45 protein-coding genes and 1 pseudogene (2 of these 46 cut by a window edge) are annotated in these 57,671 nt (G+C 60.5%); 26 read left to right on the top strand and 20 right to left on the bottom strand.

Annotation, left to right across the window (positions count from 1 at the left end):
• The 4 genes from ACEN8R_RS26430 to betI form a co-directional block, all read right to left on the bottom strand.
• On the bottom strand, nucleotides 1-1,043 hold the 5' portion of the coding sequence (locus tag ACEN8R_RS26430) for a TldD/PmbA family protein (RefSeq protein ID WP_258612772.1). It extends 400 nt beyond the left edge of the window; only the first 1,043 of its 1,443 coding nucleotides appear in the window; the start codon lies at nucleotides 1,041-1,043; its stop codon lies beyond the left edge, outside the window.
• A 259-nt stretch (nucleotides 1,044-1,302) separates the two neighbouring features.
• Entirely contained in the window at nucleotides 1,303-3,000 is a 1,698-nt protein-coding gene (gene betA, locus ACEN8R_RS26435) for a choline dehydrogenase (protein ID WP_064620863.1), read from the bottom strand.
• Between the two features lie 214 nt (nucleotides 3,001-3,214).
• Nucleotides 3,215-4,687, bottom strand: a complete 1,473-nt coding sequence (betB, locus tag ACEN8R_RS26440; protein WP_018928768.1) for a betaine-aldehyde dehydrogenase — start codon at nucleotides 4,685-4,687, stop codon at nucleotides 3,215-3,217.
• A gap of 110 nt (nucleotides 4,688-4,797) precedes the next feature.
• A complete protein-coding gene (betI, locus tag ACEN8R_RS26445; RefSeq protein WP_018928769.1) occupies nucleotides 4,798-5,391 on the bottom strand; it encodes a transcriptional regulator BetI in 594 nt (197 codons plus the stop codon).
• A 380-nt stretch (nucleotides 5,392-5,771) separates the two neighbouring features.
• On the opposite strand from betI, the gene ACEN8R_RS26450 reads away from it, so the two are divergent.
• On the top strand, nucleotides 5,772-7,721 hold the full coding sequence (locus tag ACEN8R_RS26450; RefSeq protein WP_231508959.1) for a BCCT family transporter: 1,950 nt from the start codon (nucleotides 5,772-5,774) through the stop codon (nucleotides 7,719-7,721).
• Nucleotides 7,722-8,017: 296 nt separating this feature from the next.
• On the opposite strand, the gene choV is transcribed toward ACEN8R_RS26450, so the two are convergent.
• The 3 genes from choV to ACEN8R_RS26465 form a co-directional block, all read right to left on the bottom strand.
• Nucleotides 8,018-9,196: a choline ABC transporter ATP-binding protein gene (gene choV / locus ACEN8R_RS26455; RefSeq protein ID WP_018928771.1), complete on the bottom strand. Its 1,179-nt coding sequence runs from the start codon at nucleotides 9,194-9,196 to the stop codon at nucleotides 8,018-8,020.
• Nucleotides 9,193-10,038, bottom strand: coding sequence for a choline ABC transporter permease subunit (choW, locus tag ACEN8R_RS26460; RefSeq protein ID WP_018928772.1), 846 nt, complete (start codon nucleotides 10,036-10,038; stop codon nucleotides 9,193-9,195). Before choW ends, choV begins: the two co-directional genes overlap by 4 nt.
• A gap of 66 nt (nucleotides 10,039-10,104) precedes the next feature.
• The gene (locus tag ACEN8R_RS26465; protein WP_018928773.1) at nucleotides 10,105-11,052 is read right to left on the bottom strand and encodes a choline ABC transporter substrate-binding protein; all 948 of its coding nucleotides are present in this window, start codon (nucleotides 11,050-11,052) and stop codon (nucleotides 10,105-10,107) included.
• Nucleotides 11,053-11,488: 436 nt separating this feature from the next.
• Here ACEN8R_RS26465 and ACEN8R_RS26470 point away from each other — a divergent pair, with 436 nt between their 5' ends.
• Both ACEN8R_RS26470 and gbdR read left to right on the top strand, forming a co-directional pair.
• Nucleotides 11,489-12,865, top strand: a complete 1,377-nt coding sequence (locus tag ACEN8R_RS26470) for an L-serine ammonia-lyase (RefSeq protein WP_018928774.1) — start codon at nucleotides 11,489-11,491, stop codon at nucleotides 12,863-12,865.
• A 490-nt stretch (nucleotides 12,866-13,355) separates the two neighbouring features.
• Nucleotides 13,356-14,459 (top strand): choline metabolism transcriptional regulator GbdR, encoded by a 1,104-nt coding sequence (gene gbdR / locus ACEN8R_RS26475; protein ID WP_007975492.1) that lies wholly within the window; start codon nucleotides 13,356-13,358, stop codon nucleotides 14,457-14,459.
• A gap of 64 nt (nucleotides 14,460-14,523) precedes the next feature.
• On the opposite strand, the gene ACEN8R_RS26480 is transcribed toward gbdR, so the two are convergent.
• The 6 genes from ACEN8R_RS26480 to ACEN8R_RS26505 form a co-directional block, all read right to left on the bottom strand.
• Nucleotides 14,524-14,787, bottom strand: coding sequence for a hypothetical protein (locus ACEN8R_RS26480; RefSeq protein ID WP_019580667.1), 264 nt, complete (start codon nucleotides 14,785-14,787; stop codon nucleotides 14,524-14,526).
• Between the two features lie 372 nt (nucleotides 14,788-15,159).
• Entirely contained in the window at nucleotides 15,160-16,323 is a 1,164-nt protein-coding gene (locus tag ACEN8R_RS26485; RefSeq protein WP_064620860.1) for a gamma-butyrobetaine dioxygenase, read from the bottom strand.
• Between the two features lie 13 nt (nucleotides 16,324-16,336).
• A complete protein-coding gene (locus tag ACEN8R_RS26490) occupies nucleotides 16,337-16,807 on the bottom strand; it encodes a thioesterase family protein (RefSeq protein ID WP_064620857.1) in 471 nt (156 codons plus the stop codon).
• Nucleotides 16,808-16,986: 179 nt separating this feature from the next.
• A complete protein-coding gene (locus tag ACEN8R_RS26495; protein WP_258612770.1) occupies nucleotides 16,987-17,952 on the bottom strand; it encodes an L-carnitine dehydrogenase in 966 nt (321 codons plus the stop codon).
• 228 nt (nucleotides 17,953-18,180) lie between these two features.
• A complete protein-coding gene (cdhC, locus tag ACEN8R_RS26500) occupies nucleotides 18,181-19,068 on the bottom strand; it encodes a 3-dehydrocarnitine:acetyl-CoA trimethylamine transferase CdhC (RefSeq protein ID WP_019580671.1) in 888 nt (295 codons plus the stop codon).
• 100 nt (nucleotides 19,069-19,168) lie between these two features.
• Nucleotides 19,169-20,113: a choline ABC transporter substrate-binding protein gene (locus ACEN8R_RS26505; protein WP_007937989.1), complete on the bottom strand. Its 945-nt coding sequence runs from the start codon at nucleotides 20,111-20,113 to the stop codon at nucleotides 19,169-19,171.
• Nucleotides 20,114-20,323: 210 nt separating this feature from the next.
• On the opposite strand from ACEN8R_RS26505, the gene ACEN8R_RS26510 reads away from it, so the two are divergent.
• Entirely contained in the window at nucleotides 20,324-21,271 is a 948-nt protein-coding gene (locus ACEN8R_RS26510) for a GlxA family transcriptional regulator (RefSeq protein WP_064620848.1), read from the top strand.
• Nucleotides 21,272-21,388: 117 nt separating this feature from the next.
• On the opposite strand, the gene ACEN8R_RS26515 is transcribed toward ACEN8R_RS26510, so the two are convergent.
• The 3 genes and pseudogenes from ACEN8R_RS26515 to ACEN8R_RS26525 all read right to left on the bottom strand — a co-directional run bounded on the left by ACEN8R_RS26515 (nucleotide 21,389) and on the right by ACEN8R_RS26525 (nucleotide 22,480).
• On the bottom strand, nucleotides 21,389-21,805 hold the full coding sequence (locus tag ACEN8R_RS26515) for a DUF3010 family protein (protein WP_018928781.1): 417 nt from the start codon (nucleotides 21,803-21,805) through the stop codon (nucleotides 21,389-21,391).
• A 32-nt stretch (nucleotides 21,806-21,837) separates the two neighbouring features.
• Nucleotides 21,838-22,071 (bottom strand): annotated as a pseudogene (locus ACEN8R_RS26520) (helix-turn-helix domain-containing protein); the annotation flags it as partial.
• A 7-nt stretch (nucleotides 22,072-22,078) separates the two neighbouring features.
• Nucleotides 22,079-22,480, bottom strand: coding sequence for a lysozyme inhibitor LprI family protein (locus ACEN8R_RS26525; RefSeq protein WP_018928783.1), 402 nt, complete (start codon nucleotides 22,478-22,480; stop codon nucleotides 22,079-22,081).
• Nucleotides 22,481-22,715: 235 nt separating this feature from the next.
• Between ACEN8R_RS26525 and ACEN8R_RS26530 the strand changes: the two genes are divergently transcribed.
• The 10 genes from ACEN8R_RS26530 (at nucleotide 22,716) to ACEN8R_RS26575 (ending at nucleotide 39,642) form a co-directional block, all read left to right on the top strand.
• On the top strand, nucleotides 22,716-23,693 hold the full coding sequence (locus tag ACEN8R_RS26530) for a dipeptidase (RefSeq protein ID WP_007907542.1): 978 nt from the start codon (nucleotides 22,716-22,718) through the stop codon (nucleotides 23,691-23,693).
• A 79-nt stretch (nucleotides 23,694-23,772) separates the two neighbouring features.
• The gene (locus ACEN8R_RS26535; RefSeq protein WP_007926354.1) at nucleotides 23,773-24,303 is read left to right on the top strand and encodes a DUF5943 domain-containing protein; all 531 of its coding nucleotides are present in this window, start codon (nucleotides 23,773-23,775) and stop codon (nucleotides 24,301-24,303) included.
• A 15-nt stretch (nucleotides 24,304-24,318) separates the two neighbouring features.
• Nucleotides 24,319-26,379, top strand: a complete 2,061-nt coding sequence (gene dgcA, locus ACEN8R_RS26540) for a dimethylglycine demethylation protein DgcA (RefSeq protein WP_007938000.1) — start codon at nucleotides 24,319-24,321, stop codon at nucleotides 26,377-26,379.
• A 210-nt stretch (nucleotides 26,380-26,589) separates the two neighbouring features.
• On the top strand, nucleotides 26,590-28,539 hold the full coding sequence (gene dgcB / locus ACEN8R_RS26545; RefSeq protein WP_495624463.1) for a dimethylglycine demethylation protein DgcB: 1,950 nt from the start codon (nucleotides 26,590-26,592) through the stop codon (nucleotides 28,537-28,539).
• Nucleotides 28,539-29,759, top strand: a complete 1,221-nt coding sequence (gene etfA / locus ACEN8R_RS26550) for an electron transfer flavoprotein subunit alpha (protein WP_138866420.1) — start codon at nucleotides 28,539-28,541, stop codon at nucleotides 29,757-29,759. Before dgcB ends, etfA begins: the two co-directional genes overlap by 1 nt.
• 15 nt (nucleotides 29,760-29,774) lie before the next feature.
• Complete coding sequence (etfB, locus tag ACEN8R_RS26555; protein WP_495624464.1) at nucleotides 29,775-30,551, top strand: electron transfer flavoprotein subunit beta; 777 nt, start codon at nucleotides 29,775-29,777, stop codon at nucleotides 30,549-30,551.
• A 99-nt stretch (nucleotides 30,552-30,650) separates the two neighbouring features.
• Complete coding sequence (locus tag ACEN8R_RS26560; protein WP_018928787.1) at nucleotides 30,651-31,217, top strand: GNAT family N-acetyltransferase; 567 nt, start codon at nucleotides 30,651-30,653, stop codon at nucleotides 31,215-31,217.
• Nucleotides 31,218-32,858: 1,641 nt separating this feature from the next.
• Complete coding sequence (locus ACEN8R_RS26565) at nucleotides 32,859-36,311, top strand: GMC family oxidoreductase N-terminal domain-containing protein (protein WP_495624465.1); 3,453 nt, start codon at nucleotides 32,859-32,861, stop codon at nucleotides 36,309-36,311.
• Nucleotides 36,312-36,502: 191 nt separating this feature from the next.
• Nucleotides 36,503-38,371, top strand: a complete 1,869-nt coding sequence (locus ACEN8R_RS26570) for a c-type cytochrome (RefSeq protein ID WP_495624466.1) — start codon at nucleotides 36,503-36,505, stop codon at nucleotides 38,369-38,371.
• A 26-nt stretch (nucleotides 38,372-38,397) separates the two neighbouring features.
• Entirely contained in the window at nucleotides 38,398-39,642 is a 1,245-nt protein-coding gene (locus ACEN8R_RS26575) for a metallophosphoesterase family protein (RefSeq protein ID WP_018928790.1), read from the top strand.
• Between the two features lie 48 nt (nucleotides 39,643-39,690).
• Here ACEN8R_RS26575 and gbca read toward each other — a convergent pair whose 3' ends face one another.
• A complete protein-coding gene (gbca, locus tag ACEN8R_RS26580) occupies nucleotides 39,691-40,986 on the bottom strand; it encodes a glycine betaine monooxygenase oxygenase subunit (RefSeq protein WP_018928791.1) in 1,296 nt (431 codons plus the stop codon).
• Nucleotides 40,987-41,269: 283 nt separating this feature from the next.
• Here gbca and gbcB point away from each other — a divergent pair, with 283 nt between their 5' ends.
• Nucleotides 41,270-42,370, top strand: a complete 1,101-nt coding sequence (gene gbcB / locus ACEN8R_RS26585; RefSeq protein WP_018928792.1) for a glycine betaine monooxygenase reductase subunit — start codon at nucleotides 41,270-41,272, stop codon at nucleotides 42,368-42,370.
• Between the two features lie 71 nt (nucleotides 42,371-42,441).
• On the opposite strand, the gene ACEN8R_RS26590 is transcribed toward gbcB, so the two are convergent.
• Both ACEN8R_RS26590 and ACEN8R_RS26595 read right to left on the bottom strand, forming a co-directional pair.
• A complete protein-coding gene (locus ACEN8R_RS26590) occupies nucleotides 42,442-43,266 on the bottom strand; it encodes an SDR family oxidoreductase (protein ID WP_064620837.1) in 825 nt (274 codons plus the stop codon).
• A gap of 343 nt (nucleotides 43,267-43,609) precedes the next feature.
• Nucleotides 43,610-44,650, bottom strand: coding sequence for a threonine aldolase family protein (locus ACEN8R_RS26595; RefSeq protein ID WP_495624467.1), 1,041 nt, complete (start codon nucleotides 44,648-44,650; stop codon nucleotides 43,610-43,612).
• A 127-nt stretch (nucleotides 44,651-44,777) separates the two neighbouring features.
• Here ACEN8R_RS26595 and ACEN8R_RS26600 point away from each other — a divergent pair, with 127 nt between their 5' ends.
• The 9 genes from ACEN8R_RS26600 to ACEN8R_RS26640 all read left to right on the top strand — a co-directional run bounded on the left by ACEN8R_RS26600 (nucleotide 44,778) and on the right by ACEN8R_RS26640 (nucleotide 55,741).
• Entirely contained in the window at nucleotides 44,778-45,494 is a 717-nt protein-coding gene (locus tag ACEN8R_RS26600) for a TraX family protein (protein ID WP_495625024.1), read from the top strand.
• A 317-nt stretch (nucleotides 45,495-45,811) separates the two neighbouring features.
• Nucleotides 45,812-47,065 carry a serine hydroxymethyltransferase gene (glyA, locus tag ACEN8R_RS26605; RefSeq protein ID WP_018928796.1) on the top strand — a complete coding sequence of 418 codons (1,254 nt, stop codon included), beginning with the start codon at nucleotides 45,812-45,814 and terminating at the stop codon, nucleotides 47,063-47,065.
• 23 nt (nucleotides 47,066-47,088) lie between these two features.
• On the top strand, nucleotides 47,089-48,339 hold the full coding sequence (locus ACEN8R_RS26610) for a sarcosine oxidase subunit beta (protein WP_007936415.1): 1,251 nt from the start codon (nucleotides 47,089-47,091) through the stop codon (nucleotides 48,337-48,339).
• A 14-nt stretch (nucleotides 48,340-48,353) separates the two neighbouring features.
• Entirely contained in the window at nucleotides 48,354-48,683 is a 330-nt protein-coding gene (locus tag ACEN8R_RS26615; protein WP_007907563.1) for a sarcosine oxidase subunit delta, read from the top strand.
• Nucleotides 48,680-51,697 carry a sarcosine oxidase subunit alpha gene (locus ACEN8R_RS26620; RefSeq protein ID WP_018928797.1) on the top strand — a complete coding sequence of 1,006 codons (3,018 nt, stop codon included), beginning with the start codon at nucleotides 48,680-48,682 and terminating at the stop codon, nucleotides 51,695-51,697. Before ACEN8R_RS26615 ends, ACEN8R_RS26620 begins: the two co-directional genes overlap by 4 nt.
• Nucleotides 51,698-51,754: 57 nt before the next feature.
• A complete protein-coding gene (locus ACEN8R_RS26625; RefSeq protein ID WP_477743642.1) occupies nucleotides 51,755-52,387 on the top strand; it encodes a sarcosine oxidase subunit gamma in 633 nt (210 codons plus the stop codon).
• Nucleotides 52,388-52,565: 178 nt separating this feature from the next.
• Entirely contained in the window at nucleotides 52,566-53,423 is an 858-nt protein-coding gene (gene purU / locus ACEN8R_RS26630; protein ID WP_018928799.1) for a formyltetrahydrofolate deformylase, read from the top strand.
• Between the two features lie 152 nt (nucleotides 53,424-53,575).
• Nucleotides 53,576-54,775, top strand: coding sequence for a formaldehyde dehydrogenase, glutathione-independent (fdhA, locus tag ACEN8R_RS26635; protein WP_018928800.1), 1,200 nt, complete (start codon nucleotides 53,576-53,578; stop codon nucleotides 54,773-54,775).
• A gap of 351 nt (nucleotides 54,776-55,126) precedes the next feature.
• The gene (locus tag ACEN8R_RS26640) at nucleotides 55,127-55,741 is read left to right on the top strand and encodes a DUF2780 domain-containing protein (protein ID WP_018928801.1); all 615 of its coding nucleotides are present in this window, start codon (nucleotides 55,127-55,129) and stop codon (nucleotides 55,739-55,741) included.
• A 1-nt stretch (nucleotide 55,742) separates the two neighbouring features.
• Here the strand turns inward: ACEN8R_RS26640 and yihG are convergent, their stop codons facing one another.
• The gene (gene yihG / locus ACEN8R_RS26645) at nucleotides 55,743-56,627 is read right to left on the bottom strand and encodes a 1-acylglycerol-3-phosphate O-acyltransferase, YihG family (RefSeq protein WP_495624468.1); all 885 of its coding nucleotides are present in this window, start codon (nucleotides 56,625-56,627) and stop codon (nucleotides 55,743-55,745) included.
• A 338-nt stretch (nucleotides 56,628-56,965) separates the two neighbouring features.
• Between yihG and rloA2 the strand changes: the two genes are divergently transcribed.
• The gene (gene rloA2 / locus ACEN8R_RS26650) at nucleotides 56,966-57,472 is read left to right on the top strand and encodes a retropepsin-like aspartic peptidase RloA2 (RefSeq protein WP_018928803.1); all 507 of its coding nucleotides are present in this window, start codon (nucleotides 56,966-56,968) and stop codon (nucleotides 57,470-57,472) included.
• 59 nt (nucleotides 57,473-57,531) lie between these two features.
• A protein-coding gene (creB, locus tag ACEN8R_RS26655) for a two-component system response regulator CreB (protein WP_495624469.1) crosses the window boundary here: on the top strand, nucleotides 57,532-57,671 show its 5' end (the start). The gene runs 550 nt beyond the window's last position; 140 of the gene's 690 nt are visible here — the first part of the coding sequence; its start codon is at nucleotides 57,532-57,534; its stop codon lies beyond the right edge, outside the window.

The raw sequence follows: 57,671 nt of genomic DNA on the forward strand, positions 1-57,671 counted from the left end.
CAGGCGCGGCTGTTGGCCACGCCGTCGAGGCTGGCCCGGAACTGCGAGAGCGCGCCGCCCAATGGTCGCAGCAGCAAACCTTGCTTGATCAGGAATTGCTTGCTGGCGGCGGTGCCTTCGTCGTCATGGCCGTAGCTGGCGAGCTGTTCGGGGATGTCCGGGTCGAATGTCACGTTGAGCAGTTCGGAGCCGTATTGCAGGCGGCCGAAGTCTTGCGCCTTGACGAAACTGGTGCCGGCGTAATTGCGCTCGTCGCCCAGGATGCGGTCCAGTTCCAGCGGGTGACCGATGGACTCGTGGATCTGCAGCATCATCTGGTCGGGCATCAGCAACAGGTCGCGCGGGCCTTGCGGGGTGTTCGGTGCCAGCAGCAATTGCAACGCCTGGTCGGCGACTTTCGGGCCGGCGCCGATCAGGCCGCAGCGGCTGATCACATCAAAGCCGCCCTGCTGACCGAAATTCTCGCGGCCGAGGGTGCGGGTCTGGCTGTCGTTACCGTCGTAGGCGGTGACGTCCATGCTCGGGTAGACGAAGCGCTGGGCCTGGCGCAGTTCGGCGCCGGCGCTGTTGAGGTAGATCTGCTCGACGTTGGTGATACCGATGCTCGCCTGCCAGTTCACCAGGCGTTCGTCCTTGGGCACGGCGGCGGATTCGGCGCCGAGCAGTTGGTAGCAATCGCTGAGAGACGGGAAGGGTTGGTCGAGGCTCGGCGAGAAATAGTCGGCGCGCTCGCTGGAAACCGCTTGCTCACGCAAGTCGAGGAGGGCGTGTGGCTTGAGTCGACGGGCTTGTTGCTCGGCCTTCTCCAGCGCGGCTTGCAGCCCGGACTGGGACAAGTCGTTGGTCGCGGCATAGGCTTCGACGCCGTTGACCCGAACGGTCAGCATCGCCCCTTCGTCCCGGCTCAGGCTCGGTGGTTCGGCGACGTTCTTGCGCACTGAAAGATACTGACCGGATTCGCGAACATAACGCAGCGAAAAGAATTCAGCGCCCGTGCGCAACGCAGCGAAGCGCTGCTTGAGCTGGGGGTGGAAATCGAACATTCGGGAACCTCCTTGGTATGGAGTGGCGGCGAATCGGTGTTGCGAGGGGGGGAAACGTTTGCGTGGCGCTAGATTAGGCCTGCGTGGGGGGTAGGATCAAGTGAAGAGCGGTGTAGGAAGAGTTGAGGTTGGGTGAGTCAGGAATTTATCTTATTGCTTGGGCGGACGCTTTCGCGGGCAAGCCTCGCTCCTACAGGGCGAATGCGATTCCCTGTAGGAGCGAGGCTTGCCCGCGAAGGCCGCGCCTCGGTGTTACGGCTTACTGAGCGCTCACATCCCGCAACGGCTTGCCCTTCACCGGTGCACCGCCGGCCACGTAGTACTTGGCCTTGCTGCGCGGCAATGGTTTGCGACCGCGGATCTTGTCGGCGATTTTCTCGGCCATCATGATCGTTGGTGCGTTCAGGTTGCCGGTGGTGATGATCGGCATGATCGAAGCATCGACCACGCGCAGGCCTTGCATGCCATGCACACGACCTTCGCCATCGACCACGGCCATTTCGTCGGTGCCCATCTTGCACGAGCAGGACGGGTGGAACGCGGTTTCGGCGTGCTCGCGGATGAACTTGTCCAGCTGCTCGTCGGTTTGCACGTCGATGCCAGGGCTGATTTCCCGACCACGGAAGGCGTCCAGTGCTGGCTGTTGCATGATTTCACGGGTCAGGCGGATGCCGTCGCGGAATTCCTGCCAGTCCTGCTCGGTGGCCATGTAGTTGAACAGGATGCTCGGGTATTCGCGCGGATCCTTGGACTTGGCCTGGATGCGGCCGCGGCTTGGCGAACGCATGGAACCCATGTGCGCCTGGAAGCCGTGCTCTTTCACGCCGTTGCTGCCGTTGTAGTTAATCGCTACCGGCAGGAAGTGATACTGGATGTTCGGCCATTCGAATTCCGGGCGGGTACGAATGAAACCGCCGGCTTCGAACTGGTTGCTGGCGCCGATGCCGGTGCCGTTGAACAGCCACTCGGCACCGATGGCCGGCTGGTTGTGCAGGAGCAGCGACGGGTACAGCGAGACCGGTTGGGTGCAGGCGTATTGCAGGTACAACTCGAGGTGATCCTGCAGGTTTTCACCGACGCCCGGCAGGTCGTGGACCACCGGAATATCAAGCTTTTTCAGCAGTTCGGCCGGGCCGACACCGGAGCGTTGCAGGATCTGCGGCGACGCGATGGCGCCGGAGCACAGCAACACTTCTTTGCGGGCACGGACTTCAACGCGTTCTTCGGCGGCACCGATCAGGTAACGCACGCCGACTGCACGCTTGCCTTCGAACAGAATCTTGTCGGTCAGGGCGTGGGTGACGATGGTCAGGGTCGAACGCTTCTTGGCGATGTCCAGGTAACCGCGAGCGGTACTGGAGCGACGGCCTTTCGGCGTCACGGTGCGGTCCATCGGGCCGAAACCTTCTTGCTGGTAACCGTTCAAGTCTTCGGTACGCGGGTAACCGGCCTGCACGCCTGCTTCGACCATCGCGCTGAACAGCGGGTTGTTGCCGGCTTTGGGCGTGGTCACGCTGACCGGACCGTCGCCACCGTGGTAGTCGTTCGGGCCGATGTCACGGGTTTCCGCCTTGCGGAAATACGGCAGGCAGTCGAGGTAAGTCCAGTCTTCCAGGCCTGGCAGTTTCGCCCAGTTGTCGTAGTCCATGGCGTTGCCGCGGATGTAGCACATGCCGTTGATCAGCGAAGAACCACCCAGGCCCTTGCCGCGACCGCATTCCATCCGGCGACCGTCCATGTGTGGCTCTGGATCGGTTTCGTACGCCCAGTTGTAGCGACGGCCTTGCAGCGGGAACGCCAAAGCCGCTGGCATTTGTGTGCGGAAATCCAGACGGTAATCCGGGCCGCCCGCTTCGAGCAGCAGGACGGTGACGCCTTCGTCTTCAGTCAGACGGGTCGCCAGGGTGTTACCGGCGGAGCCGGCACCGATGATGATGTAATCGAATACTTGGGACATTGAATGCACCCTCTTTGAAGTTGGTCAGGTCGCGGTCGCGGATTTGTCACTTACTGTGGCGAGGGAGCTTGCTCCCGCTCGGCTGCGCAGCAGTCGCAAATCAGCGACCGTGTTCTGTCTGAATGAGCGCTGAACCTGAAGTTGGGGCTGCTTCGCAGCCCAGCGGGAGCAAGCTCCCTCGCCACAAAGGCCCCAGCTTCAGGTTCGCGTCAGATCAGAAAACCGAGGCGTAATCGCCCAGTTCGACCTGTACCGATTTGATGCGTGTGAAGTTGTTCAGCGAGCTGATGCCGTTCTCACGGCCCACGCCCGACTGCTTGTAGCCGCCGACCGGCATCTTGGCGTCGGACTCGCCCCAGGCGTTGATCCAGCAGATACCGGCTTCCAGTTGATGAATCACGCGGTGCGCGCGGTTCAGGTCTTTGGTAACGACGCCGGCAGCCAGACCGAAGTCGGTGTCGTTGGCGCGACGGATCACTTCTTCTTCGGTTTCGTAGGTCAGGATGCTCATCACCGGGCCGAAGATTTCTTCGCGCACGATGGTCATCTCGTCGGTGCAGTCGGTGAACACGGTCGGGGCCACGAATGCGCCTTTGGCGAATTCGCCGTCGGTCAGACGAGCGCCGCCGCACAGCAGGCGAGCACCTTCTTCCTTACCTTTGGCGATGTAACCCAGCACGCTTTCCATGTGGGCGAAGCTGACCAGCGGGCCGAAGTTGGTGTTTTCGTCTTCCGGGTTGCCAACGCGGATGCGTGCAACGCGCTCAACGATCTTGGCTTCGAACGCGGCTTTCAGGTGGCTCGGGACGAACACGCGAGTGCCGTTGGTGCAGACCTGACCGGAGCTGTAGAAGTTGGCCATCATCGCGGTGTCGGCGGCGCGATCGAGGTCGGCGTCGTCGAAAATGATCAGCGGGGATTTGCCGCCCAGTTCCATGGTCACGTCTTTCAGCGTGGAGGCGGAAGCGCTGGCCATGACTTTCTTGCCGGTGTCGGTGCCGCCGGTGAAGGATACTTTTTCGATGCGTGGGTGTTCGGTCAGCCAGGTGCCGACTTCACGGCCGCTACCGGTCAACACGTTGAACACACCAGCCGGCAGGCCGGCTTCGGTGTAGATCTCGGCCAGTTTCAGGGTGGTCAGCGAGGTGACTTCGCTTGGCTTGAAGATCATCGCGTTGCCGGCCGCCAGGGCTGGAGCGGATTTCCACAGGGCGATCTGGATCGGGTAGTTCCACGCGCCAATACCGGCCACGATGCCCAGCGGCTCGCGACGGGTGTAGACAAAAGAGGTGGTGCGCAGCGGAATCTGCTCGCCTTCGATGGCCGGTACCAGACCTGCGTAGTATTCCAGCACGTCAGCGCCGGTGACGATGTCGACGTAACGGGTTTCGGAGTACGCCTTGCCGGTGTCCAGGGTTTCCAGGGCGGCCAGTTCATCGTTGCGCTCGCGCAGGATGTCGACGGCACGACGCAGGATGCGTGAACGCTCCATGGCGGTCATCGCGGCCCAGATTTTCTGGCCCTTTTCGGCACTGACCACTGCACGCTCGACGTCTTCCTTGGTCGCACGCTGTACGGTTGCGAGGACTTCACCGTTAGCCGGGTTGATGGCTTCGAAGGTGGCGTCGCTGCTGGCGTCACTGTAACCGCCGTCGATGTAGAGTTTTTGCAGTTCGAAACGGGCCATAAAGTCCTCGCAAGTGCATAAGTTGGTTGGCGTTAACCACTGGGACGTGCCGTGTAGCGTTGGCGACGCTGATCAGTGGCGTTCAGGGGCTGAGCGGTTTTATGTGTGCTCTAACTCACCTGCTTGGCCAATTGGATATCCATGTATTCGTAAGCGATTCTTTGCGCCTGCTCGGTGTCGAAAGCATCTCCCGACAGCGCGCCGCGCAACCACAAACCGTCAATGAGGGCTGCCAGGCCCCGGGCGGCGCTGCGCGCTTGATCAAGCGGCAACGCACGGCGGAACTGGCAGCACAGGTTGGAATACAGACGGTGATCGTTGATCCGCTGCAACCTGTGCAAAGACGGCTGGTGCATGCTGGTGGCCCAGAAGGCCAACCAGGTTTTCATTGCCGGGCCATTGACCTGGCTGGCGTCGAAGTTGCCTTCGATAATCACCTGCAGATGCGCCCGTGGGCTGTCATCTGCCATCGCCTGACGGCGTGCGGTGACGTTCTCGCTGAGGACGCTCATCAGATACCGCATCGTGGCGGCGATCAGGCCATTCTTGTCCTGAAAATAGTGACTGATGATGCCATTCGAGACACCGGCCAAACGGGCGATCAGCGCAATGCTGGCGTCCCCCATGCCGACCTGATCGACGGCCTGTAGCGTGGCTTCGATCAATTGCTGGCGGCGGATGGGTTGCATACCGACCTTGGGCATCTTGCACATCTCCTTAGGCCTCCCGGTGGACGAAATACGCCTACCGGATTGAGGGCCAGTCTATTTTGTTTTGATTGAACGTTCAATCAACAAAGAATAAGATCTGCGACAATTCGTCGCTGCTTACAGATTTTTCCTACGTGTAAATGACGATAAACCGACATCCAAAAATGCTCGAAACCCATACGCAGACGCGTTCCAGGGGTTTCGGGCTTTTTTCGGGGTGTCTTTATATCACCCGCCGGTCGGCTGCCAACTAATCGATTGGTCGGGTACCGCGTTGCCTTGTGTTCTTCTCTCGCACTGCCCGGAGCATCTGTGCCATGAGTTCTGCCTCTCTAATAAAGACCCCACCCGAGAAGGTGATGGTCAACGGTTGGGTGTTCTACACCTCTACCGCGCTGATCCTGCTGTTGACCGCCATTCTGATCGTCGCCCCGCAAGAGGCCGGCAGAATGCTCGGTATTGCCCAGGCCTGGTTGTCCCGCAGCTTCGGCTGGTACTACATGGTGGTGATCGCCGCCTATCTGGTTTTTGTCGTCGGCCTGGCGTTTTCGTCTTACGGCAAGCTCAAGTTGGGCAGCAAGGACGATACCCCGGATTTCAGCTACGGCGCCTGGGCGGGGATGCTGTTCTCGTCGGGTATCGGCATCTCGCTGTTGTACTTCGGTGCGTCCGAGCCGCTGGACCATTACTTCAACCCGCCGGAAGGCGTCGCCGGCAGCAACCTTGCCGCACGCCAGGCAGTGCAGCTGACGTTCCTGCATTGGGGCCTGCATGGCTGGGCGATCTACGCCTTGGTCGGCCTGGCCGTGGCGTACTTTGCTTACCGTCATAACCAGCCGTTGGCATTGCGTTCGGCGCTTTATCCGTTGGTCGGCGAGCGTTGGGTCAAAGGCGCGGCCGGTCATGCGGTGGACGGCTTCGGCATGTTCGTGACCCTGCTGGGGCTGGTGACGAACCTGGGGATCGGTTCGCTGCAAGTCTCGTCGGGGTTGGAAAACCTGTTCGGCATGGCGCACAGCAACACCAACTTGCTGATCGTGATCATCGTGATGAGCACCGTGGCGACCATCGCCGCTGTGTCCGGTGTGGAAAACGGCATTCGTCGTCTGTCCAACCTGAACATCGTGCTGTTCAGCGGTCTGCTGATTTTCGTGCTGTTGTTCGGCCCGACCCTGCACCTGCTCAACGGCTTTGTGCAGAACATTGGTGACTACCTCAATGGCGTGGTGCTGAAGACCTTCGACCTCTACGTGTATGAAGGCGACAGTGAGAAGTCTGACCGCTGGCTGGGCCTGTGGACCCTGTTCTACTGGGCCTGGTGGATTTCCTGGGCGCCATTTGTCGGCATGTTCATCGCGCGTATTTCCCGTGGTCGCACGGTGCGTGAGCTGGTCGCCGGCGTGCTGCTGATCCCGCTGGGTTTCACCCTGGCATGGCTGTCGATCTTCGGTAACTCGGCCCTGGACCTGGTGATGAACCATGGGGCGGTGGAGCTCGGGAAGACGGCGCTGGAACAGCCATCGATGGCGATCTACCAGTTGCTTGAGCATTACCCGGCGTCGAAAGTTGTCATTGGCGTGTCGATTTTTGTTGGCTTCGTGTTGTTCCTGACCCCGGCGGACTCCGGCGCGGTGATGATGGCCAACCTTTCCTGCAAGGGCGGCAACGTCGACGAAGACGCGCCGCACTGGCTGCGGATTTTCTGGTCGGTGGTGATCACCCTGGTGACCATCGGTCTGCTGTTCGCCGGTAACTTCGAAGCCATGCAAACCATGGTGGTGCTGGCGGGGCTGCCGTTCTCGGTGGTGCTGGTGTTCTTCATGTTCGGTTTGCACAAGGCCATGCGCCAGGACGTGCAGATCGAACAGGAGCAAGCGGAACTGGCGGCGCGTGGTCGTCGTGGTTTCAGCGAGCGTCTGACCCAGCTGGATCTGCAGCCGAATCAGTCGATTGTTCAGCGTTTCATGGACAAACAAGTCAGCCCGGCGCTGGAAGAGGCCGTGGTTCAACTGCGTGGCAAGGGCCTGAACGTGCAAACGTTGCTGGGTAAAGCCAAGCGTTGCATGGGCCTGCGGATCGAGATGGAAGAGGGCAATCCTTTTGTCTACGAAGTGAGCCTGGACGGTTATCTGGCGGCGGCGAGTGAAGCGGTGTCGGCCGAAAGTGCCGATGAACCGCGCGCACGTTACTACCGCGCCGAGGTGTACCTGCACAACGGCAGCCAGGACTATGACTTGATGGGCTTCACTCAGGATCAGATCACCCGTGACGTGCTCGATCAGTTTGAAAGCCATCGGCAGCTGCTAGGCCGGGTTTATAGCTGAGTAGCGATAGATCGTTCCCGCGCTTTGCGTGGGAACGCCAAGGGGCTCAATTGAGCCCCTTTTTTGTGCCCGTTGATCGATTGTGGCGAGGGAGCTTGCTCCCGCTCGACTGCGCAGCAGTCGCAAATCCGGATAGCATGCTCAGTCTGAATGACCGTGGTGTCGGGGTGTGGGGTCGCTCCGCAACCCAGCGGGAGCAAGCTCCCTCGCCACAGTTGTCGGTATTCCAGACCTGATATCTGCACAAACAAAAACGCCGCGATCATCTCGCGGCGTTTTTGTGTCTGCTGTCTTGCTTACCCCAGGTTCTTGCCGAGCAGCGCGTGGTACAGCTCGCTGTCGCCCAGGATCCCGACCACTTTGTTGTTGTCGTGCAGCACCAGCTTGTTGCCGGTCTGGTAACGAATCTGCAGCGCATCGCGCATGCCGATGTTGGAGTCCACCAGCGTTGGTCGACGGCCCAGGGCTTCAACCGCTTGCCCAGGTATCCATTTCTGCAGATCCAGGCTCGAGCCGTTCTGGCGCGCGCCTTTGATGGTGTTGCCTTCGGCCAGGTCCAGCCACGAATCGCCGCCCGGATCCAGGCACACCGAACCGTTGATGCGTTTGCAGTTGTCCAGGGTGCGCATCAGGCTACGACCACACAATACGTTCAGCGGATTGGTGTGGGCGACGAAGGTGCGCACGTAATCGTCCGCAGGGTTCAGGACGATTTCTTCCGGCACGCTGTACTGGATGATCCGGCCGTCTTTCATGATCGCGATACGGCTGCCCAGCTTCAGGGCTTCATCGAGGTCGTGGCTCACGAAGACGATGGTCTTGCTCAGCTTGTTTTGCAGTTCCAGCAGCTCGTCTTGCAGACCCTGGCGAATCAGCGGGTCGAGGGCCGAGAACGGTTCGTCCATCAGCAGGATGTCGGCGTCCATCGCCAGCGCACGGGCCAGGCCGACACGTTGCTGCATGCCGCCGGAGAGCTCATTGGGTTTCTTGTTGCGCCACTGGGTCAGGCCCACCAGCTCAAGCTTCTCGTCCACCAGCTTGCGGCGTTCTTTCTCGGGGCGACCCTGCATTTCCAGACCGAAGCTGATGTTCTCGCGCACCGTCAGCCAAGGCATCAGGGCGAACTTCTGGAACACCATCGCGATGCGCTTGGTGCGCATCATCTTCAGTTCCGCCGGGGTGCAGGACGCGATGTCGATCTGCCGGCCTTCGTGTTCGACGAACAACTTGCCACGGCTAACGGTGTTGAGGCCGTTGATGCAGCGCAACAGGCTGGATTTGCCGGAGCCGGACAAACCCATCAGTACGCAGATTTCACCTTTCTCGATGTCCAGGCTGGCCTTTTCGACACCGACGATTTGCCCGGTCTTTTTCAGAATCTCGTTGCGGGTCATGCCCTGGTCGAGCAGTTTGAGAGCGGCGCGTGGATCTTTGGAGAAGATCACGTCCACGTCTTCGAAGCGAATAATGCTCATGCGTCACCCCCTACTTTGGCTTCGGGTTGTTTGCAGATACGGTCGAGCATGATCGCCAGCAATACGATCGCCAGGCCTGCTTCGAAGCCCAGTGCGATATCAGCAGTGTTCAGTGCGTTGACCACAGGTTTGCCCAGGCCGTCGGCGCCCACCAGTGCCGCAATCACCACCATCGACAACGACAGCATGATGCACTGGGTGATACCGGCCGCGATGCTTGGCATGGCGTGGGGCAGTTCGATGCGCGAGAGCAACTGACGGCGCGAGCAGCCAAAGGCTTTGCCGGCGTCCATCAGTTCGTCCGGAACATCGCGGATACCCAGGTAGGTCAGGCGGATGGGCGCGGCAATCGCGAACACCACCGTCGAGATCAGACCCGGGACCACACCCAGACCGAAGAGGGTCAGGGTAGGAATGAGGTACACGAAAGTCGGTACGGTCTGCATCAGATCGAGCACCGGCCGCATCAGTGTGTAGAACATCGGTTTGTGCGCGGCGACGATACCCAACGGCACGCCGATCACTACGCAGACCAGGGTGGCGAACAACACCTGGGCGAGGGTTTCCATGGTTTCCTGCCAGTACCCCAGATTGAGGATCAGCAGAAAGGAAGCGATGACGAAAACGGTCAGGCCCCATTTGCGTTGGATGAAATGTGCCAGTAGTGCGATGAGGCCGATCAATGCCAGCGGGTTGAACCAGGTCAGCGCAAAAGTCACGCCGTGGATCATCGTTTCCAGTGACACGGCGATGGCGTCGAAGGTGCTGGCGCCGTGTTGCGTCAACCATTCAACGAAGCTCGCGATGTACTGGCCTAAGGGTATTTTCTGATCAATCAGCATGGTAGTGAACGTCCGCATGCAAGGAAATAAACAGCCCGGGCAGGCGAGCCTGCCCGGCGTAAGCGATTACTGCGCGAGCTTGGCTTTCACGGCCTCCAGGCCTGGTTTACCGTCAATGGTGGTCACGCCAGCGAGCCAGGTATCGAGCACCTGTGGGTTCTTTTTCAGCCAGGCCTTGGCGGCCGCTTCAGGCTTCATCTTGTCGTCCAGGATGTTGCCCATCAGCGTACTCTCCATGTCGACGGTGAACTCCAGGTTTTTCAGCAGTTGGCCGACGTTGCTGCACTCTTGGGTATACCCCTTGCGAGTGTTGGTCGCAACGGTGGCAGCACCGAAATCCGGGCCGAAGAAGTCATCGCCACCGGTCAAGTACTGAATCTTGAAACGTTTGTTCATCGGGTGCGGTGCCCAGCCGAGGAACACCACGGCGGTGTCGCGTTTTTGCGCACGGTCGACTTGCGACAACATGCCCGCTTCGCTGGACTCGACGACTTTGAAACCGGCGGTTTTGAGACCGAAGGCGTCTTTGTCGATCATGCTCTGGATCAGACGGTTGCCGTCGTTGCCTGGCTCGATACCGTAGATCTTGCCGTCGAGTTCTTTCTTGAATTTGGCGATGTCGGCAAAGTCATGCAGCCCTTTGTCGTACAGCGCTTGTGGTACGGCGAGGGTGTATTTGGCACCTTTGAGGTTGGTGCGCACGGTTTCCACGGTGCCGGCATCCCGATAGGCCTTGATGTCGTTTTCCATGGTCGGCATCCAGTTACCCAGGAACACGTCCATGTTCTTGCCGTCGGCCAGGGACTTGTAGGTCACCGGCACGGAAATCATCGTGGTCTTGGTCTTGTAGCCGAGGGCGTTGAGCACAACGCTGGTGGTCGCGGTGGTCGCGGTAATGTCCGTCCAGCCGACATCGGAGAAGTTTACGGTGCTGCATTGGGCCGGCTCTGCGGCTTGAGCCAGGAACGGCAGACTCAGCATGGCGGCCAACAACAACGACGGGGAACCTTTCATAGGGGCGACTCCTAAGTGTTTTTTTTGGCAGTGTTCCGACTGGACCACCGCACTTATCTGTTGCGGTTGGATGGCGTTTTGGAGACAGCTCTACCACAGCGCCTTGCAATCGAGTCGATACGATCATGTACCAGTGAAAATCTGACGCCTACAGGGTGCGTCGTAACCAGTACAGGGATGGTCGCATCCAGTGTCGGTGACGTCGTTTACAGCTTTTTTCAGCCCGATTTGCCCCGCTGATCCGCAAAAAAACGGCGAAAACATTGCGTAAGAGACCTGCGGCGCTAGTGGGCATGAGTGCGTCGGTGTGAGACGTTGAACGACATGGTAAAAGCCTGATGATGCGGCCATCTCGACGGATTGCAGCTTGAGCGTAGCAGCTCCGTCACTGGGCGCTTTTGCGCCTGGAGCAGGCACATCCAGGAGTTCAGCAGTAATGGCTATCAGCGTTTTCGACTTGTTCAAAATCGGCATCGGCCCTTCCAGTTCGCACACCGTGGGGCCTATGCGCGCCGCGGCGCTGTTCGTGCAAGGTTTGCGCGAGCGGGGGCTTCTGGAGCAGGTGTGTCGCATCGAAGTTCAGCTATACGGATCGCTCTCGGCCACCGGCATCGGCCACGGCAGCGACAACGCGGTGATCATGGGGTTGATGGGCGAGTGGCCCGACGCGATCGATCCGTCGCAAATCGGCATCCGTATAGAAGCCTTGCGTGAAACTCACACGCTATTGCTCGACGGCCGCTTGTCGGTCCCGTTCATCTGGGCTCGGGACATGCGCCTGATCGACGAGAACCTGCCGTTCCATCCGAACGCCATGACCCTGGTCGCCGAAGGCGATCACGGCGAGCTGCATCGCGATACCTATTATTCCATCGGCGGCGGTTTTGTCGTCGACGAGGCGCAAGCTTCCAGCGGTGTGGTGGATCTGGATAACACCGTACTGCCTTACGACTTCTCCAGTGCCGTCGAATTGCTCAGCCTGTGCAAGAAGCACAACCTGCGCGTGGCCGAATTGATGATGGCCAACGAGAAAGTCTGGCGCAGCGAAGAAGAAATCCGCAGTGGCCTGATGAAGCTCTGGCGCGCCATGCAGGATTGTGTGGAGCAAGGCCTCAAGCACGAAGGCATCCTGCCCGGCGGTCTCAATGTGCGCCGTCGCGCGGCCAAGTTGCACCGCAGCTTGCAAGAGCTGAACAAGCCCAACGTGATCGGCTCGACCTTGAGCGCGATGGAGTGGGTCAACCTGTTCGCGCTGGCGGTCAACGAAGAAAACGCTGCCGGCGGGCGCATGGTCACGGCGCCGACCAACGGTGCGGCGGGGATCATTCCGGCGGTGTTGCACTACTTTATGAAATTCAGCGAGGCGGTGACCGACGCCAATGTGGTCGATTACTTCCTCAGTGCCGCGGCGGTGGGGATTCTGTGCAAAAAGAACGCCTCGATCTCCGGTGCCGAAGTCGGTTGCCAGGGTGAAGTCGGTTCGGCTTGCGCCATGGCGGCGGCCGGGTTGGCGGAGGTTCTTGGTGCCACGCCGGAGCAGTTGTGTAACGCGGCGGAAATCGGCCTGGAGCATAACCTCGGCTTGACCTGCGACCCGGTGGGCGGGCTGGTGCAGGTGCCGTGCATCGAGCGCAATGCGATTGCTGCGGTGAAAGCGATCAACGCCGCGCAGATGGCGCTGCGCGGTGACGGCCAGCACTTTATCTCGCTGGACCGGGTGATCCGCACCATGCGTGATACCGGTGCCGACATGCACGACAAATATAAAGAGACGTCGCGCGGTGGCTTGGCGGTTAGCGCGGTGGAGTGCTGAAACCGAGTTGACCTGTGGAGAGGGGGCAAGCCTGCTCTCCACAAAGACCTCATGTGCTACACCAGACCAGTCAAAACTGCGCACCAAGTGAACACGCGCACTAAAACGCGCCACGTTTTGGCGCGTCGCAAACAGGCAAGCCCGGCTCCCCGGTCGGGGATCAAATTCAAACCCTGACCGTTCGTCACCTGTGCCAGCGGTGACACTCTTGACCGCCGCGTCGCAGACCTGTTCCCACAAGTGCTACCGATTTGCTCACACGCAACGGGGGCACGGGTTTGGGGCCTTTGATGGCACTTTTAACCTCTTATCTCTGCGCGCCATATCTAGACGCATCGCGACGTCGTTTTCAGGAGTTATTGAACGCGCATTCAATTTAGGCATGGCAATTGCTCTGTCATTACAAAGCCCGTCTCCCACGCGAGAACGATGGCAATAAAAAGAGCCTCCGCCTGAGGCCATCACCCGCTTTGTGTGAGGAGATACCGCGATGACGACGTTCAACTCCGGGGCCCAACCCCAGAACCGTGCGCCTCAATCCATCGGCTTTCTGCTGCTGGACAATTTCACGCTGATTTCTCTGGCCTCCGCAGTAGAACCCCTGCGCATGGCCAACCAATTGTCCGGTCGCGAGCTGTACCGCTGGACCACGCTCACCGTCGATGGCGGTCAGGTCTGGGCCAGTGACGGCCTGCAGATCACCCCCGACGCCTCCATGCACAAAGCACCACCCATGGACACCGTCATTGTCTGCGGCGGTATCGGCATTCAGCGCACCGTAACCCGTGAGCATGTGTCGTGGCTGCAAAGCCAGGCGCGTCAGTCCCGTCGTCTCGGCGCGGTCTGCACCGGCAGCTGGGCCCTGGCGTGCGCCGGCCTGCTGGACGGTTTCGATTGCAGCGTGCACTGGGAATGTCTGGCCGCTATGCAGGAAGCTTTCCCGCGGGTGGCCATGAGCACCCGGCTGTTCACCCTCGACCGTAACCGGTTCACCAGCTCCGGCGGCACCGCGCCGCTGGACATGATGCTGCACCTGATCAGCCGTGATCACGGTCGTGAGCTGTCGGCCGCGATTTCGGAGATGTTCGTTTACGAGCGCATCCGCAACGAGCAGGATCACCAGCGCGTGCCGCTCAAGCACATGCTAGGCACCAACCAGCCGAAACTGCAGGAAATCGTGGCGCTGATGGAGGCTAACCTCGAAGAGCCGATCGACCTCGATGAACTGGCGGTTTATGTCGCCGTTTCGCGTCGTCAGCTGGAGCGGCTGTTCCAGAAATACCTGCACTGCTCGCCGTCGCGTTACTACCTGAAACTGCGCCTGATCCGTGCTCGGCAACTGCTCAAGCAAACGCCGATGTCGATCATCGAAGTGGCGTCGGTGTGCGGGTTCGTGTCCACGCCGCACTTCTCCAAGTGCTACCGCGAATACTTCGGCATTCCGCCGCGTGACGAGCGCGTAGGCTCCAATACCACGCAACAAGTGGCGATGATGCCGCTGCCGCAAGCCTTGGTGCTGTCGCCGTTGTCCGGGCCGCTGTCGGCGTTGAGCCAGGCGCGTAATGAATCGACGTTTGCCAGCGTAAGGCTCTAAACCAGGCAAACTATTGTGGCGAGGGAGCAAGCTCCCTCGCGACAAAGTGTTCACACCCCGGAAATCAGGCGCTATGGCTCTGTTGGTACTGCGCCAATGCCGGTAACAGTTGCTTGTCAATGGCCTGACGCACGGCCGGCTGGATTGACGCGCTGCTGGTGTACATCTGCTTGACCATGGTCCGCAGTTCCATTGCCCGCTCGTTGTTCAAACCCCGTACTGCGCATTCGCAGGCTTGCTCGGCGGTTGCGCCGGGGGGCACTGAAAACCCCAACGCTTTCAGCTGGCTCAACAGGTCTTCCTGGTCTATCAAATCGGCGTACATCATGACGCAATCCTTCTTCAGGGAACGGTGTCGTGGTTCGATTCTGGTAGGGGCTGTAGGCGTCGGCAAGGACGATTTGTCGCAATGGCCGCAATACCTATGAACAGGTCGTTTTCGGCTAACTTGCTAAGGATGGGAGTAGGCACACTGGACTCAGCTGGCATCACGAAGGTTTGGTCACCCTCGCGCAACAGCTCCTCAACAGTACCCTCCTCAGCTCCGATCTTGTCACGGCTTGATCGGGGTTTTTTTTGCCTGTGAATCGGTAATGGACGTGTTGATTGGGTTGACGCTTTCGCGGGCAAGCCTCGCTCCTACAGGGATCGCGAATACCCTGTAGGAGCGAGGCTTGCCCGCGATGAACGATGACGCGGTCTAGCGTTGTAAAACGAGAATGCGCGACAGCAATTCATCCCGGTCGACATAGCAACCCTGGAAATGCCGGGCGCCGGTGGCGGGGTCGAAGGCGTTGCGGGCGTGGAGGGTGCGGCGGTTGTCGAAGCACCACAACTCGCCGGGGTTAAGCCGTGTCATCACCCGGAAACGCGCCTCGCGGGTCATCGCAATGAAGCGCCGGTAAGCGCGATACAGCCTGGGCATCTGCTCCACTGAAGCATCGAATGGCCCGCGCAGAAAGTTCGCCATGCGGATTTCCGACACTTGCCCGAATGCATCCAGCGCGATGATCGGCGCCAGGCAGCGGTAGTCGCTGTGGCGGTCCTTGTTGCGGAACTCCACGGGGATTTCACACAAGGCTTGAAACGCCTCGGGGTCTTCCTGACGCAAAGCTTGGGCGATGGCAAAACCGTCGACGAAAATACTTTCGCCACCGTCGGCGTCATTCACCAGGCAATGCAGAAATTGCAGCCCCGGTTGCAACTCCCGGGTCGGCAAATCGCTGTGCAGTGGCAGGTTGAAGGCGGTGTAGGCATTGCTGTCGGCATCGGCCTTGGATTGCACGTTGAACAGCACGCCGAAATTGCTCTCGCGGATGAACGAAATCCGCTGGGCGATCAGCTTCAGCGAGCCTGGCTCGGTGGGGACTCCGCGCACTTGAGTCAGGCCGATATCGCGCACGGCCAGCAGCCATTGCAACAAGGCGTCGTTGTTCTCCATCAGGGCCTGGTATTCGAACACTGGCAGCTGCAAATCGCTGTGCCAAAGCCTGGCTTTCGGTTTTCCGGCCTGGCGTTCGGCGCGGGATTCATCGTCATAGGCATGGGCCCGCAGCCAGCCCGGATCGAAGCGGCTGAGGTGGCCATCCTGCCAATCGACGCACAGGCAGCCTTCATCATCGACCGTGGCGTTTTCAGGCATCAGGTGCTCTTCGACATCGACGATTTCCAGCACTTGCTCGCGCGTCACCGTGTAGACGCACTGTGGGCACGGGCAGTTGTCCCGCAGCCATTGATGATGAAAAGGGCTGACCCGACCGTCCGCCCACTTCACTTGAATTCGGTCCGCCAGGGTGTGCACGGCGGTCAACGCGCTGATCAATGGATAGGTGCGGAAATCGGCAAAAGCGGCGGCGGTGTTCATGGCGGGCTCCTTATTATTTTGGTAAAGCAATCACTCGGCCGATCCAGGCGGGTGCGGGCAAGTCGGTTTGATCGGCGACGATGGCCTGCAGCTTGCTCAAGGTTGCTTCGCTGAACGGTGCGGATCGCGGTCCGGCGAGGTCGACGTGCAGCAGCATTTGTTCATTGCCCGCCAGCTCCTTGTCACCGCCCACCAGATGCAGGCTGTGGTAGAGGTGCAGGCGCTTGCGGTCGTGGCCGATGATCTGCGTATGCACTTCGACGTCTGCATCGAGTTTCACTTCGTGCAGGTAATTGAGGTGCAGTTCGAGGGTAAACAGCGAGTGGCCGCTGGCCTCGCGGTTGTTGCTGTCCATACCCAGCCGGTCCATCAACGCGTCTGTGGCGTAGCTGAAAATCAGCAGGTAGAAGGCATCGCGCAGATGGCCGTTGTAGTCGACCCAGTCGGGGATGATTCTGGTTTGGTAGGTGGTGAGGGTGGGCATGGTGGAACTCCACAGATAATCGCTGGTGTACACATGTGTGGCGAGGGAGCTTGCTCCCGCTGGACTGCGAAGCAGTCCCAAAACCGGTGGATGCGAGGTATCAGTCAAATCGCGTTTGCTGGTTTTACGACCGCTTCGCGGCCGAGCGGGAGCAAGCTCCCTCGCCACAGGGTGTGTGTTTATTCGCTGAAGGCCATCCCATGCTTCTCTTTGGTGGTTTTCACCGCCTCCAGCACCGCCAACAAGCAATCGTCACGATAGCGTTCCAGTGCCGAGATGCTGTGTGTGCCCAACTGATCGCTGGTGCCATCCACCACATCGTCAATCAACTTGTCGGTCAGCTCCGGTGCCGGCAGGTACGTCCAGGGCAGCTGCAATGCTGGTCCGAACTGCGCCATGAAGTGCCGCATCCCGGCATCGCCGCCTGCCAGGGTGTAAGTCAGGAAGGTGCCCATGAACGACCAGCGCAGACCCGCGCCAAAACGAATCGCATCGTCGATTTCACCCGTGGTCGCCACGCCGTCGTTGACCAGGTGCAGCGCCTCACGCCACAAGGCTTCGAGCAAACGGTCGGCGATAAATCCCGGTACTTCCTTGCGCACATGCAGCGGGCGCATCCCCAGGGATTCATAGACTTTCATCGCCGCTTGCACCGCTTCTGGCGCGGTGTTCTTGCCGCCGACCACTTCCACCAATGGCAGCAGATAAACCGGGTTGAACGGGTGCCCGACCACGCAGCGTTCCGGGTGCGTCGAACTCTCGTAAAACTCGCTCGGCAACAGTCCCGAGGTGCTGGAACCGATCAACGCATTGGGCTTGGCCGCCGCGCTGATTTTGCTGTGCAGTTCCAGTTTCAGTTCCAGACGCTCAGGGGCGCTTTCCTGAATGAAATCCGCGTCGCGAACACATTCTTCGATGGTGGCGACAAAGCGCAGCCGATCCTGCGATGCGCCGGGTGCCAGGCCTTGTTTCTCCAGCGCGCCCCAGGCATTGGCGACACGTTTGCGCAGCGCCGCTTCGGCACCGGGTGCCGGATCCCAGGCCACCACATCGAGGCCGTGGGCGAGGGCGCGGGACACCCAGCCGCTGCCGATGACACCGCTGCCCAGTGCTGCGAAGGTTTTGATATCAGTGATAAAGCTCATGGCGACTTCCTGAATTGGGTTCAAAAAAATGTGGGAGCGAGCCTGTGTGGCGAGGGGGCTTGCCCCCGTTGGGTCGCGAAGCGGCCCCAAAACCTGTTGCCGCGGTGTATCAGCCACACTGCATGCAATGTTTTACGACTGCTTCGCAGCCGAACGGGGCGGTGCGGCGGTCCGACAAGCCCCCTCGCCACACAAACTCGCTCCCACAGGGGGAAAGGGTGATTTGTTTCAACCGCGCTTGGTCAGGCCCATTTTTGCCCGGCCTTCTGCCGGGGTCAGAACGCGGGCGCCGAGGCGGCTGAGGATTTCCGAGGCGCGTTCGACCAGTTGGCCGTTGGTCGCCAGTACGCCCTTGTCCAGCCACAGGTTGTCTTCCAGGCCGACCCGCACGTTGCCACCGAGCAGCACCGCTTGCGCCGCCATCGGCATCTGCATGCGCCCGATGCCGAACGCCGCCCAGACCGCATTGGCCGGCAGGTTGTCGACCATGGCTTTCATGGTGGTGGTATCCGCTGGCGCACCCCACGGGATGCCCAGGCACAGCTGGAACAACGGGTTATCCAGCAGACCTTCCTTGATCATCTGCTTGGCGAACCACAGGTGACCGGTGTCGAAAATTTCCAGCTCAGGCTTGACGCCCAGCTCTTGAATTCGCTTCGCGCCGGCCCGGAGTTGCGCCGGGGTGGAGACGTAAATGGTGTCGCCGTCGCCGAAGTTCAGGGTGCCGCAATCCAGGGTGCAGATTTCTGGCAGCAATTCTTCAACGTGGGCCAGACGGGTCAGTGGGCCGACCAGATCGGTGTTCGGGCCGAATTCCATCGGGTTCTCGCCTGCGCCGATTTCCAGATCGCCGCCCATGCCAGCAGTGAGGTTGACGATGATGTCGACGTCCGCCTCGCGGATGCGCTCCATCACTTCGCGGTACAGCGCCACGTCACGGCTGAACTTGCCGGTTTGTGGGTCGCGAACGTGGCAGTGGACCACGGTAGCGCCCGCCTTGGCGGCTTCCACTGCGGCGGCGGCGATTTGTTTCGGGGTGACCGGCACGTGTGGGCTCTTGGCGGTCGTGTCGCCAGCACCGGTGAGTGCGCAGGTGATGATGACGTCGTGGTTCATGAGGCGGTTTCCTTCAGGCTTGAGTTTTTTGGTGGAGCTTGGGCGTGGCGATTCCGCTCGCAGCCCGCATCGGGCTGCGAATCGGTGGTTCATTTCGGTTCTATTTGCTGGTCAGCTTCAGGTTTTCAGCGGCCGGCTTGCCATCGAATGTGGTCACGCCTTCAAGCCAGCGTTGCTTGTCTTGCGGGTGATCCTTGAGCCACTGTTTGGCCGATTCGAAAGCGTCCTTGTGATCCAGCAGCGGCTGCATCATCCGGCTCTCGTCTTCGGCGGTGAACGTCAGGTTGCTCAGCAGGCGACCGACGTTCGGGCATTGCTGCGCGTAGTTCGGCGAGGTGACGGTCCAGACCGTGGCCATGCCTTCGTTCGGACCGAGGGCGTCGTCGCTGCCGGTGAGGTAGGTCATCTTCACGTTGACGTTCATCGGGTGCGGCGCCCAGCCGAAGAACACCACGGCTTCCTTGCGGCGTACCGCGCGATCTACTGCCGCCAGCATGCCGGCTTCGCTGGACTCGACCAGCTGGAACTTGCCGAGGCCGAACTGGTTCTTGGCGATCATCGCCTTGATCTGGGTGTTGGCGCCCGAGCCAGGTTCGATGCCGTAAATCTTGCCGCCCAGTTCTTTTTCAAACTTGGCGATGTCGGCGAAAGTTTTCAGGCCCTTGTCGGCAAGATAAGTCGGTACTGCCAGGGTGGCGCGGGCGTCCTTGAGGCTTGGCGCTTCAAGCACTTTGACCTGCTTGGCATCGACAAACGGCGTGATGGTCTGGGTCATCAGCGGGTTCCAGTAGCCCAGAAACAAATCCAGGCGCTGGTCGCGAATGCCGGCAAAGACGATTTGCTGGGAGGCGCTGGTTTGTTTGGTGCTGTAGCCGAGGCCGTCGAGCAGGACCTGGGTCATGGCGCTGGTGGCGATCACGTCGGTCCAGTTCACTACGCCCATGCGCACGTTCTGGCACGACGCGGGTTCGGCTGCCATGACACTGGCGCTCAAGAAAGCGGTACCGCTGAGTGCAAGAACACAGCTGCTGATCAGTCGTTTCATGTCGGGGTTCCTCGGCAGGTCGTTTATTGTGGGTTCCGGTGTCTGATGCGCCGGTGATGCCAAGTTACGCAGCAAAGCCCCCGTGAAAACGCACTGCGGCGACCAGCTCTTGCACTGCGGCGACCTGCGCACTTGAATGCTGCTGGCAAGTGGCGTATCAACGTCCACACGCTTCCCGCCCTCTCGTTGCCTGCCAGTCGAGTGCGCTCCATGTCCCAGGATTTCTACTTCTTGTTGATGCCGGGTTTTTCGGCGATCGGTTTTATCTCGGCGATCGAGCCGCTGCGGGTCGCCAATCGCTTTCGCGGCGAGTTGTACCGCTGGCATGTGTTGAGCGCCGATGGCGGGGCGGTTCTGGCCAGTAACGGCATGTCGGTCAACGCCGATGCAGCGCTGGAGCCGCTGAAGAAAGGCGCAACCCTGTTGGTGGTCGCCGGTTTCGAACCGCTGAAGTTCGCTACCCCGGCCCTGGAGCATTGGTTACGCCGGCTGGACAACGAAGGCGTAACCCTCGGCGCCATCGACACCGGCAGTTTCATCCTCGCCGAAGCCGGCCTGCTCGACGGCCATCGCCTGACCCTGCACTGGGAAGCGATCGACGCCTTCAAGGAATCTTATCCACAGCTGAGCGTCACCCAGGAGCTGTTCGAGATCGACCGACGGCGTATCACCTCCGCCGGCGGCACCGCCTCGATCGACCTGATGCTTGACCTCATCGGTCAGGCCCATGGCCCGGAACTGGCGATTCAGGTCAGCGAACAATTCGTACTCGGGCGCATTCGCCCGCGCAAAGATCACCAACGCATGGAAGTCGCCACGCGATATGGCATCAGCAACAAGAAACTGGTGCATGTCATTGGGGAGATGGAACAGCACAGCGAACCGCCGCTCAGCACTTTGGAGCTGGCGGAATCGATCAAAGTGACCCGGCGTCAGCTAGAGCGCCTGTTTCGCCTGCACCTGCACGACACGCCGAGCAATTTCTATCTGCGATTAAGGCTGGAGAAGGCGCGGCAGCTGCTGCGCCAGACGGACATGAGTGTGCTGGAGGTGAGTATCGCCTGCGGGTTTGAATCGCCGTCGTATTTCACCCGCAGTTATCGGGCGAGGTTTGAGCGGTGCCCGCGGGAGGATCGCCGACAAAGCCAGAAGGCCTGAAACCGACCCCTACAGGAGCGAGGCTTGCCCGCGAAGAGGCCGGCACATTCGAAATCATTGTTGTCTGACACGACGCCTTCGCGGGCAAGCCTCGCTCCTACAGGAGATGTGTCGTTTTTATTTCTTCATCAGCGCCGAGCAGGCCGCTTTGTAAGCCTCGTGCTGATACTTGTTCAGCGTGGCCGGCAGTTCAAAGTCAAACTTTTTGTTCTGCGCATTGATGGTTTGCGGCGACAGCAGCGTTACCTCGCAATTTTCCAGTAACTGGAAAACCCCTTCGATCTTGAACGTGGTCGGCCCACCGGCGAACTCACCTTTCTTGCTGCGCTTTTTGATCGCGATGCGGTCGATTGAATTCTCACGAATAAACGACGCCACCTGAGCGGCAAAGACTTTGACGTTGGCGGCTTCGTCGTCATTGTCGAGGGCGATTTTCTTGGTGGCCAGCGCGACGTGTGTCAGCCCCTGATCGTCGAGGGAGGCCACGGCAAGGATTGCTTCGCTGCCTTTGATTTCGATGCCGCAGATTTTCATTTCAATCCCTTTTCCTGATGCTGGCGTGCAGCTTACAGCTCTAGTTGATTGGCGGTGATGCCAAAAGCCGCGGCGATTTTCTCACGCGTGGCCTTGCGGGGCTTGGCAACCGTTTCCTGCTGGGCAAAGGCTGGTTGGGAGATGCCCATGCGTCTGGCCACTTCATCCTGCGTAAGGTTCAGGTGTTCACGCCAGGCGCGAACAGGGAGTGCGCCATCGACGATGCGGCTGACTACTTCGTGTGGGATCAAATGATTCTCCATTTTTATGTTTTTATTCCTGCCCAATCGACTCCAAAAACTCCGACCGCTCGTCACTCATCCGCGCCACGCAATCATTTTGCGCAATGTTGAAGGCTTTACTGCCGCTCGTCGCCGGGAACGCTTCCACCGCGCAATCGGCATCCCGGGTCTTCAGCCATTGTTGTTGCGCAGTTTTGATTTTTGCGGTGATGTCGGCCAGTTGCGCCTTGTTACTGCCATAGCGCGTTTGCATGCGTTCGTTCAGGCCTTGGTAGTTGTCGCTCAGCAGCTGTTCGGCGGTGTTTCTGCTGTAAGCCGAGCATTCCAGGGTCTGGACTTCGTTTTCGACGGCGTCACAGGGGTTGTCGTCGGCCCCTTCGGCCGCCTGTACGCCGGTCGCTATCAGTGCCAAAGCCAAGAAGATGGATTTCATTGCGTCGCCGCCCTTAATTCAGTGAAACATTCGGTGATGCGACGAATTCTGGCCCATGCGAACGGGCTTGAACAGGTAGGCAATCATGTCGGTTGGCGACCCTTTGTCGCGGATTGACGCTTTCGGCAATTCCCCTGTCGTTTTTGCACCCGGCTGCACCGTCCCTCAGGCATATGCTGGCCCCAAAGCGCCGACACACGATTCGGCGCATGAATCGTTAATAGGGGACTGCCTGATGAGCCCAGCCGAATTACACGCCGACAGCATCGTTATCGACGGCCTGATTATTGCCAAGTGGAACCGTGAGCTGTTCGAAGACATGCGCAAGGGCGGTCTGACCGCGGCCAACTGCACCGTGTCGGTGTGGGAGGGCTTCCAGGCCACCGTCAACAACATCGCCGCCAGTCAGAAGCTGATTCGCGAGAACAGCGACCTGGTGATCCCGGTGCGCACTACCGCCGACATCCGCAAAGCCAAGGAGCAGGGCAAGACCGGCATCCTGTTCGGCTTCCAGAACGCTCACGCCTTCGAAGACCAGATCGGCTATGTCGAGGTTTTCAAGCAGCTGGGCGTCGGTATTGTGCAGATGTGCTACAACACCCAGAACCTGGTCGGTACCGGTTGCTATGAGCGCGATGGCGGCCTGTCGGGTTTCGGTCGTGAAATCGTTGCCGAGATGAACCGCGTCGGTGTCATGTGCGACCTGTCCCACGTCGGCTCGAAGACCTCCGAAGAAGTCATCCTCGAATCCAAGAAGCCGGTCTGCTACTCCCATTGCCTGCCGTCGGGCCTGAAAGTGCACCCGCGCAACAAGTCCGATGAAGAACTGAAGTTCATCGCCGATCACGGCGGTTTCGTCGGCGTGACCATGTTCGCGCCGTTCCTGGCCAAGGGTATCGATTCGACCATCGACGATTACGCCGAAGCCATCGAATACACCATGAACATCGTCGGCGAAGACGCCATCGGCATCGGCACCGACTTCACCCAGGGTCATGGCCAGGACTTCTTCGAATACCTGACCCATGACAAGGGCTACGCCCGCCGTCTGACCAGCTTCGGCAAGATCATCAACCCGCTGGGCATCCGCACCGTGGGCGAGTTCCCGAACCTGACCGAAACCCTGCTCAAGCGCGGCCATTCCGAGCGCGTGGTGCGCAAGATCATGGGCGAAAACTGGGTCAACGTTTTGAAAGACGTTTGGGGCGAATAAGCCGCCGCATCTGAAGAATCCTTTCCCCCGGCCGTCCGTGCCGGGGGCAACACAACGAATTTTCTGGAGTTAAGTTTCCATGGCCAAGATCGCCCCGCAATTGCCAATCGAAGTCGACAGCGAAACCGGTGTCTGGACCTCCGACGCCCTGCCGATGCTGTACGTTCCGCGTCACTTCTTCGTCAACAACCACATGGGCATCGAGGAAGTGCTGGGCGCCGACGCCTACGCCGAAATCCTCTACAAGGCCGGCTACAAGTCCGCCTGGCACTGGTGTGAAAAAGAAGCTGAATGCCATGGCCTGGAAGGCGTCGCGGTGTTCGAGCACTACATGAAGCGCCTGTCGCAGCGTGGCTGGGGCTTGTTCAAGATCCAGGACATCGACCTCGACAAAGGCACCGCCAGCGTCAAGCTCGAACACTCCGCATTCGTCTACGTGTACGGCAAGGTCGGGCGCAAGGTCGACTACATGTTCACTGGCTGGTTCGCCGGCGCCATGGACCAGATCCTGGCTGCTCGCGGCAGCAAGATCCGCACCGTCGCCGAACAAGTTTACGGTGGCTCCGAAGAAGGCCACGACGACGGTTTGTTCACCGTCAAGCCGTTGTAAGTCGAGGAACCCGCCATGGCTTTCGAAGCAATGTTCCAGCCGATCCAGATCGGCAAACTGACTATCCGCAACCGCGTGCTCAGCACCGCGCATGCTGAGGTCTACGCCACCGACGGCGGCATGACCACCGATCGGTACGTCAAGTATTACGAAGAGAAAGCCAAGGGCGGGATCGGCCTGGCGATTTGCGGCGGTTCCTCCAGCGTGGCCATCGACAGCCCGCAAGGCTGGTGGAAGTCGGTCAACCTGGCCGACGACCGGATTATTCCGCACTTCCAGAATCTGGCCGATGCCATGCACAAGCATGGCGCCAAGATCATGATCCAGATTACCCACATGGGTCGCCGCTCCCGCTGGGACGGTGAGCATTGGCCAACCCTGCTGTCGCCGTCGGGCATCCGCGAGCCGGTGCACCGCGCGACCTGCAAAACCATCGAGCCGGAAGAAATCTGGCGGGTGATCGGCAACTACGCCAGCGCCGCTGCGCGTGCCAAGGCCGGTGGCCTGGATGGCGTCGAGCTGTCTGCCGTGCACCAGCACATGATCGACCAGTTCTGGAGCCCGCGAGTCAACAAGCGTACCGACGAATGGGGCGGCAGCTTCGAGAACCGCATGCGTTTCGGCCTGGAAGTGATCAAGGCTGTGCGCAAGGAAGTCGGTCCGGACTTCTGCGTTGGTATCCGTATCTGTGGTGACGAATTCCACCCTGATGGCCTGAGCCATGAGGACATGAAGCAGATCGCCAAGTACTACGACGACACCGGCATGATCGACTTCATCGGTGTCGTGGGCTCGGGTTGCGACACTCACAACACCCTGGCCAACGTTATTCCGAACATGAGTTATCCTCCGGAGCCGTTCCTGCACCTGGCCGCCGGTATCAAGGAAGTGGTGAAGGCTCCTGTGCTGCACGCGCAGAACATCAAGGACCCGAACCAGGCAACCCGTATTCTGGAAGGCGGTTACGTCGACATGGTCGGCATGACCCGCGCTCACATCGCCGACCCGCACCTGATCGCCAAGATCAAGATGGGCCAGGTCGACCAGATCAAACAGTGCGTGGGCGCCAACTACTGCATCGACCGTCAGTACCAGGGCCTGGACGTCTTGTGCATCCAGAACGCCGCGACCTCCCGTGAATACATGGGCGTGCCGCACATCATCGAGAAATCCACCGGGCCGAAGCGCAAAGTCGTGATCGTCGGTGCCGGCCCTGCCGGGATGGAAGCTGCTCGTGTATCCGCTGAACGTGGCCACGACGTGACCCTGTTCGAGAAGAAAGAATTCATCGGCGGGCAGATCACCACCGCCTCGAAAGCCCCGCAACGGGACCAGATCGCCGGTATCACCCGTTGGTTCCAGCTGGAACTGGCGCGTTTGAAAGTCGACCTGCGCCTGGGCGTGGCGGCGGATGCGGCGACCATTCTCGACCTGCGTCCGGACGTCGTGGTGCTCGCCGTTGGCGGCCATCCGTTCCTGGAGCAGAACGAGCACTGGGGTGCGGCTGAAGGCCTGGTGGTCAGCAGCTGGGACATCCTCGACGGCAAAGTGGCGCCGGGCAAGAACGTGCTGGTCTACGACACCATTTGCGAGTTCACCGGGATGTCGACAGCCGACTTCCTCGCCGACAAAGGCAGCCAGGTCGAGATCGTCACTGACGACATCAAGCCGGGCGTGGCCATCGGCGGTACGTCGTTCCCGACTTACTACCGCAGCATGTACCCGAAAGAAGTGATCATGACCGGCGACATGATGCTGGAAAAGGTCTATCGCGAAGGCGACAAGCTGGTGGCGGTACTGGAAAACGAATACACCGGCGCCAAAGAGGAGCGGGTGGTTGACCAGGTGGTCGTCGAGAACGGCGTGCGTCCGGACGAAGAAATCTACTACGCCATGAAGGAAGGCTCGCGCAACAAAGGCCAGATGGACATCGAAGCCCTGTTCGCGATCAAGCCACAACCTTCGCTGAGCCAGGCGGGCGACGGCTACTTGCTGTTCCGCATCGGTGACTGCGTGGCCCAGCGCAACACTCACGCGGCGATCTACGACGCGCTGCGGTTGTGCAAGGATTTCTAACGGATTTACCACCATCACCTGTGGCGAGGGAGCTTGCTCCCGCTGGGCTGCGAAGCAGCCCCAAAACCTGCAGTCGAGGTGTATCAGGTGTACACCTGAGACTGTTTTGGGAGCGCTTCGCACTCCAGCGGGAGCAAGCTCCCTCGCCACAAGTAGGTGCGTCGCTCTCATCGGCACGCACATGACCCCGAGGTCTTTGGGAGCTCCACCATGTTGAACACCCTTCTTCCAATCCTGTTGTTCGCTGCCCTGGGCCTGGCTGTCCTGGGCGCGTTGCGGCGGGTGGCTATGTGGCGTCAGGGCCGGGCTTCGAAAGTCGACCTGATCGGCGGTCTGTTCGCCATGCCCAAGCGTTACATGGTCGATTTGCACCACGTCGTCGCGCGGGACAAATACATCGCCAATACACACGTCGCCACGGCCGGTGGTGCGGTGGCGTCCATTGTGCTGGCGATTCTGGTTCACGGTTTCGGCCTGCATAACCGCATCCTCGGTTATGCACTGCTGTTGATGACGGCAGTGATGTTCGTCGGTGCGATCTTTGTCTTCCTGCGTCGCCGCAACCCGCCGGCCCGCTTGTCCAAAGGTCCGTGGATGCGCCTGCCGAAAAGCCTGCTGGCGTTCTCGGCGTCGTTCTTCCTGTTGACCCTGCCGGTGGCGGGCATCCTTCCGGAAAACTTCGGTGGCTGGGTGCTGGCGGCGATTCTCGGCGTCGGTGTGCTGTGGGGCGTGTCGGAACTGTTCTTCGGCATGACCTGGGGCGGGCCGATGAAGCACGCCTTCGCCGGTGCCTTGCACCTGGCTTGGCACCGTCGCTCCGAACGGTTTGGCGGCGGTCGTTCCACTGGCTTGAAGCCGCTGGATCTGAACGACCCGACCGCGCCACTGGGCGTGGAAAAACCCAAGGATTTCACCTGGAACCAACTGCTCGGCTTCGACGCCTGCGTGCAGTGCGGTAAATGTGAAGCTGCGTGCCCGGCGTTCGCCGCCGGCCAGCCGCTGAACCCGAAAAAACTGATTCAGGACATGGTCGTCGGCCTGGCGGGTGGTACGGATGCCAAGTTTGCCGGCAGCCCTTACCCAGGCAAGCCGATCGGTGAGCACGCCGGTAATCCGCATCAACCGATCGTCAACGGTCTGGTGGACGCTGAAACCCTGTGGTCCTGCACCACCTGCCGCGCCTGCGTCGAGGAGTGCCCGATGATGATCGAGCACGTCGATGCCATCGTCGACATGCGCCGCCATCTGACCCTGGAAAAAGGCGCGACCCCGAACAAGGGCGCCGAGGTCCTGGAAAACCTGATCGCCACCGACAACCCTGGCGGCTTCGCGCCGGGCGGGCGGATGAACTGGGCGGCGGATCTGAACCTGAACCTGCTCAGCGAAAAGAAAACCACCGACGTGCTGTTCTGGGTCGGCGACGGTGCCTTCGACATGCGCAACCAGCGCACCCTGCGTGCCTTCGTCAAAGTGCTGAAAGCGGCCAAGGTCGACTTCGCAGTGCTGGGCCTTGAAGAGCGCGACAGCGGTGACGTGGCCCGGCGTCTGGGCGACGAGGCGACGTTCCAGCTGTTGGCCAAACGCAACATCCAGACCCTGGCCAAATACCGCTTCAACCGCATCGTCACCTGCGACCCGCACAGCTTCCATGTGCTGAATAACGAATACGGCGCCTTCGATGGCAACTACCTCGTGCAGCACCACAGCACTTACATGGCGGAGATCATTGGCGAAGGCGCACTGAACCTCGGTCAGCACAAAGGCAACAGCGTGACTTATCACGACCCGTGCTACCTCGGCCGCTACAACGGCGAATACGAGGCGCCACGCGAAGTGCTGCGCGCCCTGGGCATCGAGATCAAGGAAATGCAACGCTCCGGTTTCCGTTCGCGCTGCTGCGGCGGCGGTGGCGGTGCGCCGATCACCGACATTCCGGGCAAGCAACGGATCCCTGACATGCGCATGGAAGACATCCGCGAAACCGGCGCCGAACTGGTGGCCGTGGGTTGTCCACAGTGCACCGCGATGCTTGAGGGCGTGGTCGAGCCACGGCCATTGATCAAGGACATCGCCGAACTGGTGGCTGATGCGCTGCTTGAAGACGCCGCGCCGGGAAAGCCTTCGGCACCGGCCAAACGTGAACCTGCGGAGGTGCATTGATGAGCGACATTATCCGCCGCGACCCTCGCGCTGAATGGATCGCCCGCAACCGTCTGCACCCGCTGCACGCGGCCATGCAACCGGTGCAACACAGCTGGATGGGGCCTAACGGCGTCATCCGCAAGAATCCCCACGGGATCGGTTTTATCGGTCCCAACGGGATCAAACGGATCGACCGCAGTGGCGCTCAGCAGGGCGGGGCAACTAAACGCTCGGCCGCGGTTGAAGTGCAATTGCCGCTGCATCAAGTGGCTGCACCCGCGTTCTACATCAGCGTGGTGCCGGACATGGTCGGCGGCCGCTTGAGCAGCCACGACCGCGATTTGCTCGGCCTGGCCCATCAGTTGGCCGGCAAGGACGGCGCGGTACTGGCGGTGGTCTTCGGTGAGCATAAGGAAAACGCCTTCACCACGGCTGGCGTTGACCGCTTGCTGGTACTGGAAGGCGACGAATTCAGCGGTTATGCACCGGAACAACGCGTGCAGGGCCTGCGGGCTGTGGATAACCAGTTCAGCCCGCGTCACTGGCTGCTGCCGGACAGCCGCAGTGGTGGCGGCGAACTGGGTCGACGCTTTGCTGCCGCACTGGGCGAACGTCCGGCCACACGGGTCTGGCAGGTCAAGGATCAGGAATGCATCGGCCGTGCCGGTGCCGGTTTGCAGGACCTTGCGCGGCCGGTGGCCCGCTTGATTCTGGCGGCTGCCGAATGCGCCGAACCGGTCAGCGAAACCCGTCACGAAGCGTTGCCGGTGGAGTTATCCACAACGGTCGCTCGCAGCCTGTCGCGGATCGAAGATCTGGGCGCGGTGGCGGTGGACCCGGCGGCGATTCCGATGGCCGAAGCCGAGTTCATCTTCTCTGGCGGCAACGGTGTCAAGGACTGGGGACTTTTCCACAGGACGGCCGAAGCGTTGGGCGCGACCGAAGGTGCGTCGCGGGTGGCGGTGGACGATGGTTTCATGGCGCGCGACCGTCAGGTCGGCGCGTCCGGCACCTGGGTAACCGCGCGGGTTTACGTGGCGGTGGGGATTTCCGGGGCGATCCAGCACCTGCAAGGCATCGGTGCCTGCGACAAGGTGGTGGCGATCAACCTCGATCCGGGTTGCGACATGATCAAACGGGCCGACCTGTCGGTGATCGGCGAGAGCGCCGAGATTCTTCAAGCCTTGATCGATGCGGTAGAGGCTTACCGCAACGACGCCAAGCGCGATGCGGCTTAAGGGAAGGAAAGGGTTATGAGCACGAAAATCATCAGCCTGGTGTCCATCGGTGCCCACCCGACCTCCGGCCGGCCACGCCGCGCCGAGCAGGACGCGCGGGCCGTTGAGCTGGGTCTGCAGCTGGCTGGGGATAACCTGCAAGTGCTGCACGCCGGCGACGTTGCGGAACCGGCGCTGCGTGCCTATCTGGGCATGGGCCTGGAACAGTTGCATGTGCTGGAACAACCGGTCGGCGCAGATGCGCTGCCAGCGTTGACCGACTATTTGCGGGACGCCGGGGCGCAGGTGGTGTTGACCGGCAGCCAGGCGGAAACCGGTGAAGGCTCGGGCATGTTGCCGTTCCTGCTGGCCGAAAGCCTCGGCTGGCCGCTGGTGGTGGGTTTGGCGCAAGTCGAATCCATCGACGGTGGTTCGGCGCTGGTTCTGCAGGCCTTGCCGCGCGGTCAGCGCCGTCGCTTGAAAGTGCGCCTGCCGTTTCTGGCGACTGTGGATAACGCAGCGCCCAAGCCTCGGCAAAGTGCCTACGGTCCGGCGCGACGCGGGGTATTGCAGGCAGATGAAGTTGAAGTGGTCGACGATGAACTGCTGGCAGTGGCCACGCTGCAACCGGCCAAGCCACGACCCAAGCGCCTGAAAGTGATCAAGGCCAAGAGCGGTGCTGACCGCATGAAGGCCGCGACGGCCAAGGCCAGTGGCGGCGGTGGGCAAGTGCTCAAGGGCGTGACCGCGCAGGCGGGCGCCGAAGCCATCCTCAAGTTGCTGGTAGAAGAAGGCGTGGTCCGTCAGGGTTGATCCACAGCGACAACCGGCCATAAAACCGTTGGCCTGGCCGGTTGTTACGTATCAACCTGCACGCTAAGCAGGTCGCTCGTATTCTGGGGAGTTACATCAATGGAAGTTGAATTTCGTCCGGCTCTGCGCACGGATGCGCGCGAGATTGCCCGTTTGTTCCAGATTTCGTCAGAGGGAGCTTCGGATTACATCTGGAGCCAGCTGGCGGAGCCCGGGCAGGATCTGCTTGAAGTGGGGGCCATTCGTTACGCCCGTGAAGATGTCGATTTCTCCTATCAGAACTGCGTTATCGCGCAGGCACAGGGGCGGGTCATCGGCATGATGCACAGTTACGTGACGCGTCACGATCCGTTGGCAGCTCCCGTGACTGATCCGGTCCTGGCGCCTTACGCCGACATGGAAGTTCCCGATACCCTCTATATTTCGAGCCTGGCCCTGCATGAAGGTTGGCGCAACAAAGGCTTGGGTGTGCGCTTTCTCGAGCATGCTCAACAGCGCGCCGATCAACTGGAACTCAACGGCCTGAGCCTGATCGACTATGCAGCGAATACCGGGGCCCGGCGTTTTTATGAGCGCCATGGTTTTGGGATCGTCAAAACTTGCCAGGTCGTTCCTCATCCGATGATTCGGGTGACGGGTGATGCCTATCTCATGCATCGGCCTTAGGGGCTTCCCGGTTTTGATGGAGTACATATCCGTTTCTGCGGTCACGGCGGCTGGCGGTTTCGCTTTTACAGCGAGTCACTTTCGAAAAGCCGGAATGCCGGCCCAGGCGAAAGTAACCAAAGCGCTTTTGCCCCTCCATTCGGTGCCTCGCCTAGGCTCGGCATGCCCTCACTCCGGTCCTGCTCCGTGGGCCCACTGCGCAGAACCTCCACTCGGCCTCTCGAGGGGGCGGTGCGTCAAAATCAAAAGCAAGGCGGCCTACCGGCCGGCCTGATCTCACGTGCACGCATTTCCCTGTAGGAGCTGTCGAGCGAAGCGAGGTGGCGATCTTTTGATCTTGCTTTTGCTTTGCTTTGCTTTGGTTTTTGATCTTGATCTGTACGCCCCTTTCCCAGAGGCCGAACGCAGGCGTTGCGCAGGGGGCACCGCGGCAAGGATGCCGCGGTAGCCGCCCCCGGCCATGGATGGCCGATGGCGGCGGGCCCCCGGAGCAATGCCGGAGTGAGGGTATGCCGAGCCTAGGCGAGGCACCGAATGGCGGGGCAAAAGCGTTTTGGTTACTTTGGCGCTTTTCCAAAGTGACCCGCTGTAAGAGCGGAACCATAAGCCGCCGTTACCGCAGAAACGGATATGTACTCCTAACGCACTTGGGTTACCCACAATCCCTGTTAGCGCTTCTGTGGATAACATGTTCGCCCCTCGCTACACCCCATGCCAATCAAGCCCTGCAGCCCTCCGTACAAAAAACAACCAGCCTAACCCACGGTTTTTTCGGGCTTTTTCCACAGAGTAACGTCGCTCACTGGCCGACACTTGCCCCCAATCTCTGTTGGCGCTTCTGTGAATAAGATGTTCGCTGTCCGCTACAGGCCATACAGATCGCGGCTTTCAGTGGGTTGATCAAATATTGTTCAATTCGGCGTTTTCCTCCGCTAATCGTCCCGTAAACCCGGAATACTCGCGGGTTTCAGCGGTTTTCCACAGAGACCGCAAAGTTGCCCCCAAAGTCTGTTGGTGTTTCTGTGGATAAGGTGTTCGCCATCCCCTGCACGCTATGTAAAACGTGGCCTGCAAGCTTCTGATTAAAAAACAACCAGTGCCTGGCTAAAACCCTGCTTCTGGATAAGTCACGGTTTTTCTTCGGTTTTTGTGAATAGATTTAGCCTGTCATCCACAGTTGTCCCCATTTGCTGTGGGTGGAGATGTGGATAACTTGTTCGCTGAACCCTGTAAGCCACGGCCCGTATAGGCCGGAACGCGATAGATCAGATTTCATACAGTTCTAAGGCACTTCCTTGACTTCGATCTGTCGCCTGTCTTCACTCTCATCGCATAAGGACAACTGTCACTTATCCACATCTGGTTCAGGGAGAACGCGTGATGGATAGCCAGCCACATCGCTCGCAGCCACATTCGCACCCCAGCCCCTGCGTGACCTGTGTTCCGACATCCGCCACCTCGTTGCACAAGCGGATTCATCGTCGCGCCGCCAATCAGCGCGCTCGTCTATAGCGCCTGGCCCCCTTATGCCATAACACCGCTGCCATTGAGGCCCGACCGTGCCCGGTGACCAGGCGTTTGTTCGTCTATCGATTGCAGGCAACCGCAGAGTTGCCCCATCTGCCCGAGAGGAAATGACCCATGACACGGATCGCCACGCCCATCAGCGATATCAAGGAACATTACGACGTGATCGTCATTGGCTCCGGCTACGGCGGCGGGATCGCGGCGTCGCGCCTGTCCCGGGCCGGCAAGCGGGTATGCCTGCTGGAGCGAGGCCGGGAAATCCAGCCCGGCGAATACCCCAATACGATGCTGGCGGCCACTGAAGAGCTGCAAGTGCATGACCCGGACGGGCACATCGGCTCGCGCACCGGGCTGTTCGACCTGCACGTCAACGCCCAGCAGAACGTAGTGGTCGGTTGCGGCCTGGGCGGCACGTCGTTGATCAACGCCAACGTCGCGCTGGAACCTGAACCCGGTGTGTTCGATGATCCGCGTTGGCCGTTGGCGGTGCGTGAACATCGCGACACGCTGCTCAAGGACGGTTACGCCCGGGCTCGGGAGATGCTCAAGCCCAATCCCTATCCGAAAACCGCTCCGACCTTGCCCAAACTCGAGGCTAACCAGAAGTCCGCCGATTACCTCAAGCAAGGCGCACACTTCTACAAGCCGCCGATCAACGTGACCTTCGACAAACTGCCGAACAACCTCAACCACGTCGGCGTCGAGCAATTGCCGTGCAACCACTGCGGCGACTGCGTTTCGGGCTGTAACAACAAGGCCAAGAACACCACGTTGATGAATTACCTGCCGGATGCCTGCAACCACGGCGCAGAGATTTTCTGCCAGGCCGAGGTCCGGCATCTGGAGCGCGACGGCGATGGCTGGATCGTGCACTTCCAATACCTGGACAGCGGCCGCGAGAAATTCTCCGCGCCGACGCTGTTCGTCAAGGCGGACATCGTCGTGGTGTCGGCCGGCACCCTGGGCTCCACCGAAATCCTCCTGCGCTCTCGGGACAAAGGCCTGTCGACGTCCAATCAGCTTGGCGAAAACATGAGCGGCAACGGCGACATCCTCGGTTTCGGCCACAACTGCGATGAAACGATCAACGGCATCGGTTTCGGTGCCCATCCGGCGAAGGAAATGAAACCGGTCGGCCCGTGCATCACCTCGATCATCGACATGCGCACCGAAGGCGACTGGCGCAGCCGCATGGTCATCGAAGAAGGCTCGATCCCCGGCGCACTCGGCCGGCCCATGGTGCCGAGCATGGCCACATTCGCCGGGTTGATCGGCAAACCCACCGATGACAGCTTCACCGGCAAGCTCAAATACGCCGAGCGCGAAGCCGAAAGCTTCCTGCGAGGTCCGTACCACGGCGCCCTGCACAACATGCAGACCTACCTGATCATGAGCCACGACGACGGCAAGGGGCGCATGGTGCTCGACAGCAAGGATCAGTTGCGCATCGACTGGCCGGGCGTTGGCGAGCAGGAAAACGTCAAGATCGGCAACGAGCGCCTGCACCAGAGCACCAAGGCCTTGGGCGGGATCTGGGTGGAAAACCCGATCTGGACCGAGCTGCTCAAACACAGCATCGTTTCCGTGCACCCATTGGGCGGTTGTGTGATGGGCGAGGATGCGACGCAGGGCGTGGTCAACCACAAGGGCCAGGTGTTCAGCGGCGTCAGCGGCACTGATGTCTATGCCGGGTTGTACGTAGCCGACGGCGCGGTGATTCCGACCTCCCTGGCGGTCAATCCACTGCTGACCATCTCTGCCGTGAGCGAGCGCAATATGAGCCTGCTGGCCGCCGATCGCGGGTGGCACATCGACTACACGTTGCCCTCGGCACCGCGCAAATCGGTGGTGGCACCGACCCTCGGCGTGCAGTTCACCGAAACCATGAAGGGCTATTTCTCCAAAGATTTCACCCAGCCCCAGGGCACCGATCTCAAACTCTACGAAGCGGCGGCCAAACGCGGCAAGTCGGATAACTCGCCGATCGAATTCACCTTGACCATCACCGCCAACGACCTCAATCGCATGATCAAGGAGCCGGAACATGCCGCGACACTGGTCGGCACCCTGGATGCGCCGGGCCTGTCGCCAGAGCCGCTGACCGCCAGCAATGGCGTGTTCAATCTGTTCGAGGAATATCAGGAACAGGTCGGCGTGCGGCACATGAACTACGACATGAAGCTGACCGCTGAGGACGGCAGCGATTATTACTTCAGTGCATTCAAGACCGTGCCCGAAGACAACGGCGTGCTGAACGTCTGGCACGACACCAGTACGCTCTATGTGACGCTGTATCGCGGGCCAGACAAGACAGGCGAGGTGATCGGCTCGGGGGTGATGCACATCGAGCCGGCCGATTTCGCCAAGCAGATGACCACCATGAAGGTGCTCAACGCGCGCAACGAACGCGAGCGCATTGAGGGGCTGGCGCGGTTCGGCAAGTTCTTCGCCGGCATCTTGTGGGAGAGCTACGGCGGGGTGTTCGCGGGCGACATCTACTTCAACCCCGATGCGCCGCCCCGGCAGAAACGGCCGCTGGATGCGCCGACGCCAAGCGTGCAGTTCTTCCAGACCGAAGACAGCGTCCAGCTACGCTTGACCCGCTATCAGGGCGGCACCAAGGGGCCGGTGATGCTGGTGCATGGTTTGGGTGTGGGCTCGAATATTTTCTCCACCGACACCATCCAGACCAACCTGCTGGAGTACCTGTGCAAGCACGAGTACGACGTCTGGCTCCTGGATTTCCGGGTCAGCATCCTGCTGCCGGCCAGCAAACATGAATGGAACGGCGACCAGATTGCCCAGTACGACTTCAAGGCCGCCATCGAGCATATCCAGCAGGCCACCCTCGCCGCTGACGTGCAGTGCGTGGTGCATTGCTACGGCGCGACGACCTTCTTCATGTCACTGCTGGCCGGATTGCAGGGCGTGCGTTCGGTGGTCTGTTCGCAGATCGCCGCGGACACGGTGGTCGCCACGGCAACGGGGCTCAAGGCCGGTCTGCATTTGCCGGGGATGCTCGACGCCATCGGCATCAAATCCCTCACCGCGTATGCCGACAACAAGGAGAGCTGGTTCAACAAACTCTATGACAAGGCCCTCAACATCTACGCCCGCATCGAGGCTCAAGGTTACTGCACCAACCCGGTGTGCCACCGCATCACCTTCATGTACGCGTCGCTGTACCGCCACGACACACTCAACGAAACCCTGCACGACAACCTGCACGAGTTGTTCGGCGAGTCGAACATACAGACCTTCGAGCACCTGGCGCTGATCCTGCGCAAAGGCCATCTGGTGGACTTCAAGGGCCAGGACGTCTACATGCCGCACTTCGACCGGCTGACCATGCCGATCTGCTTCATCAGTGGCGAAGACAACCAGTGCTACTTGCCCGAAAGCACGCTCAGGACCTATGAGCGCGTGTGCAAAATCCATGGACCGGAACGCTACAGCCGGCATGTGGTGCCGGGTTATGGGCATATCGACTGCATGTTCGGCAAGAACGCGGTGGTCGATGTGTACCCGATCATCCTGCAGCACCTGGAGAAAACCGCCCTCGGTTGATCGGGCTTTTTGTGGCGAGGGAGCTTGCTCCCGCTGGGTTGCGCAGCAGCCCCAAAACCTGAGGATGCGATCGATCAGATACACCGCGTTTTCTGGTTTTACGACTGCTTTGCAGCCGAACGGGAGCAAGCTCCCTCGCCACAAAAGCCGTGTGCTGACTTGGGATTGGCGACTACAAGGAAATGGATGCCATGGACAGTTACATCCGCTGGTTTCAACGCTTCATCTGGATAGGCATCGCAATGAACATGGTCTTCGCGATTCCGGCGCTGTTCGCGCCGGCATTGCTGACCTCGATGCTCGGAATGCCTCCGCAGCTCTCCGATCCTTGGCTGGAGAACGCCGGCATGTTGCTGGTGGGGATCAGCCTTTTTTACATGCCGTCAGGCTTCAATGCCCCCAAATACGTGGTGCATTCGTGGCTGTGCGTATTGTCGCGGTTGGTCGCCGTGGCGTTCTGGATCTACCTGATCAACACCAGCAACCAGGCCCAGGTGTTCGTGCCGATGCTGCTGGGCGATCTGGGCATGTTCCTGATCCTCGGGATTCTGCTGTATCTGGGCAGCGCGCCGGCCAATCGGCCGTTCGCCCTGCTTCGCGATGGCTGGCGTGAGTGGTGCGCAGCGTGGGCGCGACGCTGGCGGCGGCACAGCTTCAAGGTCGCCACGCTGGTCGTGGTGCTGGCGCTGGGGTTTATCGGCTACGAAACCTGGTACCAGATGCTGCGAGTGGTGCCGGCCGAGCAATACGCTTCTGACGAAGACCACTACAAATACGCCGCCATCGGCCTGGGCATCGAAGCACGGATTCCCTATTACCTGTTCGCCGTGTTGCCGCAGATGTGCCCGGAAAAACTGCCGAAACCCGGCGGTTACGAAGTGTTCGGTTTCCTCTACGAGAACGGCAAGGACCTGCCGATCGGCATGGCCAAGCGGCAGATCGGCTACCCGACCGTGGAGCCCAACTGCGCCTTGTGCCACACCGGCTCCTACCGCGCCAATGCCAGCGACGTTGCTACCCCGGTGGCCTCCGCGCCGGCCAATACCTTGCAACTGCAGGCCTTCCAGTGGTTCGCCTACGATTGCGCGAGCGACCCCAAATTCACGCCCGACGCGGTGATGACTGCGATCAACAGCAAGTTCCAGCTCGGGTTTTTCGAGCGCCTGTACAACCGCTACCTGATCATCCCTATGGCCACCAGCGCGCTGATCAAACAGAAGCAGGCCTATGCCTGGCAGAAGCTGCGCGCACCGCAGGGGCCGGGGCGTACCGACACTTTCAACCCGACGAAAATGGTGGTGTTCGGCTTCCCGGATGACTCGACCATCGGCACCGTCGACTTGCCGCAAGTCTGGAACCAGAAACCCCGGGAGTCGCTGTACTTGCACTGGGACGGCAACAACAACGACATCCATGAGCGCAACTACGCGGCGGCCATGGCCGTGGGCGCGACACCGGAGTCGGTGCTGCCGGACAGCTTCAACCGGGTGACCAATTGGCTGCTGGGCCACAAGGCACCGGCCTGGCCGTTCGCGCTGGATCAGGCCAAGGTTGCCCGGGGTAAGCCGGTCTGGGAAAAAAATTGCGCCAGTTGCCATGACTTCGGTCGCACCGACACCGGTCAGGTCACCACCACTATTGATGAACTGGGCACCGATCCCCATCGGCTGAACTCGTTCACCACGGGGCTGGTGACGGCTTTCCACGGCTTCAAGAAACCGCCGTTCGACTTTGGTGCCTACCGCAAGACCCAGAGCTATAGCAACACACCCACCGACGGCATCTGGTTGCGCGCGCCGTACTTGCACAACGGTTCGGTGCCGACCCTGTGGGATTTGCTGCAACCACCGGAACTGCGGCCGCCGGTGTTCTTCACCGGCTCCGACATTTACGACAAGGACAAGGTCGGTTTCGTCACCAGTGGCGAGCAGGTGAAAGCCTCGGCGGACTTCAAATACGACACGCGCCTGGAGGGCAACCACAACGGTGGCCACCTGTACGGCACGCAGTTGTCGGAACTCGATAAGCGGGCGCTCATCGAGTTCATGAAAACCCTGTGATTCCACTACGGATGGAGGAAAGCGACATGTCATTGGTCAGACATTGGGAACATGAATACGACAAGGTGAAGGTGCGCCTGCACGGGCTGTTCACACGGCTGGAAATGGCCTGGAAGAAGCTCGTCAGCGAGCTTGAACCGGAGGAGTACCAAGCCATCGTCGCGCTGCTGCAGCGGGGGCACGATCAGGCGCAATACGTGCTCAAGCACGGTGACTTGCCGGACGATCAACCGAGTGTGCCGTGGGAGTTGTCCCACGGTTTGTCGATCCTGCACATCGGAAACGCCAGCCCCTTGCCGCAATCGGTAGATGAGCTGCAGACCCAAGTGCTCAAGGATGGCAGCCTGCTCGGTTGTCGCAAATGGGAGCTGCTGGATCTGTTGTGGAGCGAAGCGTTGCTCAAGTGGATCGAGAACCTGCGGCATCACGCACCGTTCGCTACCAACCCGGCGTTGATGCGCATGGACAGTGACGTGACCCTGGCCATTGCCGGCGACTGGGGCACCGGGCCGTTCGACAGTCATGCCCCGGCAGTGGCGGTGGCCGATCAGATGCAACTGGCCCAGGCCGACTTCACCATTCATCTGGGGGATGTGTATTACGCCGGCACCCGCTCCCAGGAAGACGTCGACATGGTCGGTTGGCCGATGGGCAAGCAGGGCTCATTCACTCTCAACTCCAACCACGAGATGTACAGCGGCGCCCATGGCTACTTCAAGGAACTGGCCAAACGTTTCCCGGCGCAGCAGGGCACCAGTTATTTTGCGTTGTACAACGATGACTGGCTGGTGGTCGGGATCGACTCGGCTTATGCCTCCAGTCCAATCAACCTGTATATGGACGGCGCGCTGAACAAGCAGCAGATCGACTGGATGAAAGACCTGCCCAAACGCAAGAAGATCATGGTGCTCAGTCATCACCAGGGCTTTGACATTACCGGGCGTGACAAGACCGCGCTGTACAAGCCGGTCTGCGATGCCTTGGGGCGCGAGCCGGATTACTGGTATTGGGGGCATTTGCATAACGGCATCTGCTATGCCACTCAAGGTGGCTTGCATGCACGTTGCGCCGGGCACGGGGCGATTCCCTATGGCAATGCCAGCGAGCTGAACGGGCATCCGGGGGTGCTGTGGTCGGAAACGCAAAATGCGCGGGATGAGGCGTACCCGGATCGGGTGTTGAACGGTTATGTGAAGGTGCGGCTGGTGGGGGAGAACATCGAAGAGACGTTTATTGGCGAGGATGGTTCGGTGCGGTGGTCTTCAATTTAGCGAGGAAGGATCGTTCCCACGCCTGGCGTAGGAACGATCAGATTTCGATTAACCCTGAACCGGAACACCTTTGAGGTAAGGCGCAGGCTCGGCCCCCAGGTTGTTCAGCATCCGCTCGCTGTACCAGTCCACGAAGTTCACCACGCCGAACTCATAGGTCTTGGAGTAAGGCCCTGGCTGGTATGCGGTGGAGTTGATCCCGCGCTGGTTCTCTTCGGCCAGGCGACGGTCCTGGTCGTTGGTCGCATCCCAGACCTGGCGCATGCGCTCCACGTCGTAGTCCACGCCTTCGACCGCGTCCTTGTGGACGATCCACTTGGTGGTGACCATGGTTTCCTGGGCGCTGATCGGCCACACGGTGAACACGATGATGTGGTCGCCCATGCAGTGGTTCCACGAGTGCGGCAGGTGCAGGATGCGCATCGAGCCCAGGTCCGGGTTCTTGATGCGGCCCATCAGTTTGGCGCAGCCCTGTTTGCCGTCCATGGTCATCGATACGGTGCCCTTGAGCAGCGGCATGCGCACGATACGGTTACGCAGGCCGAAACTGGCGTGGGCGTAAGGGATCTTCTCGGCTTCCCAGGCAGCGGCGGAAGCGGCTACGTGGTCCTTGAAGGCCTGGTCGGCACGCGGATCGGTGACGTCGTCCCATTCCAGCAGGGTTTTCAGCAATTCCGGGTGTGAACCGCCGCAGTGGTAGCACTCGCGGTTGTTTTCCAGCACCAGTTTCCAGTTGGCCTTTTCCATCAAGGTGGTTTGCACCGCCACCTTGGTGTTCTCCATGTCGTACGGTTCCATGTAATGGCTGAGCGTCGACAGGAAGTCATCGATGGCCGGCGGGTTTTCTGCCAGGCTGATGAAGATGTAACCGCCGGCGGTCTTCACGTTCACCGGTTTGAGGCCGTATTGCTTCATGTCGAAGTCGGCGCCCATTTCGGTGCCGGCGAACAGCAGGCGACCGTCCAGCTCGTACGTCCACTGGTGGTAGTGGCAGACCAGTTTGGCGACCTTGCCTTTTTCACTGGTGCACAGGCGTGAACCACGGTGGCGGCAGACGTTGTGGAACGCATGGACCACGCCATCGGCGCCACGAATCACGATGATCGGGTTCTTGCCGACTTGCAGGGTCAGGTAGTTGCCCTTGGTCGGGATCTCGCAGGTCATGCCGGCAATCAACCACTCTTTCTGGAAGATTTCCTGCATGTCGATATCAAACAGCCGCTCGTCAGAGTAAAACGGCTGCGGCAGCGAGAAAGTGCGCTCGCGCTCTTGCAGCATCTGCGCAGTGGCCTTGCGTGCGGGTTCCAGTGGATCGCCCAGGCTCAGGGTAGTGGTGACGTCCATCGTTTAATCCTCAAGGCCATTCTGTGTGGCCGGCGAAAGTGGCTAATCAGGTTTGCTACGCAAGGTGTAAAGGTTGTGTCTTGGTATGGGGCGAGTGTGGGGCCGGCGCTCCCCGGAACCTTATCCATGGGCGACATGGCCCAATCTGTTCCCGACGCCCAACCCCCGGTAATTGGGGGCTGGTCGCGATAAGTATGTCAATGTCGCAGATAGGTAAATGGCGGGACTGCGCTATACGCAGAATCGCCAACATAAAGGCCGGTAGTCGGCCGTGGAGATCAGCATGTCCAACAACTTCCTGAACCCGGTAACCACCCAGACCTGGGCCAATGGTCGACACATTGTCCGTTGCGTCAAAGTCATCCAGGAAACCTGGGATGTGCGCACCTTCTGCTTTATGGCCGACCAGCCGATCATGTTCTTCTTCAAGCCGGGGCAATTCGTCACCCTGGAGCTGGAAATCGAAGGCCAGCAGATCATGCGTTCGTACACCATTTCCAGCTCGCCGTCGGTGCCGTACAGCTTCTCGGTGACGATCAAGCGCGTACCGGGCGGCAAGGTCTCGAACTGGTTGCATGACACCCTGCATGAAGGCTACGAACTGGCGGTGCACGGCCCGGTCGGGCTGTTCAACGCCATCGACTTTCCGAACCCGAAAGTGCTGTACCTCAGCGGCGGCGTGGGCATCACCCCGGTGATGTCCATGGCGCGCTGGTTCTTCGATACCAACGGCAATGTCGATATGGCCTTCATCCATAGCGCCCGCTCGCCGAAAGACATCATTTATCACCGCGAGCTGGAGCACATGGCGGCGCGGATCGAAAACTTCAGCCTGCACCTGATCTGCGAGAAACACGGTTTCGGTGAGCCGTGGGCCGGATACCGCGGTTATCTCAACCACAAGATGCTCGAACTGATGGTCCCGGACTTCCTTGAGCGGGAAGTGTTCTGCTGCGGTCCGACGCCCTACATGAATGCGGTCAAGCGTTTGCTGGAAAACGCCGGCTTCAATATGAAGCGCTACCACGAAGAGTCCTTCGGCGCCACACCGCCAGAGGCTATCGCCGATGCAGAGGAACACGCTGAACAAGCGGCCGACGCCCCTGCAATCGACGCCGCCGACCTGCACCAGGTGGAATTCACCGCCTCCGGCAAGAGCATCCGCGTGGCTCCGGGCGAAACCGTCCACGCCGCTGCCGCCAAGCTGGGCCTGATGATCCCCAAGGCCTGCGGCATGGGTATCTGCGGTACCTGCAAGGTAATGAAGCTTGCCGGCGAAGTGGCAATGGAACACAACGGCGGGATTACCGAGGAAGACGAAGCCGAAGGGTTCATCCTGTCTTGCTGCAGCGTGCCGAAGGGTGACGTGCGGATCGAGTATTGATCGGTCGGATGATCGCTGAATAACCTCTACAGGAGCAGCCTTCGGCAGCGCCTGTAGAGGGCGCGCTTCAGTCAGTCGACAAACAGGTCTGGCATCAGTTTGTCGGTGGAATCAGGCGCATACCGATACCCTTCAAAATCCGTCACCCCTTGCTCGCGCAAAATCTCCTCATCGATCAGCAACCGACCGGTAATGCTGCGACCGCTGCTGTCGAGAATGACGTGGGCGGCATCCGCCATGATCGCGGGTGTGCGGGCATGTTTGAAAGATTCGCGCGATCCGAGCTGAAACTCGATCGCGGCCGTGGCGATCATGGTCTGCGGCCATAGAGAGTTGACGCTGATACCGTAGGCGGCGAATTCCTCGCTCATGCCCAGGGTGAGCATGCTCATGCCGTACTTGGTGACGGTGTAGGGGCTGTATTGGGCGAACCATTTGGTGGCCAGGTTCAACGGCGGTGACAGGTTGAGGATGTGGCCGCTGGATTTTTTCAGATAGGGCAGGGCGGCCTGGCTGCACAGCAGCACGGCGCGGGTGTTGATCTGGTGCATCAGGTCGAAGCGCTTGAGTTCGATGTGCTGCACGCCGGTCAGCTTGATCGCTCCTGCATTGTTGACCAGCGCGTCGATGCCGCCGAAATGCTCATTGGCGTCAGCCAGGGCCTGGCGCACGATGGTTTCATCGCGCACATCCACCTCCAGGGCCAGCGCCTTGCCACCCGCGGCTTCGACTTCCGCTGCCACGCTGAAGATGGTGCCAGGCAGTTTGGGGTGAGGGGCGGCGCTTTTCGCGGCAATCACGATGTTGGCCCCGTCGCGCGCGGCCCGCAGCGCAATCTCACGCCCGATCCCGCGACTGGCGCCGGTGATGAACAGGGTTTTGCCTTGTAGTGACATGCGGACGCTCCCGATTGGCGTGATCCGAGCGGATCGAAACGGCTCGCAGTCAATGTAGACCAACTCGTGCGGGACTGTGGCAAGGGGGGGCAAGCCCCCTCGCCATAAGATCTCTTGCCAATCAAATAGCTGAGGTCGAGCGCAGAACCTGTGGCGAGGGAGCTTGCTCCCGTTGGGTTGCGAAGCAGCCCCAAAGCCTGAGCATGCGGTCTGTCAGGTGGACCGCGTTGGCTGGTTTTACGACTGCTGCGCAGCCGAGCGGGAGCAAGCTCCCTCGCCACAAAGTCGCATTTCAACCAAATAGCTGAGGTGGAACACAGAGCCTGTGGTGAGGGGGAGGGAGTCAGGCTGTCATCACGTGCCGAATATCTGCCGCCAGTTCCCGCACGCGTTCTTCTTCGGTGTCCCACGAGCACATGAACCGTGCGCCGCCGTTGCCGATGAAGGTGTAGAAGCGCCAGCCCTTGGCGGTCAGTGCGGCGATGGCCGACTCGGAGAGTTGCAGGAACACACCGTTGGCCTGCACCGGGAACATCAGCTCGACGCCAGGAATGTCGCTCACCAGTTCGGCCAGCAACTGCGCGCAGTGGTTGGCGTGGCGGGCGTATTTGAGCCAGGCGTCGTTTTCAAGAATCCCGACCCAGGGGGCCGAGAGGAAGCGCATCTTCGACGCCAGTTGCCCAGCCTGCTTGCAGCGGTAGTCGAAGTCTTCGGCCAGTTTGTGGTTGAAGAACAGAATCGCTTCGCCCACCGCCATGCCGTTTTTCGTACCGCCAAAGCACAGCACGTCGACGCCGGCCTTCCAGGTCAGGTCGGCTGGCGAGCAACCCAGATAAGCGCAGGCGTTGGAGAAACGGGCACCGTCCATGTGCAGGTTCAAGCCCAGTTCTTTACAGGTGACGCTGATGGCGCGGATTTCTTCCGGGGTGTACACGCTGCCGACTTCAGTGGCCTGGGTCAGGGTCACGACGCGCGGTTTCGGGTAGTGGATGTCCTGGCGCTTGAGGGCAATTTCGCGGATCGATTCCGGCGTCAGCTTGCCGTTTTCGGTGCGGGCGATGAGCAGCTTGGAACCGTTGGAGAAAAACTCCGGAGCGCCGCATTCGTCGGTTTCGACGTGGGCGGTTTCCGAGCAGATCACGCTGTGGTAACTCTGGCACAGCGACGACAGGGCCAACGAGTTGGCCGCGGTGCCGTTGAAGGCGAAGAACACTTCGCAGTCGGTTTCGAACAGTCTGCGGAATTGATCCGCGGCGCGTGCGGTCCACTCATCGTCGCCATAAGCGCGCTGGTGTCCGTGGTTGGCCTGTTCCATGGCAGCCCAGGCTTCAGGGCAAATACCGGAATAGTTGTCGCTGGCGAATTGTTGGCTCTTGTCGGTCATGGCCGGCTTCCGTGATCGAGGCGCTTGTGGCGCTTCGTTGGTCAATGATGATGTGCACTTTACCGAAGATCGTCCGGGGAGCACACGGGATGAGTCTGTCAGAAAAATACAAATGCCTCGGGCAATTATGCACATGACGCAGAGGGACGGTGCACTGGATCTGCTCAAGTGGCTGGCGCTGTTGAGCATGGTGCTCGATCACCTGCGATATGTCGGTTATTCCCTCGATCTGCTGTATGTGCCGGGCAGATTGGCGTTCCCGTGGTTCTGTCTGGCGATGGCGGCGAACCTGGCGCGTGTCCGTACAGTGACGACCGACGGCCAGTGGCGCTACCTCGGTTGGTTGTTGCTGTTCAGTGCCCTGAGCGAAATTCCGTATCGGATGTACATTCCTGATCACGACACCTTGAATGTATTGCCTACGCTGGTCATGGGGTTGCTGGTGGCCCGTGGCTGGCAGCACGGGCCAGTTCAGTCGCGTCTGTTGGCGGTCGTTGCCTTGGTGCTGGCGGCACTGTTCCCGCAGCGATTGATGTTCGGCTTTTTCGGCGTGCTGTTGCCACTGGCGATGTTGCTGGTGATCCAGTGGCCCTGGTATTTCGGCCTGTTGCCGGGGCTGGTGTGCCTGGCGGCCAATCAATGGCAAGTGCTGTACTCCGCTGCCTGGTTCGGCAGCGGTGCGGCGATTTTGGGTATTGTCGTTTGTCTGATTGCGCCATTCTCGGGCCTGCTGCTATTGCGACATGCCCAAGGCATCCAGCCACCGCCGATGCGCCGCTGGGCCTACGCCCTTTATCCCGGGCATTTCCTCGTACTTTTGGCCTTGCGCCAACTCATCGCCTGACGCCCGTCCCCTGTGGCGAGGGGGCTTGCTCCCGCTGGGCTGCGCAGCAGACCCAAACCCGGCGCATGTGGTTCGTCAGTTAGATCGAATTTGTCGGTTTCACGACTGCTTCGCAGTCGAGCGGGAGCAAGCTCCCTCGCCACAGGGGTGTTCGCCCGTTCACCCATTTCGGCCCATGTCGTAAACGCACCTTTGCGTGGCGTCCATAGGCATTTGACCTGTCTGCGCCGGTCATACCATCGCTATCAAAGGGCACTGCCGAAATGCCAGTGCCTCACCGAGACGAAAGGCGCACCGCCGCCGCTGGGAGAGACGCGATGTTCAGCAAGCAAGACCAGATTCAGGGTTACGACGATGCACTGCTGGCGGCGATGAATGCCGAGGAGCAACGCCAGGAAGATCACATCGAGCTGATCGCGTCAGAGAACTACACCAGCAAGCGCGTGATGGAAGCGCAAGGCAGTGGCCTGACCAACAAATACGCCGAAGGCTATCCGGGCAAGCGCTACTACGGTGGCTGCGAGCACGTCGACAAGGTTGAAGCCCTGGCCATCGAACGCGCCAAGCAATTGTTCGGTGCCGATTACGCCAACGTGCAGCCGCACTCCGGTTCTTCGGCCAACAGCGCCGTTTACCTGGCCCTGCTGCAAGCCGGCGACACCATTCTGGGCATGAGCCTGGCCCACGGCGGTCACCTGACCCACGGTGCCAAAGTGTCGTCCTCGGGCAAGCTGTACAACGCTGTGCAGTACGGCATCGACACCAAAACCGGCCTGATCGACTACGACGAAGTCGAGCGTCTGGCCGTCGAATGCAAGCCGAAGATGATCGTCGCCGGTTTCTCGGCCTACTCCAAGACCCTCGATTTCCCGCGTTTCCGCCAGATCGCTGACAAGGTCGGTGCCCTGCTGTTCGTCGACATGGCTCACGTTGCCGGTCTGGTCGCCGCTGGCCTGTACCCGAACCCGCTGCCATACGCTGACGTGGTGACCACCACCACCCACAAGACCCTGCGCGGTCCACGTGGTGGCCTGATCCTGGCCAAGGCTAACGAAGAAATCGAGAAGAAGCTCAACGCCGCGGTATTCCCTGGTGCCCAGGGCGGCCCGCTGATGCACGTCATCGCCGGTAAAGCAGTGTGCTTCAAGGAAGCACTGGAGCCTGGCTTCAAGGCCTACCAGCAACAAGTGATCGACAACGCCAAGGCAATGGCCGGCGTATTTATCAAACGCGGCTACGATGTAGTGTCCGGCGGTACCGATAACCACCTGTTCCTGGTCAGCCTGATCCGTCAGGGCCTCACCGGTAAAGAGGCGGACGCAGCACTCGGTCGCGCCCACATCACCGTGAACAAGAACGCTGTCCCGAACGATCCACAGTCGCCGTTCGTGACCTCCGGCCTGCGTATCGGCACCCCGGCGGTGACCACTCGCGGCTTCAAGGTTACCCAGTGTGTTGAACTGGCTGGCTGGATCTGCGACATCCTCGACAACCTCGGCGACGCCGATGTCGAGGCCAATGTCGCGCAGCATGTGGCAGCCCTGTGCGCGGACTTCCCGGTTTATCGCTGAGCGCGGTTTTGGAGTAAATGACTATGCAACGCTATTCGGGCTTCGGCCTCTTCAAACACTCCCTCAGCCACCATGAAAACTGGCAGCGCATGTGGCGTACGCCGACCCCGAAAAAGGTCTACGACGTGGTCATCGTCGGCGGTGGCGGGCATGGTCTGGCGACCGCCTACTACCTGGCCAAGGAACACGGCATCACCAACGTGGCCGTGGTCGAGAAGGGCTGGCTGGGCGGCGGTAACACCGCGCGCAACACCACCATCGTGCGCTCCAACTACCTGTGGGACGAGTCGGCACACCTGTACGAACACGCGATGAAATTGTGGGAAGGCCTGTCCCAGGACCTGAACTACAACGTGATGTTCTCCCAGCGTGGCGTCTACAACCTGTGCCACACCCTGCAGGACATTCGTGATTCCGAGCGTCGGGTCAGCGCCAACCGCCTCAACGGCGTGGACGGCGAACTGCTCGATGCCAAGCAAGTGGCAGACGAGATCCCGTACCTCGACTGCTCCAAGAACACCCGCTACCCGGTGATGGGCGCTACCGTCCAGCGTCGCGGCGGCGTGGCCCGTCACGATGCCGTGGCGTGGGGCTTTGCCCGTGCCGCCGACGCCTTGGGCGTGGACCTGATCCAACAGACCGAAGTGATCGGTTTCCGTAAGGAAAACGGTGTGTGCATCGGTGTTGAAACCAACAAGGGCTTCATCGGCGCCAAGCGCGTCGGCGTGGTGACTGCCGGTAACTCCGGGCACATGGCCAAACTTGCCGGTTTCCGCCTGCCGATCGAATCGCACCCGCTGCAAGCGCTGGTGTCCGAGCCGATCAAGCCGATTATCGACAGCGTGATCATGTCCAACGCCGTACACGGTTACATCAGCCAGTCCGACAAGGGCGACCTGGTGATCGGCGCCGGTATCGACGGCTACAACGGCTACGGCCAGCGTGGTTCGTACCCGGTGATCGAGCACACCATCCAGGCCATCGTCGAGATGTTCCCGGTGCTGTCGCGCGTACGCATGAACCGTCAGTGGGGCGGCATCGTCGACACCACGCCGGATGCGTGCCCGATCATTTCGAAGACTCCGGTACCGAACATGTTCTTCAACTGCGGTTGGGGCACCGGTGGCTTCAAGGCTACACCTGGCTCGGGCAACGTGTTTGCCGCCAGCCTGGCCAAGGGTGAAATGCACCCATTGGCTGCACCTTTCTCCATCGACCGCTTCCACAGCGGTGCGTTGATCGACGAACACGGCGCTGCAGCAGTCGCCCACTAACAGGAGAAATCCCTATGTTGCATATCTTCTGTCCTCACTGTGGCGAACTGCGCTCCGAAGAGGAATTCCATGCATCCGGCCAGGCGCACATCCCGCGTCCACTGGATCCGAACAGCTGCACCGACGAGGAGTGGGGCGACTACATGTTCTTCCGCGATAACCCTCGCGGTCTGCACCACGAACTGTGGGATCACGTCGCCGGTTGCCGTCAGTATTTCAACGTGACCCGTGACACCGTGACCTACGAGATTCTCGAAACCTACAAGATCGGCACCAAGCCGCAGTTCACCGACAAGACCGACAGCCCGAAAGCGGCCGCCACGGCTCTGGGAGAGAAGGTATGAGCCAGATCAATCGCCTGTCCAACGGCGGACGCATCGACCGCAACAAAGTGCTGAGCTTCACCTTCAACGGCCAGGTCTACAAAGGCTTTGAAGGCGACTCTCTGGCCGCTGCCTTGCTGGCCAACGGTGTCGACATCGTCGGCCGCAGCTTCAAGTACTCGCGCCCACGCGGCATCTTCGCCGCCGGTGCCGAAGAGCCGAACGCCGTGCTGCAGATCGGTGCGACCGAAGCCACGCAGATCCCGAACGTACGCGCCACGCAACAAGCGCTGTATCAAGGCCTGGTCGCCACCAGCACCAACGGCTGGCCAAGCGTGAACAACGACATGATGGGGATTCTCGGCAAGGTCGGCGGCAAGCTGATGCCACCGGGCTTCTACTACAAAACCTTCATGTACCCGCAATCGTTCTGGATGACTTACGAGAAGTACATTCGTAAGGCAGCCGGTCTTGGCCGTTCGCCGACCGAGAACGATCCGGACACCTACGACTACATGAACCAGCACTGCGACGTGCTGATCGTCGGCGCTGGCCCTGCGGGTCTGGCGGCTGCACTGGCGGCTGCCCGCAGCGGCGCCCGTGTGATCCTGGCCGATGAACAGGAAGAGTTTGGCGGCAGCCTGCTCGACTCCCGCGAAAGCCTCGATGGCAAACCAGCTACTGAGTGGGTTGCCAGCGTCATCGCCGAGCTGAAAAACACCCCTGACGTGCTGCTGTTGCCGCGCGCCACGGTCAACGGTTACCACGACCATAACTTCCTGACCATTCACGAGCGCCTCACCGATCACCTCGGCGACCGCGCTCCGATCGGCCAGGTGCGTCAGCGCATCCACCGGGTTCGCGCCAAGCGCGTGGTGCTGGCGACCGGCGCTCACGAGCGTCCACTGGTTTACGGCAACAACGACGTGCCGGGCAACATGCTCGCCGGCGCTGTGTCGACCTACGTGCGTCGCTACGGTGTGGCACCGGGCAAGAAACTGGTGCTGTCGACTAACAACGACCACGCCTACCGCGTTGCCCTGGACTGGCTCGACGCCAGCCTACAAGTGGTGGCCATCGCCGACGCCCGCAGCAACCCTCGCGGTGCGCTGGTGGAAGAAGCGCGCGCCAAAGGCATTCGCATCCTGACCGGCAGCGCCGTGATCGAGGCCCGTGGCAGCAAGCACGTGACCGCCGCTCGCGTTGCAGCGATTGATGTAAAAGCACACACCGTGACCAGCCCGGGCGAATGGCTCGATTGCGACCTGGTTGCCAGTTCCGGCGGCTACAGCCCAGTGGTTCACCTGGCTTCGCACCTGGGTGGCAAGCCGATCTGGCGTGAAGACATCCTCGGTTTCGTACCGGGCGAAGCACCGCAGAAACGCGTGTGCGTCGGTGGCATCAACGGCGTCTACAGCCTCGGCGATTCGTTGGCCGATGGTTTTGAAGGCGGTGCTCGCGCTGCCAGCGAAGCTGGATTCGGCAAGGTCGAAGGCGTACTGCCCAAAGCCCTGAGCCGACTCGAAGAGCCGACGCTGGCGCTGTTCCAGGTGCCTCACGAAAAAGCCACTGCCCGTGCGCCGAAGCAATTCGTCGACCTGCAGAACGACGTCACCGCAGCCGCCATCGAACTGGCGACCCGCGAAGGCTTCGAGTCGGTCGAGCACGTCAAGCGCTACACCGCACTGGGCTTCGGCACCGATCAGGGCAAGCTCGGCAACGTCAACGGCCTGGCCATCGCTGCCCGTTCGCTGAACGTGACCATCCCGCAGATGGGCACCACCATGTTCCGCCCGAACTACACGCCGGTGACTTTCGGCGCCGTGGCCGGTCGTCACTGTGGGCACATCTTCGAGCCGGTTCGCTTCACCGCGCTGCATCACTGGCACGTTAAGAATGGCGCCGAGTTCGAAGACGTCGGTCAGTGGAAACGTCCTTGGTACTTCCCGAAAAACGGTGAAGACCTGCATGCCGCCGTCAAACGCGAATGCAAAGCCGTGCGCGACAGCGTCGGCCTGCTGGACGCTTCGACCCTGGGCAAGATCGACATCCAGGGCCCGGACTCCCGCGAGTTCCTCAACCGTATCTACACCAACGCCTGGACCAAGCTCGACGTGGGCAAGGCGCGCTACGGCCTGATGTGTAAAGAAGACGGCATGGTGTTCGACGACGGCGTGACTGCATGCCTGGCCGACAACCATTTCGTGATGACCACCACCACCGGCGGCGCTGCGCGCGTGCTGCAATGGCTGGAAATCTACCACCAGACCGAATGGCCAGACCTGAAGGTGTACTTCACTTCCGTGACGGATCACTGGGCAACCATGACCCTGTCCGGGCCGAACAGCCGCAAGCTGCTCAGCGAAGTCACCGACGCCGACCTGAGCAACGAAGCCTTCCCGTTCATGACCTGGAAAGAAGCCCTGGTCGGTGGCGTGCCGGCGCGGATTTTCCGGATTTCGTTTACCGGTGAGCTGTCGTACGAAGTCAACGTGCAGGCCGACTATGCGATGGGCGTGCTGGAAAAAATTGTTGATGCTGGCAAGAAGTACAACCTGACGCCATATGGCACTGAAACCATGCACGTACTGCGGGCCGAGAAGGGCTTCATCATCGTCGGTCAGGATACTGACAGCTCGATGACCCCGGACGACCTGAACATGGGCTGGTGTGTCGGTCGCACCAAACCGTTCTCGTGGATCGGCTGGCGTGGCATGAACCGCGAAGACTGTGTGCGTGATCAGCGCAAACAGCTGGTTGGCCTGAAGCCGATCGATCCGACCAAATGGCTGCCGGAAGGTGCGCAACTGGTGTTCAACACCAAGCAAGCGATTCCGATGACCATGGTGGGTCACGTGACTTCCAGTTACTTGCACAACTCCCTGGGCTATTCGTTTGCCATGGGCGTGGTCAAGGGCGGCTTGAAGCGCATGGGTGAGCGGGTGTTCGCACCGCTGGCCGACGGCAGCGTGATCGAGGCGGAAATCGTTTCTTCGGTGTTCTTCGATCCGAAAGGCGATCGCCAGAACGTGTAATCGATCACCCCCCGCGCCAGGCGCGGGGGGCGACAAAGAATTCAAGACAGGTGCTTTATGACCGCAGCCAATGTTTACCAACAACGCCCAACCACCGGGGCCAAGGCCGAGTCGTCGCTGCATCATGCCGACCTCGCCAGCCTGGTGGGCAAGGGTCGCAAGAACGCCGGCGTGATCGTGCGTGAGAAAAAACTCCTCGGTCACCTGACTATCCGTGGCGATGGCCACGACGCCGCGTTCGCCGCTGGTGTGCACAAGGCCCTTGGCATCGAGTTGCCAGGTGCGCTGACCGTGATCATCAAAGGCGAAACCAGCCTGCAATGGATGGGGCCGGATGAATGGCTGCTGATCGTGCCGACCGGTGAAGAATTCGCCACCGAGAAAAAACTCCGTGAAGCGCTGGGCGACCTGCACATCCAGATCGTCAACGTCAGCGGTGGCCAGCAGATCCTCGAACTCAGCGGCCCGAACGTGCGTCAGGTGCTGATGAAGTCCACCAGCTATGACGTGCACCCCAACAATTTCCCGGTGGGCAAGGCTGTTGGCACGGTGTTCGCCAAGTCGCAACTGATGATCCGCCATACCGCCGAAGACACCTGGGAACTGCTGATTCGCCGCAGCTTCTCGGATTACTGGTGGTTGTGGTTGCAGGATGCGTCGGCTGAGTACGGGCTTAGCGTCCAGGCGTAATTGTGGCGAGGGAGCTTGCTCCCGCTCGGCTGCGCAGCAGTCGTAAAACCTGAATCCGCGTTCCTTCTGCAGGAATGCGGTTGCTGACATAGGGGTCGCTTCGCAACCCAGCGGGAGCAAGCTCCCTCGCCACAGAGTTCTCTCTGATCACAGATGTAGCAGCAGGAGTCACCGCACTATGAGCCGCGCCCCAGACACATGGATTCTGACCGCCGACTGCCCAAGCGTCCTCGGCACCGTGGATGCGGTGACCCGCTTTCTGTTCGAGCAGGGCTGCTACGTCACCGAGCACCACTCCTTTGATGACCGGCTCTCAGGCCGTTTCTTCATCCGAGTGGAGTTTCGGCAACCCGACGCTTTCGACGAACAAGCCTTCCGCGCAGGCTTGGCGGAGCGTGGTGCTGCCTTCGGGATGGTCTTCGAGCTGACCCCGCCGAACTACCGGCCGAAAGTGGTGATCATGGTCTCCAAGGCCGATCACTGCCTCAACGACTTGCTCTACCGCCAGCGCATCGGCCAGTTGTCGATGGACGTGGTCGCGGTGGTCTCCAACCACCCGGACCTCAAGCCGTTGGCCGACTGGCACCAGATTCCGTACTACCACTTTCCGCTGGACCCCAACGACAAACCATCGCAAGAGCGCCAGGTCTGGCAGGTGATCGAAGAAGCCGGCGCCGAGCTGGTGATCCTTGCCCGCTACATGCAGGTTCTGTCGCCAGAGCTGTGCCGCAAACTCGACGGCAAGGCGATCAACATTCACCACTCGCTGCTGCCGGGCTTCAAGGGCGCCAAGCCGTATCACCAGGCCTACAACAAAGGCGTGAAACTGGTCGGCGCCACGGCGCATTACATCAACAACGATCTGGATGAAGGTCCGATCATCGCCCAGGGCGTGGAAGCCGTTGATCACAGTCACTATCCCGAAGACTTGATCGCCAAGGGGCGGGATATCGAAGGGCTGACGTTGGCGCGGGCCGTGGGTTATCACATTGAAAGACGCGTGTTCCTTAACGCTAACAGGACAGTTGTTCTCTAGCGTTTTTACTGCCTGAAAAGATCGCCTGTCTCTGTAGACGCTGCCGAAGGTTCGGGCCGCGTTCGGACGATCTTTTGATTTATCGAGCAATCAACGCGCCGCCGTTTCCTGGCGACGCGACCGCTACATAAAAACAACAGCGAGGTGAAAGCATGTCTGGTAATCGTGGTGTGGTGTATCTCGGCGCAGGCAAGGTCGAAGTACAGAAAATCGACTATCCCAAAATGCAGGACCCGCGCGGCAGGAAGATCGAGCACGGTGTCATCCTGCGCGTAGTTTCCACCAACATCTGTGGTTCCGATCAGCACATGGTGCGCGGGCGTACCACCGCTCAGACCGGTCTGGTGCTGGGCCACGAGATCACGGGTGAAGTGATCGAGAAGGGCAGCGGTGTCGAGAACCTGCAGATCGGCGACTTGGTGTCGGTACCTTTCAACGTTGCCTGTGGCCGTTGCCGTTCGTGCAAAGAGCAACATACTGGCGTCTGCCTGAGCGTTAACCCGGCGCGTCCGGGCGGTGCCTATGGTTATGTCGACATGGGTGACTGGACCGGTGGCCAAGCCGAATACGCGTTTGTGCCGTATGCCGACTTCAACCTGCTGAAACTTCCAGATCGCGACCGGGCCATGGAAAAAATCCGTGACCTGACCTGTCTCTCCGACATCCTGCCCACCGGTTACCACGGCGCAGTGACTGCCGGCGTCGGCCCTGGCAGCACCGTGTACATTGCCGGCGCCGGCCCGGTTGGCCTGGCAGCTGCCGCTTCCGCTCGCCTGTTGGGTGCTGCTGTGGTGATCATCGGTGACGTCAACCCGATCCGCCTGGCCCATGCCAAGGCTCAGGGTTTCGAAATCGCCGACCTGTCGACAGACACCCCGCTGCACGAACAAATCGCTGCACTGTTGGGCGAACCAGAAGTGGACTGCGCCGTCGATGCCGTAGGCTTCGAAGCTCGCGGTCACGGCCATGCCGGCGTGAAGCACGAGGCTCCCGCCACCGTACTCAACTCGCTGATGGGCGTGGTTCGCGTCGCTGGCAAAATCGGTATTCCTGGCCTGTACGTCACTGAAGATCCGGGTGCAGTGGACGCTGCCGCGAAAATGGGCAGCCTGAGCATTCGCTTCGGCCTGGGCTGGGCCAAATCCCACAGCTTCCACACCGGCCAGACGCCAGTGATGAAGTACAACCGCCAGCTGATGCAGGCGATCATGTGGGACCGCATCAAGATTGCCGAAATCGTGGGTGTGGAAGTCATCAGCCTGGATGACGCGCCACGGGGTTACGGCGAGTTCGATGCGGGCGTGCCGAAGAAGTTTGTGATCGATCCGCACAAGTTGTTTAGTGCGGCGTAAGGCCTGGAGCAAGACGGAAAAAAGGGCGACAGTGATGTCGCCCTTTTTTATGGCGAGTGGCACGTAATTGCTCAGAGAAAATGAGCGATCACCAATGGAACTCGAACGATAATCTGATTTGCTCCATGCCGTAGACGTCGCTTTCCAGTTGATCTCATTGTCCAGAACTCAGACGCAGCCGGTTCGGTCATACCGTTCATCGGTTGCGTCCCAGGAGGCACGTTTTATAGACGCCACCTGGGGATAAATGCCCACGCAAACGAGGAACATGCTGGCGTACATCCGGTCCAATCAGCAGTTTTGCCGCCCCGCCGTTACCGGGCGGCTTTCATGGCACAAGAGGATGTCTGGATGAACGTTTCACGCTGTTTTGCACTGGCATCGCTCATGGCTGTCGCTTCGTTGACGACGCTGGCCGCCAGCCCGGCCTTTGCACAGTTAAGCCTCAGCGATGCGGTCAAGGCGGTGTCATCGATGCAGGACGACGAGGATGTCGAGGGTGTCGAGGCCGATGATGTCGATGGCATCGTGGCGGCGGCGCCCAAGGCCGCCGGTTTGCTCAATACCCTGGGCTCGCAGCTCGACATCACCCCGGAGCAGGCCATCGGCGGTGCCGGTGCGATGCTGGGGCTGGCGAGGAATCAGCTCAGCGGCCAGGACTTCTCCGAACTGAGCAAAACCGTGCCGGGCCTCGCTCAGATCGCTGGCAACAGCGCGATCAGTAGCCTGACTGGCTTGGGTGGGTTGCTCGGCACGGGCTCGGACAAGAATGCGTTGCTCGATGGCTTGCTGGGTAACGTCAAGGACACCAAGGACCTGAACAACGCCTTCAGCGCCCTGGGCATGGACACCGGGATGGTCGGCGTGTTTGCCCCGGTGATCCTGCAATACCTCGGTCAGCAAGGCGTTGCCGGTTCGCTGTTGCAAAACCTCGGCGGGATCTGGGGCACCGGCGCCGGTAGCTAAGTCAGCCCTCGGCGCGTAGTGCCTGGATGCGCCGGTCCTTCACGATCCAGAGCTGGTTGACCCAGTTCTGGATTGTTTCGCGAAACTCCGGATCGTTTTCGTAATCGCCTTGCCACAGTGCCGGGTCCAGTTCGCGGGTGTGGATGTCGATGATCACTTTGGGCACGTTGCCACTAAGCAAATCCCAGAACCCCGGAATCTTCTGCTGCGGATACACCACCGTCACATCGAGAATGGCGTCCAACTGTTCGCCCATCGCCGCCAGCACGAACGCCACGCCGCCCGCCTTGGGCTTGAGCAGGTGGGTGAACGGTGACTGTTGTTGGGCGCTTTTCGCCGCGGTGTAGCGGGTGCCTTCCAGGTAGTTGACCACGGTCACCGGCTGGCGCTTGTACAACTCGCAAGCTTGTTTGGTGATCTCCAGGTCCTTGCCGGCCAGCTCCGGGTGCTTCTCCAGGAACGCCTTGCTGTAGCGCTTCATGAACGGATAGTCCAACGCCCACCAGGCGAGGCCCAGGAATGGCACCCAGATCAGTTCTTTCTTGAGGAAGAACTTGAAGAACGGCGTGCGCCGGTTCAGTGCCTGGATCAGCGCCGGGATATCGACCCAGGACTGATGGTTACCGATCACCAGATACGAGGTGTCGCCGCGCAGCTCATCGCCGCCGCGAATGTCCCATTGGGTGGGAATGCACAGGCGGAAGATCAGCTTGTCGATCTCGGCCCAGGTTTCGGCAATCCACATCACCGCCCACGAGGCGTAATCGCGAAAGCGCCCGGGCAGGAGCAGTTTGACCAGCGCGAACACCATCAAAGGCCCGAACAGGACCAGCGTGTTGAGCAATAGCAGCAGGGTAACGAAACAGCCGGTGAGCAGGCGGCGCATAGATAACTCTTGAAAGCGTGTGGGCGCGCCATGATAAGCAGCTTCGGTTGGCAGGCCAAATCGGTGGTGACGAATGTTTCACCTTGGTAGCAGTATGCTCTCAGCGTATCGCTGTTGCCTTTGTGGCGAGGGAGCTTGCTCCCGCTGGGTTGCGCAGCGGCCCTAAAACCAGGCGCCGCGATTTTCAGGTATACCGCAGGCAACGGTTTTGCGAGCGCCGCGCCCCCGAACGGGAGCAAGCTACCTCGCCACAAAAGTGGGAAGTGGTCCAACTATCGTTGTTTTTTGCGGTCTAGAATTCGGCCAATGCGTCCACATCCCTCAAGGAAGCCCCTTACGTGAAATCTCTCCTTGCACTGCTTGCCCTCGTGACCCTGCCGGTCCTGGCCGCCGAGCCGACCCTGTACGGGCGTTACGAATACATCGCGCTGCCGGAAATCGGCGGTGAAGTCCTCAAGGCCAAAATGGACACCGGCGCCCTGACCGCGTCGCTGTCGGCCAAAGACATCGAAACCTTCACCCGCGACGGCGACGAGTGGGTACGTTTCCGTCTCGCCACCAAAGGCGCGAGCAACAAGGTCTACGAACACAAGGTCGCGCGGATCAGCAAGATCAAGAACCGTGCCGATGAAGAAGATGAAGATAAGGCCGTGAGCGAAGTGACCAAGCGTCCGGTGGTCGATCTGGAACTGTGCCTGGGCAACGTCAAGCGCACCGTCGAGGTCAACCTCACCGACCGCAGCAGCTTCAACTATCCACTGCTGATCGGCGCCAAAGCCCTGCGCGAATTCGGCGCAGCAGTGAACCCGGCGCGTCGCTTTACAGCCGACAAACCCGACTGCTGATTGACGGCGAATCAGCCTTGGGGCACCGTTCGCCCACTTAACCAGTGGGCTCGGACGCCATGCCTCATATCCTGATTGTCGAAGACGAAGCGGCGATTGCCGACACCCTGATTTTCGCCTTGCAGGGCGAGGGCTTTACCACCACCTGGTTGAGCCTTGGCGCGGCGGCGCTCGAACATCAGCGCGCCACGCCCGCCGA

Source organism: Pseudomonas sp. Pseusp15 (assembly GCF_059492165.1).

Coding starts and splice junctions, on each gene's coding strand:
- ACEN8R_RS26510 (WP_064620848.1), top strand. CDS start 20,324: ATGTCCCAGGATTTCTACTTCTTGTTGATGCCGGGTTTTTCGGCGATC.
- betA (WP_064620863.1), bottom strand. CDS start 3,000: ATGTCCCAAGTATTCGATTACATCATCATCGGTGCCGGCTCCGCCGGT.
- choV (WP_018928771.1), bottom strand. CDS start 9,196: ATGAGCATTATTCGCTTCGAAGACGTGGACGTGATCTTCTCCAAAGAT.
- ACEN8R_RS26640 (WP_018928801.1), top strand. CDS start 55,127: ATGAACGTTTCACGCTGTTTTGCACTGGCATCGCTCATGGCTGTCGCT.
- ACEN8R_RS26490 (WP_064620857.1), bottom strand. CDS start 16,807: ATGCCCACCCTCACCACCTACCAAACCAGAATCATCCCCGACTGGGTC.
- ACEN8R_RS26485 (WP_064620860.1), bottom strand. CDS start 16,323: ATGAACACCGCCGCCGCTTTTGCCGATTTCCGCACCTATCCATTGATC.
- ACEN8R_RS26495 (WP_258612770.1), bottom strand. CDS start 17,952: ATGAGCTTTATCACTGATATCAAAACCTTCGCAGCACTGGGCAGCGGT.
- ACEN8R_RS26570 (WP_495624466.1), top strand. CDS start 36,503: ATGGACAGTTACATCCGCTGGTTTCAACGCTTCATCTGGATAGGCATC.
- gbdR (WP_007975492.1), top strand. CDS start 13,356: ATGACGACGTTCAACTCCGGGGCCCAACCCCAGAACCGTGCGCCTCAA.
- purU (WP_018928799.1), top strand. CDS start 52,566: ATGAGCCGCGCCCCAGACACATGGATTCTGACCGCCGACTGCCCAAGC.
- ACEN8R_RS26590 (WP_064620837.1), bottom strand. CDS start 43,266: ATGTCACTACAAGGCAAAACCCTGTTCATCACCGGCGCCAGTCGCGGG.
- etfA (WP_138866420.1), top strand. CDS start 28,539: ATGAGCGACATTATCCGCCGCGACCCTCGCGCTGAATGGATCGCCCGC.
- ACEN8R_RS26575 (WP_018928790.1), top strand. CDS start 38,398: ATGTCATTGGTCAGACATTGGGAACATGAATACGACAAGGTGAAGGTG.
- dgcB (WP_495624463.1), top strand. CDS start 26,590: ATGTTGAACACCCTTCTTCCAATCCTGTTGTTCGCTGCCCTGGGCCTG.
- ACEN8R_RS26610 (WP_007936415.1), top strand. CDS start 47,089: ATGCAACGCTATTCGGGCTTCGGCCTCTTCAAACACTCCCTCAGCCAC.
- ACEN8R_RS26525 (WP_018928783.1), bottom strand. CDS start 22,480: ATGAAATCCATCTTCTTGGCTTTGGCACTGATAGCGACCGGCGTACAG.
- betB (WP_018928768.1), bottom strand. CDS start 4,687: ATGGCCCGTTTCGAACTGCAAAAACTCTACATCGACGGCGGTTACAGT.
- ACEN8R_RS26535 (WP_007926354.1), top strand. CDS start 23,773: ATGGCCAAGATCGCCCCGCAATTGCCAATCGAAGTCGACAGCGAAACC.
- ACEN8R_RS26530 (WP_007907542.1), top strand. CDS start 22,716: ATGAGCCCAGCCGAATTACACGCCGACAGCATCGTTATCGACGGCCTG.
- ACEN8R_RS26465 (WP_018928773.1), bottom strand. CDS start 11,052: ATGAAAGGTTCCCCGTCGTTGTTGTTGGCCGCCATGCTGAGTCTGCCG.
- gbca (WP_018928791.1), bottom strand. CDS start 40,986: ATGGACGTCACCACTACCCTGAGCCTGGGCGATCCACTGGAACCCGCA.
- ACEN8R_RS26565 (WP_495624465.1), top strand. CDS start 32,859: ATGACACGGATCGCCACGCCCATCAGCGATATCAAGGAACATTACGAC.
- ACEN8R_RS26470 (WP_018928774.1), top strand. CDS start 11,489: ATGGCTATCAGCGTTTTCGACTTGTTCAAAATCGGCATCGGCCCTTCC.
- etfB (WP_495624464.1), top strand. CDS start 29,775: ATGAGCACGAAAATCATCAGCCTGGTGTCCATCGGTGCCCACCCGACC.
- ACEN8R_RS26600 (WP_495625024.1), top strand. CDS start 44,778: ATGCACATGACGCAGAGGGACGGTGCACTGGATCTGCTCAAGTGGCTG.
- ACEN8R_RS26560 (WP_018928787.1), top strand. CDS start 30,651: ATGGAAGTTGAATTTCGTCCGGCTCTGCGCACGGATGCGCGCGAGATT.
- cdhC (WP_019580671.1), bottom strand. CDS start 19,068: ATGAACCACGACGTCATCATCACCTGCGCACTCACCGGTGCTGGCGAC.
- ACEN8R_RS26615 (WP_007907563.1), top strand. CDS start 48,354: ATGTTGCATATCTTCTGTCCTCACTGTGGCGAACTGCGCTCCGAAGAG.
- fdhA (WP_018928800.1), top strand. CDS start 53,576: ATGTCTGGTAATCGTGGTGTGGTGTATCTCGGCGCAGGCAAGGTCGAA.
- ACEN8R_RS26480 (WP_019580667.1), bottom strand. CDS start 14,787: ATGATGTACGCCGATTTGATAGACCAGGAAGACCTGTTGAGCCAGCTG.
- ACEN8R_RS26505 (WP_007937989.1), bottom strand. CDS start 20,113: ATGAAACGACTGATCAGCAGCTGTGTTCTTGCACTCAGCGGTACCGCT.
- ACEN8R_RS26515 (WP_018928781.1), bottom strand. CDS start 21,805: ATGAAAATCTGCGGCATCGAAATCAAAGGCAGCGAAGCAATCCTTGCC.
- glyA (WP_018928796.1), top strand. CDS start 45,812: ATGTTCAGCAAGCAAGACCAGATTCAGGGTTACGACGATGCACTGCTG.
- choW (WP_018928772.1), bottom strand. CDS start 10,038: ATGCTGATTGATCAGAAAATACCCTTAGGCCAGTACATCGCGAGCTTC.
- yihG (WP_495624468.1), bottom strand. CDS start 56,627: ATGCGCCGCCTGCTCACCGGCTGTTTCGTTACCCTGCTGCTATTGCTC.
- ACEN8R_RS26620 (WP_018928797.1), top strand. CDS start 48,680: ATGAGCCAGATCAATCGCCTGTCCAACGGCGGACGCATCGACCGCAAC.
- gbcB (WP_018928792.1), top strand. CDS start 41,270: ATGTCCAACAACTTCCTGAACCCGGTAACCACCCAGACCTGGGCCAAT.
- dgcA (WP_007938000.1), top strand. CDS start 24,319: ATGGCTTTCGAAGCAATGTTCCAGCCGATCCAGATCGGCAAACTGACT.
- betI (WP_018928769.1), bottom strand. CDS start 5,391: ATGCCCAAGGTCGGTATGCAACCCATCCGCCGCCAGCAATTGATCGAA.
- ACEN8R_RS26595 (WP_495624467.1), bottom strand. CDS start 44,650: ATGACCGACAAGAGCCAACAATTCGCCAGCGACAACTATTCCGGTATT.
- ACEN8R_RS26625 (WP_477743642.1), top strand. CDS start 51,755: ATGACCGCAGCCAATGTTTACCAACAACGCCCAACCACCGGGGCCAAG.